General features: G+C 66.4%; 44 protein-coding genes and 2 tRNA genes (1 of these 46 running past the window's edge). 22 read left to right on the forward strand and 24 right to left on the reverse strand.

Annotated elements, in window-relative coordinates:
• Nucleotides 1-154: 154 nt before the first annotated feature.
• From urtD to urtA, 4 genes are all read right to left on the reverse strand, one after another.
• Nucleotides 155-1,036, reverse strand: coding sequence for an urea ABC transporter ATP-binding protein UrtD (gene urtD, locus AC3WUT_RS25250; protein ID WP_492349823.1), 882 nt, complete (start codon nt 1,034-1,036; stop codon nt 155-157).
• Nucleotides 1,033-2,160, reverse strand: a complete 1,128-nt coding sequence (gene urtC, locus AC3WUT_RS25255) for an urea ABC transporter permease subunit UrtC (protein WP_492349824.1) — start codon at nt 2,158-2,160, stop codon at nt 1,033-1,035. The genes urtD and urtC overlap by 4 nt, the downstream gene beginning before the upstream one ends.
• Before the next feature lie 28 nt (nt 2,161-2,188).
• On the reverse strand, nt 2,189-3,775 hold the full coding sequence (gene urtB / locus AC3WUT_RS25260; protein WP_492349825.1) for an urea ABC transporter permease subunit UrtB: 1,587 nt from the start codon (nt 3,773-3,775) through the stop codon (nt 2,189-2,191).
• Between the two features lie 154 nt (nt 3,776-3,929).
• Nucleotides 3,930-5,195, reverse strand: a complete 1,266-nt coding sequence (gene urtA, locus AC3WUT_RS25265) for an urea ABC transporter substrate-binding protein (RefSeq protein ID WP_492349826.1) — start codon at nt 5,193-5,195, stop codon at nt 3,930-3,932.
• A 738-nt stretch (nt 5,196-5,933) separates the two neighbouring features.
• On the opposite strand from urtA, the gene AC3WUT_RS25270 reads away from it, so the two are divergent.
• A complete protein-coding gene (locus AC3WUT_RS25270) occupies nt 5,934-8,534 on the forward strand; it encodes an EAL domain-containing protein (RefSeq protein WP_492349827.1) in 2,601 nt (866 codons plus the stop codon).
• On the opposite strand, the gene AC3WUT_RS25275 is transcribed toward AC3WUT_RS25270, so the two are convergent.
• Nucleotides 8,502-9,302: an N-acyl amino acid synthase FeeM domain-containing protein gene (locus AC3WUT_RS25275; RefSeq protein ID WP_492349828.1), complete on the reverse strand. Its 801-nt coding sequence runs from the start codon at nt 9,300-9,302 to the stop codon at nt 8,502-8,504. The genes AC3WUT_RS25270 and AC3WUT_RS25275 overlap by 33 nt on opposite strands.
• Before the next feature lie 296 nt (nt 9,303-9,598).
• Here AC3WUT_RS25275 and AC3WUT_RS25280 point away from each other — a divergent pair, with 296 nt between their 5' ends.
• On the forward strand, nt 9,599-10,870 hold the full coding sequence (locus AC3WUT_RS25280; protein WP_492349829.1) for a Glu/Leu/Phe/Val family dehydrogenase: 1,272 nt from the start codon (nt 9,599-9,601) through the stop codon (nt 10,868-10,870).
• 75 nt (nt 10,871-10,945) lie between these two features.
• On the opposite strand, the gene AC3WUT_RS25285 is transcribed toward AC3WUT_RS25280, so the two are convergent.
• Nucleotides 10,946-11,695: a Crp/Fnr family transcriptional regulator gene (locus tag AC3WUT_RS25285; protein ID WP_492349830.1), complete on the reverse strand. Its 750-nt coding sequence runs from the start codon at nt 11,693-11,695 to the stop codon at nt 10,946-10,948.
• A gap of 161 nt (nt 11,696-11,856) precedes the next feature.
• On the opposite strand from AC3WUT_RS25285, the gene AC3WUT_RS25290 reads away from it, so the two are divergent.
• The 4 genes from AC3WUT_RS25290 (at nt 11,857) to AC3WUT_RS25305 (ending at nt 17,515) form a co-directional block, all read left to right on the forward strand.
• Nucleotides 11,857-12,951: a porin gene (locus AC3WUT_RS25290; protein WP_492349831.1), complete on the forward strand. Its 1,095-nt coding sequence runs from the start codon at nt 11,857-11,859 to the stop codon at nt 12,949-12,951.
• A gap of 62 nt (nt 12,952-13,013) precedes the next feature.
• Complete coding sequence (locus tag AC3WUT_RS25295; protein ID WP_492349832.1) at nt 13,014-14,372, forward strand: DUF1254 domain-containing protein; 1,359 nt, start codon at nt 13,014-13,016, stop codon at nt 14,370-14,372.
• A 38-nt stretch (nt 14,373-14,410) separates the two neighbouring features.
• Complete coding sequence (locus AC3WUT_RS25300; RefSeq protein WP_492349833.1) at nt 14,411-15,472, forward strand: Bug family tripartite tricarboxylate transporter substrate binding protein; 1,062 nt, start codon at nt 14,411-14,413, stop codon at nt 15,470-15,472.
• A 117-nt stretch (nt 15,473-15,589) separates the two neighbouring features.
• Nucleotides 15,590-17,515: an alkyl/aryl-sulfatase gene (locus tag AC3WUT_RS25305; protein WP_492349834.1), complete on the forward strand. Its 1,926-nt coding sequence runs from the start codon at nt 15,590-15,592 to the stop codon at nt 17,513-17,515.
• A 33-nt stretch (nt 17,516-17,548) separates the two neighbouring features.
• On the opposite strand, the gene AC3WUT_RS25310 is transcribed toward AC3WUT_RS25305, so the two are convergent.
• On the reverse strand, nt 17,549-18,544 hold the full coding sequence (locus AC3WUT_RS25310) for a response regulator transcription factor (protein WP_027478163.1): 996 nt from the start codon (nt 18,542-18,544) through the stop codon (nt 17,549-17,551).
• Nucleotides 18,541-22,185, reverse strand: coding sequence for a hybrid sensor histidine kinase/response regulator (locus AC3WUT_RS25315; protein ID WP_492349835.1), 3,645 nt, complete (start codon nt 22,183-22,185; stop codon nt 18,541-18,543). Before AC3WUT_RS25315 ends, AC3WUT_RS25310 begins: the two co-directional genes overlap by 4 nt.
• 220 nt (nt 22,186-22,405) lie before the next feature.
• Here AC3WUT_RS25315 and AC3WUT_RS25320 point away from each other — a divergent pair, with 220 nt between their 5' ends.
• The 5 genes from AC3WUT_RS25320 (at nt 22,406) to AC3WUT_RS25340 (ending at nt 28,960) form a co-directional block, all read left to right on the forward strand.
• Nucleotides 22,406-22,762, forward strand: coding sequence for a hypothetical protein (locus AC3WUT_RS25320; RefSeq protein WP_492349836.1), 357 nt, complete (start codon nt 22,406-22,408; stop codon nt 22,760-22,762).
• Nucleotides 22,763-22,956: 194 nt separating this feature from the next.
• Complete coding sequence (locus AC3WUT_RS25325; protein WP_492349837.1) at nt 22,957-24,330, forward strand: TolC family protein; 1,374 nt, start codon at nt 22,957-22,959, stop codon at nt 24,328-24,330.
• A 26-nt stretch (nt 24,331-24,356) separates the two neighbouring features.
• The gene (locus AC3WUT_RS25330) at nt 24,357-25,529 is read left to right on the forward strand and encodes an efflux RND transporter periplasmic adaptor subunit (protein WP_492349838.1); all 1,173 of its coding nucleotides are present in this window, start codon (nt 24,357-24,359) and stop codon (nt 25,527-25,529) included.
• Between the two features lie 3 nt (nt 25,530-25,532).
• Nucleotides 25,533-28,622, forward strand: coding sequence for an efflux RND transporter permease subunit (locus AC3WUT_RS25335; protein ID WP_492349839.1), 3,090 nt, complete (start codon nt 25,533-25,535; stop codon nt 28,620-28,622).
• 11 nt (nt 28,623-28,633) lie between these two features.
• A complete protein-coding gene (locus AC3WUT_RS25340) occupies nt 28,634-28,960 on the forward strand; it encodes a P-II family nitrogen regulator (RefSeq protein ID WP_019574809.1) in 327 nt (108 codons plus the stop codon).
• A 61-nt stretch (nt 28,961-29,021) separates the two neighbouring features.
• Here AC3WUT_RS25340 and AC3WUT_RS25345 read toward each other — a convergent pair whose 3' ends face one another.
• Together AC3WUT_RS25345 and AC3WUT_RS25350 are read right to left on the reverse strand one after the other, a co-directional pair.
• The gene (locus AC3WUT_RS25345; protein WP_492349840.1) at nt 29,022-30,344 is read right to left on the reverse strand and encodes a cytochrome-c peroxidase; all 1,323 of its coding nucleotides are present in this window, start codon (nt 30,342-30,344) and stop codon (nt 29,022-29,024) included.
• Nucleotides 30,341-31,816 (reverse strand): metallophosphoesterase, encoded by a 1,476-nt coding sequence (locus AC3WUT_RS25350; protein ID WP_492349841.1) that lies wholly within the window; start codon nt 31,814-31,816, stop codon nt 30,341-30,343. Before AC3WUT_RS25350 ends, AC3WUT_RS25345 begins: the two co-directional genes overlap by 4 nt.
• A gap of 190 nt (nt 31,817-32,006) precedes the next feature.
• Between AC3WUT_RS25350 and ureA the strand changes: the two genes are divergently transcribed.
• The 7 genes from ureA to AC3WUT_RS25385 all read left to right on the forward strand — a co-directional run bounded on the left by ureA (nt 32,007) and on the right by AC3WUT_RS25385 (nt 37,170).
• On the forward strand, nt 32,007-32,309 hold the full coding sequence (ureA, locus tag AC3WUT_RS25355) for an urease subunit gamma (protein ID WP_019574812.1): 303 nt from the start codon (nt 32,007-32,009) through the stop codon (nt 32,307-32,309).
• Nucleotides 32,310-32,334: 25 nt separating this feature from the next.
• The gene (locus AC3WUT_RS25360) at nt 32,335-32,640 is read left to right on the forward strand and encodes an urease subunit beta (protein WP_019574813.1); all 306 of its coding nucleotides are present in this window, start codon (nt 32,335-32,337) and stop codon (nt 32,638-32,640) included.
• A gap of 23 nt (nt 32,641-32,663) precedes the next feature.
• Entirely contained in the window at nt 32,664-34,382 is a 1,719-nt protein-coding gene (gene ureC, locus AC3WUT_RS25365) for an urease subunit alpha (protein ID WP_492349842.1), read from the forward strand.
• Nucleotides 34,383-34,475: 93 nt separating this feature from the next.
• Entirely contained in the window at nt 34,476-35,189 is a 714-nt protein-coding gene (gene ureE / locus AC3WUT_RS25370) for an urease accessory protein UreE (protein WP_492349843.1), read from the forward strand.
• Nucleotides 35,173-35,883, forward strand: coding sequence for an urease accessory protein UreF (locus tag AC3WUT_RS25375; RefSeq protein WP_492349900.1), 711 nt, complete (start codon nt 35,173-35,175; stop codon nt 35,881-35,883). The genes ureE and AC3WUT_RS25375 overlap by 17 nt, the downstream gene beginning before the upstream one ends.
• Before the next feature lie 52 nt (nt 35,884-35,935).
• Nucleotides 35,936-36,583 carry an urease accessory protein UreG gene (gene ureG, locus AC3WUT_RS25380; protein ID WP_019574817.1) on the forward strand — a complete coding sequence of 216 codons (648 nt, stop codon included), beginning with the start codon at nt 35,936-35,938 and terminating at the stop codon, nt 36,581-36,583.
• A gap of 164 nt (nt 36,584-36,747) precedes the next feature.
• Nucleotides 36,748-37,170, forward strand: coding sequence for a superinfection immunity protein (locus AC3WUT_RS25385; protein ID WP_492349844.1), 423 nt, complete (start codon nt 36,748-36,750; stop codon nt 37,168-37,170).
• A gap of 4 nt (nt 37,171-37,174) precedes the next feature.
• On the opposite strand, the gene AC3WUT_RS25390 is transcribed toward AC3WUT_RS25385, so the two are convergent.
• Entirely contained in the window at nt 37,175-38,272 is a 1,098-nt protein-coding gene (locus AC3WUT_RS25390; RefSeq protein ID WP_492349845.1) for an ATP-binding protein, read from the reverse strand.
• Nucleotides 38,273-38,296: 24 nt separating this feature from the next.
• Nucleotides 38,297-39,022, reverse strand: coding sequence for a response regulator (locus AC3WUT_RS25395; RefSeq protein WP_492349846.1), 726 nt, complete (start codon nt 39,020-39,022; stop codon nt 38,297-38,299).
• A 264-nt stretch (nt 39,023-39,286) separates the two neighbouring features.
• Between AC3WUT_RS25395 and AC3WUT_RS25400 the strand changes: the two genes are divergently transcribed.
• Nucleotides 39,287-39,374: transfer RNA gene (locus AC3WUT_RS25400), tRNA-Ser, on the forward strand.
• Between the two features lie 406 nt (nt 39,375-39,780).
• Here AC3WUT_RS25400 and AC3WUT_RS25405 read toward each other — a convergent pair.
• From AC3WUT_RS25405 to fdnG, 12 genes are all read right to left on the reverse strand, one after another.
• Nucleotides 39,781-41,436, reverse strand: a complete 1,656-nt coding sequence (locus tag AC3WUT_RS25405; protein WP_492349847.1) for a PepSY-associated TM helix domain-containing protein — start codon at nt 41,434-41,436, stop codon at nt 39,781-39,783.
• 6 nt (nt 41,437-41,442) lie between these two features.
• Entirely contained in the window at nt 41,443-41,745 is a 303-nt protein-coding gene (locus AC3WUT_RS25410) for a hypothetical protein (RefSeq protein WP_492349848.1), read from the reverse strand.
• 1 nt (nt 41,746) lies between these two features.
• Nucleotides 41,747-41,989, reverse strand: a complete 243-nt coding sequence (locus AC3WUT_RS25415) for a hypothetical protein (RefSeq protein ID WP_492349849.1) — start codon at nt 41,987-41,989, stop codon at nt 41,747-41,749.
• A gap of 41 nt (nt 41,990-42,030) precedes the next feature.
• On the reverse strand, nt 42,031-42,996 hold the full coding sequence (locus AC3WUT_RS25420; protein WP_492349850.1) for an alpha/beta hydrolase: 966 nt from the start codon (nt 42,994-42,996) through the stop codon (nt 42,031-42,033).
• A gap of 10 nt (nt 42,997-43,006) precedes the next feature.
• Complete coding sequence (locus AC3WUT_RS25425) at nt 43,007-45,241, reverse strand: TonB-dependent receptor (RefSeq protein ID WP_492349851.1); 2,235 nt, start codon at nt 45,239-45,241, stop codon at nt 43,007-43,009.
• A 176-nt stretch (nt 45,242-45,417) separates the two neighbouring features.
• A tRNA-Sec gene (locus tag AC3WUT_RS25430) sits at nt 45,418-45,510 on the reverse strand.
• A 106-nt stretch (nt 45,511-45,616) separates the two neighbouring features.
• Nucleotides 45,617-47,569: a selenocysteine-specific translation elongation factor gene (gene selB / locus AC3WUT_RS25435; protein WP_492349852.1), complete on the reverse strand. Its 1,953-nt coding sequence runs from the start codon at nt 47,567-47,569 to the stop codon at nt 45,617-45,619.
• A 7-nt stretch (nt 47,570-47,576) separates the two neighbouring features.
• On the reverse strand, nt 47,577-49,025 hold the full coding sequence (gene selA, locus AC3WUT_RS25440; protein ID WP_492349853.1) for an L-seryl-tRNA(Sec) selenium transferase: 1,449 nt from the start codon (nt 49,023-49,025) through the stop codon (nt 47,577-47,579).
• 22 nt (nt 49,026-49,047) lie between these two features.
• Nucleotides 49,048-50,010 carry a formate dehydrogenase accessory protein FdhE gene (fdhE, locus tag AC3WUT_RS25445; RefSeq protein ID WP_492349854.1) on the reverse strand — a complete coding sequence of 321 codons (963 nt, stop codon included), beginning with the start codon at nt 50,008-50,010 and terminating at the stop codon, nt 49,048-49,050.
• Nucleotides 50,011-50,103: 93 nt separating this feature from the next.
• Nucleotides 50,104-50,730 carry a formate dehydrogenase subunit gamma gene (locus AC3WUT_RS25450; protein ID WP_492349855.1) on the reverse strand — a complete coding sequence of 209 codons (627 nt, stop codon included), beginning with the start codon at nt 50,728-50,730 and terminating at the stop codon, nt 50,104-50,106.
• Nucleotides 50,727-51,671, reverse strand: a complete 945-nt coding sequence (fdxH, locus tag AC3WUT_RS25455; RefSeq protein ID WP_492349856.1) for a formate dehydrogenase subunit beta — start codon at nt 51,669-51,671, stop codon at nt 50,727-50,729. The genes AC3WUT_RS25450 and fdxH overlap by 4 nt, the downstream gene beginning before the upstream one ends.
• Nucleotides 51,672-51,681: 10 nt before the next feature.
• Nucleotides 51,682-54,750 (reverse strand): formate dehydrogenase-N subunit alpha, encoded by a 3,069-nt coding sequence (fdnG, locus tag AC3WUT_RS25460; protein ID WP_492349857.1) that lies wholly within the window; start codon nt 54,748-54,750, stop codon nt 51,682-51,684.
• Nucleotides 54,751-55,038: 288 nt separating this feature from the next.
• Here fdnG and AC3WUT_RS25465 point away from each other — a divergent pair, with 288 nt between their 5' ends.
• The 3 genes from AC3WUT_RS25465 to AC3WUT_RS25475 all read left to right on the forward strand — a co-directional run.
• On the forward strand, nt 55,039-55,611 hold the full coding sequence (locus AC3WUT_RS25465; protein WP_492349858.1) for a TetR/AcrR family transcriptional regulator: 573 nt from the start codon (nt 55,039-55,041) through the stop codon (nt 55,609-55,611).
• A 75-nt stretch (nt 55,612-55,686) separates the two neighbouring features.
• On the forward strand, nt 55,687-56,160 hold the full coding sequence (locus AC3WUT_RS25470; protein WP_492349859.1) for a (2Fe-2S)-binding protein: 474 nt from the start codon (nt 55,687-55,689) through the stop codon (nt 56,158-56,160).
• Nucleotides 56,161-56,179: 19 nt separating this feature from the next.
• Nucleotides 56,180-57,671: the 5' portion of a xanthine dehydrogenase family protein molybdopterin-binding subunit gene (locus AC3WUT_RS25475; protein ID WP_492349860.1), read on the forward strand. Its footprint extends 755 nt past the window's final position; 1,492 of the gene's 2,247 nt are visible here — the first part of the coding sequence; it begins with the start codon at nt 56,180-56,182; the stop codon falls past the right edge of the window.

Genomic DNA, 57,671 nt, shown 5'->3' on the forward strand with positions numbered 1-57,671 from the left:
GCCCTGACTTCGGGTCGCCTTTCTTTGCTTACTTTCTTTGGCGAAGCAAAGAAAGTGAGGCGGCCGCCGGGCCGCAATCCCGGCCTCCGCCCTCAAACAAAGAGCAGAAGGAAGAAAGCGCACCGAAGGGCAGACGCCAAACATCAACAGTCCCTCACCTTCCAAGATAAACCTCAATCACCCGCTCATCCGCCTGCACCTGATCCAGCGTGCCCTGCGCCAACACCGACCCATCGCACAGCACCGTGACGATGTCAGAGATGGTCCGGATGAAGCTCATGTCGTGCTCCACCACCATCAGCGAATGCTTGCCCTTCAGCGTGAGGAACAGCTCGGCCGTGCGGGCGGTCTCTTCGTCGGTCATGCCGGCCACGGGTTCGTCGAGCAGCAGCAGCTTGGGGTCTTGCATCAGCAACATGCCGATCTCAAGCCATTGCTTCTGGCCGTGGCTCAGGTTGCCCGAGAGCCGGCTCACCGAATCGGCCAGGTGGATGGTGTGAAGCACTTCGGCCAGGCGGTCTTTCTGGGCCGAGTCGAGCTTGAAGAACATCGAGGCCCGCACGCCCTTGTGGGTCTTGAGCGCCAGCTCCAGGTTCTCGAACACCGTCAGGTGCTCGAACACCGTGGGCTTCTGGAACTTGCGCCCGATGCCCAACTGGGCGATCTCGGCTTCGCGGTAGCGCAGCAGGTCGATGGTGCTGCCGAAAAACACCTTGCCCACATCGGGCCGGGTCTTGCCGGTGATGATGTCCATCATCGTGGTCTTGCCGGCGCCATTGGGCCCGATGATGCAGCGCAACTCGCCGGGAGCGATGTCCAGCGACAGCTTGTTGATGGCCTTGAAGCCATCAAAGCTCACGCTCACATCCTCCAGGTACAGGATGCGGCCGTGGCTCACGTCCACCTCACCGGGCACCATGACGCGGCCAAAGCCGGCCGTGCGGCCCCCCGATTCGGTGTTGTTCTTGCCGCTTTCCAGGGCGGCCATGCGGGCTTCGACGCGGCGAGCGCCCTGTTCCAACAGATCTGGCGTCATTTGGCGCCCCCTTCACGAATCTTCTTCACCAGGCCCACCACCCCATGCGGCAGGTACAGGGTCACCGCAATGAACAGCGCCCCCAGGAAATACAGCCAGAACTCGGGCGCCGTCACGGTCAGCCAGCTTTTGGCACCATTGACGATGAAGGCCCCGATCACCGGCCCGATCAGGGTGGCACGCCCTCCCACCGCAGCCCACACGGCCATCTCGATCGAGGCGGCGGTGCTCATCTCGCTGGGGTTGATGATGCCCACCTGGGGCACATACAGGGCCCCGGCCACACCGCACATCACGGCCGACAGCGTCCAGATGGTCAGCTTGTAGGGCAGCGGGTTGTAGCCCGAGAACATGACCCGGCTCTCGGCGTCGCGGATGGCCTGCAGCACACGGCCGAACTTGCTGCGAATCAGCCAGCGCGCCATCAGGAAGAAGCCCAGCAGCGTGAGCCCGGTCAGCACGAACAGCGTCATGCGCATGCTGGGGGTGGCGATCGGCAGGCCGAGGATGCGCTTGAAATCGGTGAAGCCGTTGTTGCCGCCAAAGCCGGTTTCGTTGCGGAAAAACAGCAGCATGGCCGCAAAGGTCAGGGCCTGGGTGATGATCGAGAAGTACACCCCCTTGATGCGCGAGCGGAAGGCGAAGAAGCCGAACACCAACGCCACCAGGCCGGGCACCAGCACGATCAGCAGCAGGGTGGCCACAAAGCTGTCGGACAGCGCCCAATGCCAGGGCAGGGCCTTCCAGTCAAGGAACACCATGAAGTCGGGCAGGTCGCTCTTGTAGTTGCCGTCGCGGCCGATCTGGCGCATCAGGTACATGCCCATCACATAGCCGCCCAGTGCAAAGAACAGGCCGTGGCCCAGGCTCAGGATGCCGGTGTAGCCCCAGATCAGGTCCATGGCCAGGGCCACGATGGCGTAGCACATGATCTTGCCGACCAGGGCCACGGCGTAGTCGCTGAGGTGCAGGGCACTGTCGACCGGCACCAGCAGATTCAGAGCGGGCGCCACGGCGCAGACCACGATCAGGGCCAGCAGGAAGGCGCCCCAACCGGCGCCGGTCAGCAAAGGCGCTGGCGCCGGCAGGGTGAAGGATGAGGAGGTGCGTGAAGAGGGGGTCATGCTCATGGTCATGGAGTTCGCTCCTGGTTCAGGCTTCGGCGGAGCGGCCCTTCATCGCGAAGATGCCTTGCGGGCGCTTCTGGATGAAGACGATGATGAACACCAGCACCGCGATCTTGGCCAGCACGGCCCCGGCGATGCCTTCGAGGAATTTGTTCAGGATGCCCAGGCCCAGCGCGGCGTAAACGGTGCCGGCCAATTGGCCCACCCCGCCCAGCACCACCACCATGAACGAGTCCACGATGTAGCCCTGGCCCAGGTCAGGCCCCACATTGCCCACCTGGCTGAGCGCACAGCCGGCCAGACCGGCAATGCCCGAGCCCAGTGCGAAGGCATAGGTGTCGATGCGGGCCGTGTTGACGCCCATGCATGAGGCGATCGGACGGTTCTGCGTGACGCCGCGCACAAACAGGCCCAGGCGGGTCTTGCCGATCAGGAAGGCCATGCCCAGCAGCACGGCGGCGGCAAAGGCGATGATGATGATGCGGTTCCAGGGCAGTTGCAGATTGCCCATGAGCACCACGCCACCACTCATCCAGCTGGGGTTTTCCACGCCCACGTTCTGGGCACCGAAGACCGAACGCACCAACTGCATCAGCATCAGGCTGATGCCCCAGGTGGCCAGCAGGGTTTCGAGCGGGCGACCGTACAGGAAACGCAGCACGCTGCGCTCCAGCGCGGCGCCCATCAGGGCCGAGGCAGCAAAAGAGACCGGCACCGCAGCCAGCAGGTACCAATCGAAGGCGCCGGGCAGGTACTTCTGGAACAGGCCCTGCACCACATAGGTGGCGTAGGCACCAATCATCATCAGCTCGCCATGCGCCATGTTGATGACGCCCATCAGCCCGTAGGTGATGGCCAGCCCCAGGGCCACCAGCAGCAGGATGGAGCCCAGGCTGATGCCCGAAAACAGCGCGCCCAGGCGGTCACTCCAGACCAGCGAGGCCTCGATCTTCTGCAGCGAAACCTGGATCACGCCCTTGACCTCGGGGTCGGCCTCGTCTTTCAGACGCTCCACCAGCACGGTCTTGGTGCTGGCATTGTGGCTGTCGCCCAGCAGGCGGGCCGCCTCCAGGCGCTTGGCCCGGTCTGCGCTGCCCAGCAGGATGCGGGCACGCACCAGGGTCAGCTGCTCTTTCAGGCTGGCCACGCTTTCGGCGGCCAGTGCTTTTTCAATCAGGGGCAGGCGGGCTTCGTCGGTTTCCGCCTCCAGGGTCTTGAGGGCCTCGCGGCGCAGTTTCTCGTCGGGCGAGAGCAGCTTGAGGCCGGCCAGCGCGGCATCAAGCTCAGCGCGCATGCGGTTGTTGTTGATGACGTCTTCGGCATCGTCGGGCACGGCGCTTTCAGCGCCGGTGGTGGGGTCGATGGCCTTGCCATCGCGTACCAGCCAGACCTGCACGGACTTGTCGCCCGCCTTGATCTTGACGGCGTCGTCGGCCAGGGCCTGGATCAGGGCCACGGTTTTTTCGTCGGGGTTGGCCGTGGCCTTGGCCAGGGCTTCGATGCGGGCGTCGGTGTCGCCAGCGGCCAGCGCCTGGGCCAGTGCGGGCTCCAGGGCATGGGCCTGCAGGCTGGTCAGCACGGCAGCAAGTAAGAGGAGAAATCGGGTCAGCATGGCGCCTCGGCAATCAGGTTCGGGCGCCGCACCCGGCCGCATGGCCGGCGCGGCGCCCCGGGGACCTGCAAGGCGGGTTGCAGGTCGGTCTAAGACCTTGAACACGCGCTGAGCAGGGTCGGTGGTCAACCCTGCATCAGGCCTCGTCAGGTCCTTACTTCTTTTCAGGCTCGTCGGCCTTCTTGTCGTTGCCTTCGATGTAGGGGCTCCAGGGCTTGGCCTTGACCGGGCCCGGGGTCTTCCAGACCACGTTGAACTGGCCGTCAGCCTTCACTTCGCCGATGAACACCGACTTGTGCAGGTGGTGGTTCTTCTCATCCATCTTGGACACGATGCCGCTCGGGGCCTTGAAGGTCTGGCCGGCCATGGCGGCAATCACCTTGTCAACATCGGTGCTCTTGGCCTTTTCGACGGCCTGCTTCCACATGTTGATGCCGATGTAGGTGGCTTCCATCGGGTCGTTGGTCAGCGGCTTGTCCTTGTGGCCAGCCACGTTGTGGGCCTTGGCGTAGGCGCTCCACTTCTTGATGAACTCGTCGTTGGTCGGGTTCTTGATCGACATGAAGTAATTCCAGGCGGCCAGGTGGCCCACCAGCGGCTTGGTGTCCACGCCGCGCAGCTCTTCTTCACCCACCGAGAAGGCCACCACCGGCACGTCCTTGGCCTTCAGGCCGGCGTTGCCCAGTTCCTTGTAGAAAGGCACGTTCGAGTCGCCATTGATGGTGGACACCACGGCCGTCTTGCCGCCCTGGCTGAACTTCTTGATGTCGGCCACGATGGTCTGGTAGTCAGAGTGGCCGAAGGGGGTGTACTTCTCGTCGATGTCGGATTCCTTCACGCCCTTGCTCTTCAGGTAGGCGCGCAGGATCTTGTTGGTGGTACGGGGGTACACATAGTCGGTGCCCAGCAGCACCCAACGCTTGGCCGCACCGCCATCCTTGCTCATCAGGTAGTCGACCGCAGGAATGGCTTGCTGGTTGGGCGCAGCACCGGTGTAGAACACGTTCTTGCTCAGTTCCTCACCTTCATATTGCACGGGGTAGAACAGCAGGCCGTTGAGTTCTTCCACCACCGGCAGCACCGACTTGCGGCTCACCGAGGTCCAGCAGCCGAAGATCACAGCCACCTTGTCCTGGGTCAGCAGCTGCTTGGTCTTCTCGGCAAACAGCGGCCAGTTGGAGGCCGGGTCCACCACCACGGGCTCAAGCTTCTTGCCCATCACACCACCCTTGGCGTTGATTTCTTCAATCGCCATCAGCACGGTGTCTTTCAACACGGTTTCAGAAATGGCCATGGTGCCCGACAGGCTGTGCAGCACGCCGACCTTGATGGTGTCTTCGGCGGCGTGGGCCGGGATGGCGCTGATGCCCGCCAGCGCGACGGCGGCGGTGAGGGCCTTGAGGGTGAAGCGACGTTGCATGAGGGGACTCCGGTTGAGGTTGGATCGTTGCGTCACTGCGGCGGGTGCCTGGGAAATCAGTGACGACGGATGTGATCGTAGGAACCGGGGCGCGATGCGGAAATACGCCGGGTGGCGTATGCGGCGCTACAAGGTCGAACCGGATCTGCCCGGGCCTCCTGGATACAACGTGGCGTCAGCCCAACAGCTTCCACCCTGAAATCACTCCGTGAGCTACATCAAAGCAACCGTCTGTCGAACTGATGGGGCCCAAACACTTCATAATGTTTGAAGCCGTTTTTGCCAGATTCATCAGTAAAGCTTGTCCCGAGCCAACCCCGTCGCCCCACCACTTCTCAAGCGATCCATGCGCTGCCAGCAACCGTGACCACCACTGCATTCCAGCGACTTGATCGGTGGATCTACCGGGGCCTGTTTGGCTTCTCGGCCTATCTGTTGCCGGTCGCGATTGCCCTGTTTTCTCTCTGGGCGATGTGGGTCTGGCCTTCAGCGCACCCTGAGGTGGAGGGCCACCGGCTGAGCTTCAAGGCCCAACTTCAAGAGCCCGCGACATCAGACCCTCTGAAGGCAGATCGCCAACTGGCAAAGGCCCCCAGCTTCGAATTCTTCGATACCCGACTGTCCGAAAATCCGGTCTGGTTCCAGTTCAGCCTGCATCGAAAAGAAAATGAGAGAAATGAAACTGTTGAGTTTCCATCTCGCCATTTGATAAGCCTGGCATGTTGGGACCGCCTTGACATGCGATCCGTCGGACAGGCCACACGTGAACAACTTCAAGGTGATCTGATCGCCTCCCGCAGGGCCTTTGCCTACCCCGTGCCCGAGGGGCGAGCCGATCTCGAACTGACCTGCCAGGCCCAGTTCATCGGCCCTGCCCGGCTCACGGTGGAGCTGTGGAAGAACGCCGATCTGGCCATCGCGGCCCGATCCTACGAACGCAACTCAGGCCTGCTCGACGGAGGCCTGATCGTGCTGTCCGTGTTCGTCCTGATCACGGCCTTGATCAATCGCAACAGCACCTACCTGCTGTTCGCCATCTGGCTGACCATCAACCTTCGCATGGCGGCCTTGTCAGCGGGCTGGGACACCCAATGGCTGGACATGACCATCCCGGCGGAATGGATCCAGCGTGTCAGGCTGATCACGGTGGCCCTGATCTATGTGGTCACCGTCACGCTGTACAAGAGTCTGTTCAAGGAACATCTGGAGGAGGTCGATGGGTCGTGGCTGATGCGATTCACGCAATGGTCGTGTCCCCCTGTCCTGGCGTGCTCGTTGTTTCTGGGCTTCCCAACCTTTCTACCCATGCTCTGGGTCTGCGCCACCATCACTTGTGCGACGCTGGTGTTCTACTTGCTCAGGATCCTGCTGTCCACGAGGTCCACGGTAGCCGCCTGGTACGGAGCCTCCATTGCAGTGATGCTGGCATCCAGCCTGTATGAAGTCATCGCCGCAGCCTTGGGCTACAAGTCCCTGATCGGCTCGGTCAACAGCGTCACGGCAGCGCTGTCGTCCAGCCTGCTGGCCTCTCTGGCCATCGCAGCCCAGATGCGTGATGAGCACACCCGTCGACTGCAGGCTCAGGCCAAACTGCAACAGACCTATGAGGCACTACCCATCGGCCTGTTCACGCTGGACAGCCACGGCGCGTTTCTGAGTGCCAATCCGACGTTGATCTCGGCCCTGGGCCCCGCGGTGCTGGCCCCTGGCAGCAACCGCTGGGACCAGTATTTCGGCCCGGACTCCTGGCTGCGCCTGCAGCACATGCTCAACGCCCGGGTGAATGCCGAAATCGAGGTCCAGAGCACCCGCGACCGGCGCAGTGACAACGCCAGCAAATTTTTGGTCAAGGCGACCCTGGCGGGCGAGCACATCGAAGGTTCGCTGGAAGACATCACCGAGCGCTCGCGGGCCACCGCCCACCTTCAGTTCCTGGCGCATCACGACGCACTGACCAAGGCCTTGAACCGAACTGCCATCCAGGATGTGTTGGAAGAAGCCGTCTGGAACACCCGGCCAGGCGCATCGCTGGCACTGGCCTACCTGGATCTGGACCGATTCAAGCTGATCAACCACTTGTATGGGCACGCTGCTGGCGACGAGGTGCTGCGCCAGGTCGTGAGCCGAGTCACCCACCTGCTGTCCAACGAGATGTCGATCGGCCGGGTCGGCGGTGACGAGTTCCTGGTCACCATGCCTCAGACACGCATTGCACACGCCACTCTGCTGTGCCAGGGCATCATCAACAGCATCAGCAGCCGCCCCTACAAGGTGGGCGACCGCAGTTTTCACGTGCGCGGCTCCATCGGCCTGATCGAGGTACAGCTCGGTACCGAATCAAAGGACGCGATCTCCACCGCCGACCGGGCCTGTCGTGACGCCAAGGCAAGCCATGGCAATCACCTGGTGGTTTTTGAAAAGAACTCGCCCCTGTTCCAGGAACATCAGGCAGAGATGCGCCTGGTGGAGCAGCTCTCGGCCACCGGTGAAGCGCCCGAGGGGCTGTTCCTGGAAATGCAGCCCATCATGTCGCTGGATGCCCCGTTCAAATCGCTGAATTTTGAAGTTCTGCTCAGGATGCGCGACAGCAAGGGACAGCTCACACCGACCTCACGCTTGATTGCAGCGGCCGAGTTCAGCGGCCGCATGGGCGTGATCGATCGTTGGGTGCTCTCGCAGACGCTGAGCTGGATCGAGGCCAACCAGAGTCGGCTGACGCAGACCCTGTTCGTCTGCATGAACCTCAGCGGCGCTTCGCTCAATGACGAGCGCTTTGTGCAGGAGGTCTTCCAGATGCTCCAGCGCCATGCGACCATCGTCAATAGCCTGTGCCTGGAGATCACCGAAAGCGTCGCCCTGCACGACCTGGAGAACACCCGGCGCTTTGTCGACCGGGTGCGCAGCCTGGGCGCCAAGGTGGCGCTGGACGACTTCGGGGCCGGCTACACCTCGTTCTCGTACTTGCGAGATCTGCCGGCCGATCTGCTCAAGATCGACGGCAATTTCATCGTCAACATGAACCAGCACCCGGCCAATGTGGCCATCGTCGAGGCCATCGTCAGCCTGGCGCGCAACCTCGGGATGAAGACCATCGCCGAGTGGGCCGAAGACCCGGCCACAGTGCAAACGCTGGCCGACATCGGGGTGGATTACGTGCAAGGCTTCATCATCTCGAAATCACGCGATCCGAACGACATGTTGCAAGGAGATGCCTCGGCCGACTTCATTCAGGACGAGGGCTTGAAGGCCATGGTCGCGGGCCTGGAAGAGCAGCGCAAACTGCCATCCGACCTGATCCCACCCGGCTCACTGGGCCGCAAGATGAACCTCGGCAGTTGAGCGCCGCACTGACATGGGCTGCAGCGCCGGCCTCACAACAGCCGCTTCCTGTTCAATCTCAATGTCCGGGTGACAGGTATGAAAGAAGAAATCGTACAGCGGGTGCTGTGAAGCACGCCACAGGGGCTCCACGTCCGCCACTTTCAGGGACATCACCCGGTGGGGCAGATTGCCCGCATGTTTCAGCGGCACACAACCCAACTCAGGAAAGACATCGGAAAACAGCAGGCGCTTGTACTGGCGATCAATTGGCGGGCGTCCGGCAATCACCATGCAGTCCACCTGAGACTGCACACAATACAGATAGAAGGCCTTGAACAGGACGGTCTTGACCAGGTGGCCGGCCACCCCATCCTTGATGCCCAGGCGCACGGCCTCAGCCAGGCGACGCCGGTGCAGCCATTCAGGCAAGCGCACCGACTGCTCCAGCGGCAGCGCATCGTTCCGGTTGGTCTGGATGCGCATGGTGCCCAAAGGTGAGCCATCAAGCCGTGACTCGGCCAGCAGGACCACGGCGTCCGAGTTGAAATCGGACAACTCAGGCTGCCTCAGTTGCTCGGCAAACACCGGCAGGTGCCGTGCATAGGCGGCGTGACGCACAGCCACGGCTTTGGCCAGCTCGTCTTCCGTGCGCACCAGCCGCACCGTGAAGGGCAGATGTTGCACCGTCGTCGCAGTCGCGCCTTCGGGCACCGGATCGATGCCGGCAACCCTGGGGTCGGGAACGATGATGTCTGAAACGGGAAACGAGCTCATCACTGCAGCCATGTAGGCCTCCTGTGGTAACGGGTGGGGGTGGGGGTGGGAGTTAAAACGCTCGCATCCACTCTAGAGTGGAACCTCTATCCGCAAGCCCCCGAAAACGGCTAGGAAACCGCGCTTATTCACTGGAAGAACAAAATTGACATAAATCAAAATGCCGGCGTCATGGCGTCTCGCGCATAACCCTCTGCATATCCGGCATGAACGGCACGGCATAACCCGCCTCACGGCGTGCATAACCCTTGGCGACTGATCAGCACCGGGCGTACCGTAGAGGCTCTGTTCACCCAAGCGAGATCCGCATGAATCAGCCCCTCTCCTATGTCCACCCCACCGCCAACAGCCCCTGGGGAACCTACCTGTCTCAAGTCGACCGCGTGCTGCCTTATCTCGGCCCCCTGGCTCGCTGGTCGGAAACCCTGAAGCGCCCCAAGCGCGCTCTGATCGTGGACGTGCCCATCGAGATGGATGACGGCCGCATCGCCCATTTCGAGGGCTATCGCGTGCAGCACAACCTGTCGCGTGGCCCGGGCAAAGGGGGCGTGCGTTTCCACCCCGATGTGACACTGGAAGAAGTGATGGCCCTGTCGGCCTGGATGACCGTGAAGTGCGCGGCCGTCAACCTGCCCTACGGCGGCGCCAAGGGCGGCATCCGCGTCGACCCCAAGCAGCTGTCGCAGCAAGAGCTTGAAAAGGTCACCCGCCGCTACACCAGCGAGATCGGCGTGATCATCGGCCCGCAACAAGACATTCCGGCCCCCGACGTCAACACCAACGCCCAGATCATGGCCTGGATGATGGATACCTACTCGATGAACACCGGCACCACCGCCACCGGCGTGGTCACGGGCAAGCCCATCCACCTGGGTGGCTCGCTGGGCCGGGTCAAGGCCACCGGCCGTGGCGTGTTCGTGACGGGTCGCGAAGCCGCCCGCCGCCTGGGACTGAACCTGCAGGGTGCACGCATCGCCGTGCAAGGCTTTGGCAACGTGGGCTCGGTGGCCGCTGAACTGTTTGCCGAGGCTGGCGCCAAGATCGTGGCGGTGCAAGATCACACCGGCACCATCTACAACCCCAACGGCTTCGATCTGAGTCAGTTGCTGCCACAGTCCCGTACCCGCGGCGTGGCCGGCTTTGCTGGCGGCGAGGCGATTGCCGACGAAGAGTTCTGGGATCTGCCGGTGGACATCCTGATCCCGGCGGCCCTGGAGGGCCAGATCACCGCAGCCCGGGCCCAGCGCCTCAAGGCCCGCCTGGTGCTCGAAGGCGCCAACGGGCCCACCGTGCCCGAAGCGGACGACATCCTGGCCAGCCGGGGCGTGCTGGTGGTGCCCGACGTGATCTGCAATGCCGGCGGCGTCACCGTGAGTTACTTCGAGTGGGTGCAGGATTTCTCCAGCTTCTTCTGGGACGAGGACGAGATCAACCAGCGCCTGGACCGCATCATGGGCAATGCCCTGCAGCAGATCTGGGACACGGCCGACCGCCACAAGATCACGCTGCGCACCGCCACCTTTGCCGTGGCCTGCGAACGCATCTTGACCGCCCGTCAGGAACGCGGCCTCTACCCCTGAGCCCACGCGGCCCCCACGCTGCCACGCCCTGGCGGCAGCGCCAGCGCACGTGGCATTCAGGGTCATGGGGCGGGTTCAGGGCAACTGGACCCGATCCTTCAGCCGCGCCAGGTCTTTGATGATGATGCGGTTGTAGGTGGCGTCCAGAATGCCTTGCTCGATCAAGAGGCCCAATTCGCGGTTGATGGTCTGGCGCGACACCCCCAGCATGGCCGCCAGGTCATGCTGCGACAAGCGCACCCGCAGGGCCAGGCCTTCAGACTCGGCCACGCCATAAAAGTCCACCAGGCGCAGCAGGGTCACCACCAAGCGCTGCGGAATACCACTCAAGACCTGTTCGTGCAGCGCCTGCAAGCTGTAACGCTGGCGCTGCAGGCCCAGCCGGGCCACCTCGCGCCACAGCTGGGGCTGCTCGGCCAGCACCGACAGCACCGCGTCGCAAGCCAGGTGAACAATCAACGAATCCTCATGGGCGTGGTAGTCGTAAGGCAGGGGTTCGTCCTCAAGCAGACGCACCAAGGGGGCCAGATGGCCAGGCCCCAGCAGCCCATGCACATACTTGCGGCCCTCGGCATCCACGCAACCCACCTCCAGACAGCCTGACACCACGGCCAGCAGATCCCGGGCGTGGCGGTCATGCGCCAACACCTGGGTGCGCCGGTGGTAGGTGCGCAGACGGGCCTCTTTGGCGAGACGGCGCCTGGCCTCGTCAGGCCAAGGGCTGAACAGCTCGTTCCAGCGCAGAGATCGTTCGATCAGTTCAAGCTCACTGCCTGGCGCTGACTGCCTGGCGAGGGGCAGCAAGGGCATCGGTTCGAGAGTCATGGGGGGCTTTCCGGCGCCCATCCCGGCGCCATGTGAGGGTCTCTGTCGGCGCACTGACAGATTTGCGGCATCGAACTTTTCATCATAGGTCTACCCCTTCTGCGCCCGATCGCCCCGGCGCAGACAGCTTCATTGACGGTAGCTCTCTACGGACAGAACAGATGCGCCCTCTGCTCGACTTGCCATGCCCCAGGGCCGCCATGTGCGCAGGCCTGCTGCCCCTGCTTTGGGCGGCCTCTGCCTGCGCCTGGGGTCAGACCGAAAGCAGCGCCGCAGCGCTCAGCCTGAACGTGGTGCTGGACGCCTACCTGGCGCGGGTCCGGGCCGGGCCGATGTCCGGCACCGCCCTGGCGGAGGGCGGACACAACGCCTCGCTGATCGCCCTGCGGGGCGCGGAGCCGCTGGGTGAGGGGCTGAGCAGCCGATTTCAACTCGAGGCAGGCCTGTCGCCCACCTCAGGCGCCGGGGCTGCACCAGGCGGGGGGCTGCAGTTCAACCGGGTGGCGTCTCTGGGCCTGACCGGCCCCTGGGGCCAGATCGACATGGGCCGCCAATACACCCCCATGTTCCTGGCCGTGTTCGGGCACGACCCCTTCGGGCTCAATGCCGTGTTCTCGCCCCTGCACCTGATGGGCAGCCTCGATGCGCAAGCCAGCCAACAAGCCTTTGCGGCCCGCGGCAACGGCCTTCTGCGCTACCGAAGCCCCAGCGTGACCGGCCAGCCCTGGGCGCTTGACCTGGCCTGGGCCTCGGGCGTCGGCGCCAGCTCGGGTGCCGGCAGCGGCCTGCGCGGCGCCGCCCTGTCGTGGCAGCCAGGCCCGCTGTCGCTGTCCTATGCGCGGCAGCAGGCCGCCAACCCAGCCCCGCTTGGCGGCCACAGCCAGCATCAGGCCCTGAGCGCCTCCTGGCGACAGCCCGGGCGCAGCCTGCACGCCCACCTCATGCACCTGGGCAACAGCCAGCCCGGGCAGGCCTCGGCGCGCCTGCTCGCGCTGGGGCTGCAGCAGGGCCTGGGCCCCCACAGCACCGCCTTGATCGAAGCGGTCTGGCGCCGGGTCGAGCACAGCCCGCGCACCCAGCAGGCCCTGAGCCTGGGCCTGGACTACCACCTGGCGCCGCGCACCCGCCTGTACGCCCGCTGGATGGTTTTGAACAACCGCGCCGATGCCTCGGCCACCCTGGGCGGGGTCAGCATCCCGCTCGACAGCGGCCACGACCTGCGGCTGCTGGGGCTGGGCCTGCGGCAAGACTTTTGAACCCGCCCCCCGCATCCTCACCAACCCTCGGCGCCGCGCCCCGCCCCTCACCGAAAGCCCCCATGCCCCTGAACTTCGACTTCTCCCTGGCGCCCCCCGAAGCCGTCACCCCGCAAGTCAGCCTGGCCCGGGCCATCGGCCTGGGAGCCACCCTGTTTGCCTACCCCCTGGTAGAAATCTACCGTACCTGCACGCTGCAGACCCAGGTTCCGTCGCCCACCCGGCGTGACATCAACACACTGATCCACATCAACCACCCCGCCACGGCACAACAGCGCGACGTGGTGACGCCGGCCCATGACCTGCTCTACACCAATGCCTGGCTGTCGCTGACCGATGGCCCGCTGGGCCTCAGCGTGCCGGCTTCGGCGGCCCACCCGGGCCGCTACTTCGTGCTGGCGCTGTACGACGCCTACACCGAGAACTTCATGAACCTGGGCCCGCTCAACTGCGCCCCTGAAGGCGAAACCGTCTGGCTGCTGGGGCCCGACGGCGGGGCGGTGCCGGACGGCGCCCGCACCGTGCCCTGCCCCACCCGGCTGGTGTGGCTGATCGCCCGAGTGCTGGTGCGCGACGGTGAAGACCTGGCGGCGGCCCAGGCCTTGCAATCGGACATCCGTCTGCACACCGACAGCCCACTGGCCCACATGCCCTGGGCGGTGGCCCGCTGGCAAGGCCCGACCACCGGCGTGATGCACGCCCTGCGCAAGCCTTCGGTACGGGGTGAAGACCTGGCTCCAGGCTTCTTCACCCATTTCTGCCAAGCCCTGCACGAGGCCCCGGGCCGGCCACAAGACCAGAATCTGCTGCGCTGGATCACCCAGGCCGGTTTGCGCGCCAACCCCCGGTTCGACTGGAATACCCTGGCCCCCTGGTGCCGCGAAGGCCTGGCCCAGGGCTTTGCCGAAGCCATCCGATTGCTGGACGGCATGCCTCAAAGCCACGGCACCCAGCCCTGGCGTACCAGCACGGTGATCGGTCGCTATGGCAGCGATTACCTGGCTCGCGCCCTCACCGCCTGCATGGGCCTGGGGGCCCTCAGCCCCGACGAGGCGGTCTATGCCACGAGCCATTTCAGCAGCGACCTGCGCCCGCTTCATGGCCAGCGCCGCTACACCCTGCGTTTCGAGCCCGGTCACTGGCCACCGGCGGATGCGTTCTGGTCGGTCACGCTGTACGACGCTGACCGTTTTCTGTACGACAACCCCTTGGGGCGCCATGCTGCCGGTGACCGCAGCCCCTGGCTGCGACCCGAACCCGACGGCAGCCTGCTGATCCACTTTGCACACCAGCCTCCTGCCGGAACGTCCCACTGGTTGCCCACCCCCGCCGGCCCGTTCTACCTGGTCATGCGCCTGTACCACCCCCGCCCAGAAGCCAGGCACTGGATCGCTCCGGCGCTGCAGGCCCTGCCCGACTGACATCCTCTTGATGCCCCTATCTTGTGCCGGAGATCACCATGACCCGCCTGATCCAACGCAGCCTTTCACCCCCTCTTTCACCCCCTCTTTCACAGCCCCCTGCCTCGGCAACATGGGCCGCACGGCTGCGCAGCGGTGCCGTCGGCGCGCTCACCCTGCTGGGGCTGGCAACCCAGGCGGTGGCCGCTGATGCCAGCCCGAGCTACCCGCTACGGCCCGTGACCCTGATCGTGCCCACCAGCGCGGGCGGCGGCACCGATGCCGTGGCCCGGGTGCTGGCCGACGCGCTGGGCCAGGCACTGCACCAAGCCTTTGTGGTCGACAACCGCCCCGGGGCCAACGGCCTGCTGGGCAACGCCCTGGCGGCCCGTGCGGCGCCCGACGGCTACCACCTGCTGTTCACCTACGCGGCCACCATGGTGGTCAACCCCTTGCTGTACAAAAAGCCCGGCTACGACCCCTTGCGCGACTTCGAGCCCGTGATGCAGATCGGCCGGGGTGGCACCTTGCTGGTGGTGTCTGCCCGCCTGCCCGTGCACACGGTGGCCGAGTTCCTGGCCTATGCACGGGCCCACCCCCAACAGCTGAGCTACTGCTCATGGGGCCAGGGGTCGGGCGGTCACCTGGCCATGGCCAGCCTGATGCAAGACACCGGGCTCGACCTGGTGCACGTGCCCTACAAAGGCAGTGCGGCCTGTGTCAACGACCTGCTCGCCGGCCAGGTGAGCGCAGCCTTCGCCGACGCTTCGCTGGCGCTCGAACTGGTGCGCCAGGGCCGCCTGCGGGCCCTGGCCCTGAGCGCCGAAGTCCGCATGCCCACCCTGCCCCAGGTCCCCACGCTGACCGAATCGGGCTACCCCTTCACGGCCTATTCGTGGCTGGGCCTGTTTGCACCGGCCGGCACGCCGGCGGCCATCATCAACCAGCTCAACAGCAGCCTGAACCAGGCCTTCCAGAACCCCGCCGTGCGCCAGCGCCTGGCCCAACTGCAACTGACCGAGCTGCCCCCCATCACCCCCGCCGAGTTCCGCACCACCCTGACGCAAGACATGGCCGAGTGGCGCCGACTGGTGCTCAAACTCGGTCTGAAGGCCGAGTGAATCAGGCCACAAGGCACGACCTGCCCAGGCAGCCGCACCAGAGGTCAGAGCCAAGGGCCCAACTGCACACTGCGGCCGGATGGCTCCTCGTAACCTGCCTGTTTTGAAAGGCTTTCGATGCCCCAGGCCCTCCCTGCACCCGACCTGGGTGCCCAGCCAGCCCACCCGCACACCGAAGCCCGCCAGCGTCAGGTGCAAAGCCAACTCGATTTCGGTGACCAAGGCGATTTCGACGATGCCCGGCGCGGCTTCATCGGCACGGTCGAGCACGCGCTGGTGCCGCGTGCCAAGGGGGCGCCGGTCTGGAACCTCGCCCCCTATGCCTTCCTCGATCAGGCCAGCGCGCCCCCCAGCGTCAACCCCAGTCTGTGGCGCCAGGCCCGGCTGAACCACCTGCACGGCTTGTTCGAGGTCGCCCCCCGCATCTACCAGGTGCGGGGTTTCGACCTGGCCAACATCACCTTCATCGAGGGCGACACCGGCCTGATCGTGATCGACCCCCTGACCTTTGAAGAATCTGCACGGGCCGCACTGGCCCTGTACCGCCAGCACCGCGGCGCCCGACCGGTGCGCGCCGTGATCTACAGCCACAGCCACATCGACCACTACGGCGGGGTGCGCGGCGTGCTCGATGAGGCCGAAGTGCTGGCCGGCAGGGTGCCGGTGATTGCCCCCGACAAGTTCATGGAAGAAGTGGTGTCCGAGAACATCCTGGCAGGCGTGCCCATGCGACGACGCGCGCAGTTCCAATTTGGCACCACACTGCCCCCCGGTGTGCGGTCGCACGTGGACAGTGGCCTGGGCAAGGCCGTGGGCCAAGGCACAGCCGGCCTGATTCCGCCCACCCTCAGCATCAGCACCTCGGGCCAGCGACAGTTCATTGACGGCATCGAGATCGAGTTTCAGCTCACGCCGGGCACCGAGGCCCCGGCCGAGATGAACCTGTATTTTCCGGGTCTGCGCGCCCTCAACACCGCCGAGAACGCCTGCCACACGCTGCACAACCTGTGCCCCTTGCGCGGCGCCAAGACCCGCGACGCCCTGGCCTGGGCGCGCTACCTTGACGAGGCCCTCGACCGCTATGCCGGCCAGGTGGACGTGGTGTTTGCCCAGCACCACTGGCCAGTGTGGGGCGCCGAACGGGTCAACACCTTCATGACCGAGCAGCGCGACCTGTACCGCTATCTGCACGACCAGACCCTGCGCCTGATGGCACACGGCCTGACCGCACTCGAGATTGCAGAGCAACTGCTGGTGCCCCAGGGACTGGACAAAAAATGGCATACCCGGGGCTACTACGGGGCCGTGGTGCACAACGTGCAGGCCATTTACGCCCACTACATGGGGCCCTACGACGGCAACCCGGCCCACCTGAACCCACTGCCCCCGACCGAAGCCGGGGCCCGTTACATCGAGTACATGGGGGGCATGGACGCCGTGCTGGCGCGGGCCCGCAGCGACTACCAGCAAGGCCACTTCCGATGGGTGGTGCAGGTGATGAACCACGCTGTCTTTGCCGACCCCAGCCACGCCGAGGCGCGGGCCCTGGCCGCCAACGCGCTCGAACAACTGGGCTACCAGAGCGAATCGGCCACCTGGCGCAACAGCTACCTGTTGGCCGCCCGGGAGTTGCGCCAGGGCAAACCGAAAGCCCAAAGCAGGGTCAGCGGCGCACAGCAGGGCGTGGTGGCGCTGCTGCCCATGACCCACGTGCTGGACCAACTGGCCATCCGCATCAAGGGCCCGGCAGTGGCGCACCTGCAGGCCCGAATCGACTGGCTGCTGCTGGACGAAGGCAGCGAGCACCGACTGACCCTCAGCCACGGGGCCTTGAGCCATCGCCCGGGCCGCCATGGCGCCGCGGCCACGGCCACCCTGCGCTGCCGGCGGGCCGCCCTGTCGCGGGCCCTGGCCAGTGCCGACGGTCTGGCCAACGCCATCGACGACGGATCCATCGAAGTCAGTGGCGACGTGGCCCTGGTGCGGGCGCTGTTCGGCGACCTGGACCGCTTCGATCCGGCGTTTGCCGTGGCCGAGCCCTGAAGGCACCGGCCTCGTCAGGCGGGGCTGGGGCCCTTACCCCTCAAACTGGGGGTGCAACTGCCGGATGCGGTTCATGGCCATGCCGGCCGCCGCGGTGCGGGTTTCGACGCCGAGCTTGGCGTACACCCGCTCCAGGTGCTTTTTCACGGTGGCCGGGCTGGCCCCCAGGATGTCACCGATGTCGCGGTTGATCTTGCCCTTGACCACCCAGTAGAGCACCTCGGCCTCGCGCGCCGTGAGCTTGAAGCTCAGGCTCATGGCCTCGATCACCGCGTCGTCCGACACCTCCTGCATCACGATCAGCCAGTCACCACCGCCCTCGCTGTCGCCGGTCTGCTGGTGCAGGCGGAAGGTGAGCCGGCGCGGGCCCTGGTCGTGATTCAGGCGCGGCGGCTCGATGCTGGCCTGGGCGTCAGGCAGGTGGCGCCTCAGCCAGCTCACCACCGGCTCCGGCGTGACCGGTGCCGCCGTGCCAAAGTAACGCATCAGCAGATCACGCGCCAACGGGGTCTGCCACATCAGCCGCCCATCGCTCACCCGCACCGTGATGCTGGCGTAGCCAAAGGCATCGAGGGCATTGCGCGCCTGCCCCGCCTGCCGCGCCGCCTGGCGCGCCTGGCGAGCGCCCTGCAGGTGCACGCTCATGCGGGCCAGCACCTCCTTGGGCTTGATGGGCTTGGTCACGTAGTCCACCCCACCGCTCTCCAGCGCCGCCACCAGGTGCTCGGTCTCGGTGAGCCCGGTCATGAAAATGATGGGGATGTGCGCCGTGCGGGGCTCGGCCTTCAGGCGGCGGGCCACTTCAAAGCCATCCATGCCCGGCATCATGGCGTCCAGCAGCACCACATCCGGCAGGGCCTGGCTGGCGCGTTGCAGCGCGGCCTCGCCCGAAGTGGCCACCAGCACGGTGTAGCCCGACTCGTCCAGCGCGTCGTGCAGCATGGCCAGGTTGTCGGGCACGTCGTCCACCACCAGCACCACATCGCTGTTGGCACGGTCCAGGGTCTGATCGTAAGAGGGCGCGTTCATGGTGGCGGGGTCGGGCGGGCGGGCTCTGAAGCAGAAGAGGTCGATTGTGCCGTGATGGCCTCGGCCAGCGCTTCAAACTGGAAGCCCCGCGCCAGCGGGCGCAAACCCTCGACCCAGGCCGCACAGGTGGGCTCGTGGCGTTCGATGTCGGCCAGGGCGTTCATCACGCCGCGGTAGTAGCCCAGCGTCACGGCCTCCAGCAACACCTTCAGGCGAGGCTCGCTCGGACGGGCACCGGCGTCGGGCGGGAGCTCCGTGAGGGGCTCGGCCTCCACGGCCATCTGGGCCGGCTTGGCCTCGTCCGAAGCGTCCTGGGCCTGGCCCGGCCCCTGCCAAACCAGGCCCAGGCGCCGTTCCAGCCAGTCGAGCAGCTCGCTGTGGCGCACAGGCTTGACCAGAAAATCCTCAGGCGCAATGGCCACGTCGTTCTCCAGGCCCTTGTCGAAGGCATTGGCCGACACGATGGCCACCTGGGCCCGGGTATGGCCCGCGGCACGCAGGCGGCGCACGGTCTCCCAACCATCGATGCCGGGCATGGCCAGGTCCATGAACACCGCATCGGGCGCGTAGCCGGCGGCCAGCAGGTCCAGCGCATCGTGGCCGCTGGCGGCGGTGCGCAACTCAAACCCCAGGGGCTGCAGCAGTTGCACCAGCAGTTCGCGGTCGGGCTCTTCGTTGTCCACCACCAGCAGGCGCCGGCGCGGTCCCAGGTATCCGGAGCGCTGCGCTGCGGCTGGCGCCTGGGCCGGCGGGTGCTGCAGGGCGCTGTCGTGCACCTCGGGCAAAAACAGCCGTACCCGGAACACCGAGCCCTGGCCGGGCGTGCTGTCCACCGACAACTCGCCGCCCATGAGGTCGGTCAGCATCTTGGCGATGGTCAGGCCCAGGCCGGCCCCGCCCGAGCCGGCACTGGCCGTGGTGCCACGCGCAAAAGGCTCGAAGATGCGCTGCAACTCGGCCGCGCTCATGCCCGGTCCAGTGTCATGCACCTCCAGCGTGGCCATTTCGCGGCCGTGGCGCACCCGGAACGTGACCTGACCGCGGGCCGTGAACTTGATCGCATTGCCCAGCAGGTTGATCAGGATCTGGCGCAGGCGCTTTTCGTCGGCGCGCACCACCTCGGGCAACTCGCCCTGGGCCTCGAACTGGAAGCGCAGGCCCTTGGCCGCCGCCTGCAGCTCGAACAGGCCCGCCACGTCGTGCACGAAGTCGGCAAAGCGCATGGGGCGGACCTCCAGCGTCATCTTGCCGGACTCGATGCGCGCCACATCCAGCGTGCCCTCGATCAGGGTCAGCAGGTGTTCGCCGCCGCGTCGGATCACGTTCACCGCCTGCCTGCGGTGCGGCGGCACGCCGGGGTCCTCGCCCATCAGCTGGGCATAGCCCAGGATGCTGTTGAGTGGCGTGCGCAGCTCATGGCTGATGGCGCTGATGTAGCGGCTCTTGGCCTGATTGGCCTGGTCGGCCTGCTGGCGCGCCCGCTCGGCCACCTGGCGTGCGGTCTGCAGGGCCTCGTCGGTCTGGCGGTGCAGCTCGATCTCGCGCATCAGCAGGCGGGTCTGGCGGTTCGACTCCTCCTGCGCCACCTGGCGGCTTTTGTGCGCCAGCACCAACCACCAGGCCACGATGCCCGCAATCACCAGCATGGCCATGTAGGCCTTGAGAAAGCCGGTGCGCAGCGACAGCTGCCCCAGCGGCTCGGCCGGCAGCATGTCGCCCAGGGTGCGCAACTCCTGGTGGTAGAGCAGGCCGAACACCGTGGCCAGCAGCGGCACGATGATCAGCATCAGCAACAGAAAATGGCCCAGCCCGGTGTCCAGGTAGGGCCAGATGCGACGCGGCAGCAGCCAGCGCAAGGCCCCCGACCACTGGGCCGACAGGCTGGCGTGGGGCTTGCACAGATCACCACAGCGCGCGTCCAGCGTGCAGCACAGCGAGCAGATCGGCCCGCGGTAGGCTGGGCAATGGGCCATGTCGGGGGCCTCGTACTCGCTCTCGCAGATCACGCAGCGGCGCAGGGCGGTGCTGGGGTCGGCCCCCGCCACAGGGGGGGCCTCGCTGTGGCGGGCGATGTAGTAGCGCCCCCCGGTCAACCAGGCCAGCAGTGGCGAGGTCAGCAGGGCCGTGCCCAAGGCGATCAGGGCCGAGAAGGCCTGGGCCAAGGGCCCGAACAGCCCCAGGTGGGCGCTCACCGACAGGGCCGAGGCCAGGGCCATGGCCCCCACCCCCACCGGGTTGATGTCGTACAGATGCGCCCGCTTGAACTCGATGCCCGGCGGGCTCAGGCCCAGGGGCTTGTTGATCACCAGATCGGCCACCACCGTCATCATCCAGGCGATGGCGATGTTCGAGTACAGCCCCAGCACATCGCCCAGGGCCTCGAACACATTCATCTCCATCAGCATGAAGGCGATCAGGGTGTTGAACACCACCCACACCACCCGCCCCGGGTGGCTGTGGGTGACGCGCGAAAAGAAGTTGGACCACGCCAGCGACCCCGCATAGGCGTTGGTCACGTTGATCTTGAGCTGCGACAGCACCACGAAGATGGCCGTCGCCGCCACCGCCCAGCCATAGCGCGGAAACACATACTCATAGGCGGCCAGGTACATCTGGTTGGGGTCCACCGCCCGGTCGGGCGGCACCATGTGGGTGATGGCCAGGTAGGCCAGCAGGGCCCCGCCCAGCATCTTGGCCACGCCCACCAAGACCCAGCCCGGCCCGCCGGCCAGCACGCCCGCCCACCACCGCCCCGGGTGCGCCGGGTCGGGCCGGGGCATGAAGCGCAGGTAGTCGGCCTGCTCGCCCATCTGGGTGATCAGCGCAATCCCCACCGTCGATGCCGCACCAAACAGGTGCAAATCAAAGCCCGCAAAATCCCGCCCCTCACCACCGTAGTGCGTGATGCCGGCAAACGCACCAGGATCGCGCAGCAGCACCGCCACAAAGGGCACCACCAGCATCACGATCCACAGCGGTTGGGTCCAGACCTGAAGGCGGCTGATCACCGACACCCCGTGCGTCACCAGCGGAATCACCACCAGCGCACACACCAGGTAGCCCCAGGACGGCGGGATGCCCAGCGCCAGCTCCAGCGCATAGGCCATGACGGCCGCCTCCAGTGCAAAAAAGATGAAGGTGAACGAGGCATAAATCAGCGAGGTCAGCGTCGACCCGATGTAGCCAAAACCCGCGCCACGGGTCAGCAAGTCCATGTCCACGCCGTAGCGCGCCGCGTACACGCTGATGGGCAGGCCGGCCAGAAAGATCACCAGGCCGGTGGCCAGAATGGCCCACAGGGCGTTCTCGAAGCCATACTGAACCAGCAAGGTGGCGCCCACGGCCTCCAGGATCAGGAACGAGGCGGCCCCGAAGGCGGTGTTGGCCACCCGGAAGATCGACCAGCGCCGAAAGCGCTGCGGCGCAAAGCGCAAGGCGTAGTCCTCCAGCGTCTCGCGCACCACCCAGCTGTTGTAATCGCGGCGGATCTTGACCACCTGCTGCGGCGCGCCGGCATCGGCGCTCACGGGCGCGTCGACGTCCGGCCCGGCCGAGAGCAAGGCGGTCTGGCCCAATGGGCCACCTGGCCCGCTGGGGCCACTTGAACCGCTCTGCCCGATGGGTCTTTCGGATGCCCTCATGCGTGCTGAACTCCTTGGTCTGATCCTGTCGCGGGCCTCCGGGTACCGCCCCGGTCCCCTGCCATGCCCCAGAGCGGTGCAGCATTCATGCCATGCGCCGCGAAACGCTCGCATCCCTGCGATCTGCCAGGTTTTTTTGCATCGAGCGGGAACTTGTGCGCTGCAGCGAACACAATCCAGCGTGTTCCCACTCCAGAAAACCGGCTCTTCCCCGTTCACCATGCGTCTGCTTCTGCTTTGCCTGCTCTCAGTGCTGCTGCTCGGCTCGACCCTGCTGCAGAGCGAGAACACGGCCTGGGCAGGCGAGCCCGAGCTGCTGCAAGGGGATGTGCTGCTGGTGACCTCGCCCTGCGAGGTGATGGCCGACGAGCCAGACACGCTGGACGAAGAGCTGCGCACGGCCGTGCGCCTGTACCAACCCCCGGTCACCAACGACGACCGCACCGAAATGTTCTGGGCGCCCGAAGAGCCCCACCTGGACACCCCTCTCCACACCAGCGCCCCCGCGCTCTTCTCGGTGCGGCTGAGCAGCGTCTGCCCCCGGCCCCTGCTGCGCCCGCCACGCCTGGCCGCCTGAGGCCCGCGCCCGCCTGACGGCCCGGCGCCACCCTCCCCCCCTCCCTGTCGACTGACATCGCCTGCCGATCCGGCCGCCGCTGACGCGAGCGCCGGACCCGCAACGCCTGAGCGCGTTGCGCACGCACGGCCCCAGGCTTGGCGCCTGTGGGCCGGCCCACCCGCTTTTCTTCACGGCCCTGTGCCGCCCAAGCCATGCACGCTTTTGATTCTTCCCTGCCACGGCGCCTGCCCAGACTGGCGCTGCTCACCGCAGCCCTGTCGCTGGGCAGCATCGCCCCCCATCTGGTCCAGGCCCAGACAATGCCCACGCCCAGCCACCGCACAGACGCCACGCCGGTGATGAGCCTGGAACAACTCACCCGACGGGTGCTGGAGCACAACCCCGAACTGCTAGCCGCCCTGCAGGCGCGCCAGACCGCCGCCGCCGGCGTCACCAGCGCCGCCGCCCTGCCCAACCCACGGCTGGAGGTGAGCGGCGGCCACAACAGTGCCCGCCTGCCCGCGGCCACACCGGGCCAAGTGCAAACCTGGGCGGTGTCGCAGTTGATCGAAAACCCGGCCCTGCGCAGCGCCCGCCAGGACGCCGCCCGGGCCGGGGTGAAGGGCAGCACCGAACAGGCCGAAATCACGCGCCAGGCCCTGATCGCCCAGGTGCATTTGCGCGCCTACGAAGCCCTGCTGCGCCAGGCCGAAGCCGCCAGCGCCAGCGAATCGCTGGCCTTGCTGGAGCAGGTGCGAGAACGCGTGCGCCTGCGGGTGGACAGCGGCGAGGCCCCGCGCTACGAAATCATCAAGGCCGACGCTGAAATCATCAACGCCCGCCAGCGCCAGCAAAGCGCGGCCCTGCAGGCCGAACAGGCCTTGCTGAGTCTGAACCGCCTGGCCGCCGGCCAGTTGCCCGAGCGCTGGCGACTGCAGGCCTCGCTGGACGATGCACCGACGCTGCCCAGCCTGAGCGCGCTGCGCGCCCAGGCCCATGAGCGCAACCCGGAACTGCGCGCCCTGCAGGCCGAGATCGAGCGCGCCCAGGCCCGCCTGGCCGAGGCCAGGGCCAGCCGCTGGCCCGGGCTGGAACTGCGCTACAGCCAGACCCGTGACCCCGAGATCCGCCAGAACCAGTTGGGGGTGAGTGTGCAGATCCCGCTGCTGGACACGCGCAGCGGCCCCCGTGCCGAGGCCGAATCCGAGCTGTTGCGCCTGCAGGGCCGCCTGGACGGGCGCCGCGCCGAACTGGGCCAGCAGGTGCTGCTGGCCTGGAAATCCCTGGAGCTGGCCCGCGGGCGCACCGAGGCCCTGAGCCAGGGCGCCGTGCGAGAAGCCGAGGCTGCGCTGCGCGTGGCCCAGGCCGCCTACCGCTATGGCGAGCGCGGCATCCTCGATGTGCTGGACGCTCAGCGCGTGCTGCGCAGCGTGCGCGCCGACCTGCTGGATGCGCGCTACCAACAGCAAGTGGCGCGCATCGAACTCGAACTGCTGGCCGGCCGCCACGGCGAGCCCGAGTTCCCCGCCGCCACCACCGCCCCCCCCACGCCGGCCGGCCCGACCGCCACCTCCCACCAGCCCTGACGCCCCCTCTTTCCATGAAACCCATCATGAACGCATTCACGTTCCCTCCCCTGGCCACCCTGAGCACGCTGACATTGGCCTTGCTCTGCGCCTTCACCTTGAGCGCCTGCGGCCCGGCCGACAAGCCCGCACCTGTCGCAGAGGCCCCCGCCACCGACCCGATGGAGGTGCGCGTCAAGCCCGAGATGGCGGTCCAGTTCAAGGTGCAGAAACTGGCCCCGGTCGACCTGGTGCCCACCCAGGACGTGGCCGGCCGCATCGAGGCCAATGACCGCCTGGTGACCCGCATCGGGGCTTCGGTCACCGGCCGGGTGACCGATGTGCTGGCCGAGGTGGGCGACCGCGTCAAGACCGGCCAGGCCCTGGCTCACGTGGCCAGCCCCGAGCTGACCACGGCCCAGTTGGCCTACCTGCGCGCCCACGCCGCCAGCCAATTGGCCGAACGGGCTGTGGAGCGCGCTCGTCAGCTGATCCAGGCCGACGTGATCGGCTCGGCCGAACTGCAGCGCCGCGAATCCGAGCTGAGCATCGCCCGCGCCGAATTGCGCGCCGCCGGCGACCAACTTCAATTGATGGGACTGCCTACGGGCGCCATCGAGCAATTGCGCAGCCAGGGCACGCTGGCGGCCAAGACGGCCGTGGTGGCCACGCTGTCGGGCGTGGTGATTGAACGCCAGGTGAGCCGAGGCCAGGTGGCCCAGCCGGGTGACCCCCTGTTCACCGTGGCCGACCTGGGCAATGTCTGGGTGGTGGGCGGCCTGCCCGAACAGGCGGCACGCTCGGTGCAGCCGGGCCAGGCCGTGGAGATCGAGGTGCCGGCCCTGGGGGCGCAGCGCCTGCGAGGCAAGATCGTCTACGTGGGCGACACCGTCTCGCCGGAGACCCGCACCGTCACCATTCGCACCCAGGTCGACAACGCCCGTCGCGACCTCAAGCCACAGATGCTGGCCACCATGCGCATCGCCGCCGCACCCCAGCAGGTGCTGGCCGTGCCCGCCGCCGCCGTGGTGCGCGAGAACGACCGCGACCACGTGTTCGTGCGCCAGGCCGAGGGCCGCTACCGCCTCATGCCGGTCGAGCTGGGGGCCGCCAGCGGCGCCCAGCGCCCGTTGCTCAAGGGCCTGCCCGAGGGCAGCGAGGTGGTGGTCGAAGGGGCCTTCCACCTGAACAACGAGCGCAAGCGCGCCGAACTGGAGTAAGCCATGGTTGCCTCCCTGATCCGTGCTGCGCTGAGCCAGCGCCTGGTGGTGGTGGTGCTGGCCCTGGTGCTGTGTGCCTTCGGCGTGCGTGAAGCCACCAGGCTGTCGGTGGACGCCTTCCCCGACGTGACCAATGTGCAGGTGCAAGTGGCCACCGAAGCGCCCGGCCGCTCGCCCGAAGAGATCGAGCGCTTTGTGACCGTGCCACTGGAAATCGCCATGACCGGGCTGCCCGGCCTGGTCGAGATGCGCTCGCTCAACAAAAGCGGCCTGTCCATCATCACCCTGGTGTTCACAGACACCACCGACGTGTACTTTGCGCGCCAGCTGGTGACTGAGCGCCTGATCGAGGTGACGCCACGCATGCCCGCCGGCATCGTGCCGGTGCTGGGCCCGGTCTCCACCGGCCTGGGCGAGGTCTATCAATACACGCTGGAGCGCCCCGACGACGGGCAGCGTGCGCTGACCCCCGAAGAGTTGGCCGAACGCCGCACCGTGCAGGACTGGGTGCTCCGCCCCATGCTGCGCTCGATCCCGGGTGTGGCCGAGATCAACTCGCAGGGCGGCTATGTCAAGCAGTACCAGGCCCTGGTCGACCCCGGTCGGCTGCGCCACTACGGGCTGTCGGTGCAGCAGGTGGTGCAGGCGATTGCCAGCAACAATGCCAATGCCAGCGGCGGCATCCTGCCGCAGCTCACCGAGCAGTACCTGATCCGCGGCCTGGGGCTGATCCGCACCCTGGACGACATAGCCAACATCGTGGTGAAGGAACAGGCCGGCGTGCCGGTGTATGTGCGCGACGTGGCCACGGTCCAATTGGGCAGTGAAGTGCGCCAGGGCGCCATCATCAAGGGCGGCTACACCGAAGGGGTGTCGGGCATCGTGCTGATGATGCGGGGCGGCAACGCCAAGCAGGTGGTCGGCCGGGTGAAGGATCGGGTGGACGAGATCAACCGGCAGGGCCTGCTGCCCGACGGGCTGCAGATCGTGCCCTATTACGACCGAACCGAGCTGGTCGATTCGGCCCTGTTCACGGTGGGCAAGGTGCTGGTCGAAGGCATCTTCCTGGTGGTGGTGATCCTGTTCATCTTCCTGGGCGACGTGCGATCCAGCCTGATCGTGGTGGCCACCCTGGTGATTGCTCCGCTGACGACCTTCATCCTGATGAACCGCTATGGCATCTCGGCCAACCTGATGTCGCTGGGGGGGCTGGCGATTGCCATCGGCCTGATGGTGGACGCCACGGTGGTGGTGGTCGAGAACGTGTACCACCGCGTGGGTCAGGCCGGCGCAAGCATGGGCGCGCGGGTGCGCGCCATCCTGGACGCCACCACCGAGGTGGCCACCCCGACCATCTTCGGCATGGCCATCATCATCCTGGTGTTCCTGCCGCTGATGACGCTGCAAGGCATCGAGGGCAAGATGTTCGCGCCGCTGGCCCTGACCATCGCCATGGCCCTGGCCGTGTCGCTGGTGGTGTCGCTGATCCTGTCACCGGTGCTGTGCGCCTACTTCCTCAAGGGCGGGGCTGACCACGACACCCGGCTGATCGCCTTCCTGAAGCGCCATTACCTGCGCTTGCTCGACGGTGCCACGCTGCGCAGCCGCCTGACGCTGGGGGTGGCCGTGGGCCTGCTGCTGGGATCGCTGGCGCTGTTCCCGCTGCTGGGCAAGTCCTTCATGCCCACCATGAAGGAAGGCGCGCTGACGCCACAGATCAACCGCGTGCCCAGCATCTCGCTGGACGAATCCATCCGCATGGAAATGGACGCCATGAAGGCCGTGGCCGAGGTGCCCGGGGTGCGCATGGTGGTGTCCAAGCTGGGCCGGGGCGAGTCGCCCGCCGACCCCGCCGGCCCCAACGAGTCCGACCCCATCGTGCTGCTCGACCCGAAATCGGACCGCACTCAGGACGAGATCGACGAAGACATCCGACAACGCCTGTCCACCATCCCCGGGGTGCAGATCGTGCTCTCGCAGCCGATTTCGGAGCGGGTCGACGAGATGGTGACCGGGGTGCGCTCGCAGCTGGCCATCAAGGTCTTCGGGGATGAACTGGGCGAACTCAAACGCCTGTCCGAGCAGGTGGCCCGGGTGCTGAAAAGCGTGGACGGCAGCCGAGACATCCGCATCGAGCGGCTGTCAGGCCAGCAGGCACTGACGGTGGACATCGACCGCAAGGCCATCGCCCGCCACGGCATCAATGTGGCCGACGTGCACAGCCTGATCGAGACCGCCATCGGAGGCAAGGAAGTGACCACCCTGTACGAAGGCGAGCGCCGCTACAACGTGGTGGTGCGCTTCCCGGCCGCGGCGCGGCAGAGCGCCGAGGCCATCGGCAACACCTTGCTGACCACGACTGACGGCGCCCAGGTGCCGCTGTACTCGGTGGCGCGCATCGAACTGGTGGACGGCCCGGCGCAGATCAGCCGTGAAAGCGGCAAGCGCCGCGTGGTGGTGGGCGCCAACGTGGAAGGGCGCGACCTGGCCGGCTACGTGGCCGAGGTGCAGCAACGCCTGGCCCAGGAGGTGCGCCTGCCCGAAGGCTATGAGTTCCGCTTCGGCGGGCAGTTCGAGAACATGGAGCGCGCCATGGGCACGCTGGCGGTGATCGTGCCGCTGACCATCGCGGCCATCTTCTTCCTGCTGTTCCTGCTGTTCAACTCGGTGCGGCTGGCCAGCCTGATCATCCTGGTGTTGCCCTTTGCCTCGATCGGGGGCCTGGTGGCCCTGTTCGTCACGGGCGAGTACCTGAGCGTGCCGGCCTCGGTGGGCTTCATCGCGCTGTGGGGCATTGCGGTGCTCAATGGCGTGGTGTTGGTGACCTGCATCCGGCGCCTGCGCGAAGACGGGCTGGAGGTGGCCGCCGCGGTGCGCGAAGGCTGCGTGCAGCGCTTTCGCCCCGTGATGATGACGGCCACCGTGGCCCTGCTGGGTCTGGTGCCGTTTCTGTTTGCCACCGGCCCGGGCTCTGAGGTGCAACGCCCGCTGGCCATCGTGGTGATCGGGGGCTTGATCTCCTCCACCCTGCTGACCCTGGTGGTGCTGCCCACGCTGTACCGCTGGTTCGACGAAAAGCCCACCGAAGCCTGAAGGAGGCCGACATGAAGGAAATCCGAGCCATCGTGCGGCCCAGCCGCTTGAACCGCCTGCGCGATGCGCTGCGCGCCATCCCCAATTTTCCGGGGGTGACCATCTTCCGGGCCGAGGGCTTCACCGCCCCGGCCGCGGTGGACAAACGCAGCGTGCGCGAAGAACTGACCGACTTCAGCCCCAAGCTGATGGTGTCGGTGCTGGCCCAGGCCGAGATGGTGGAGACCATCCGCCAGGCCATCACCCAGGCCTGCCAGACCGGCCAGATCGGGGACGGTCTGGTCTGGGTGGTGGACATCGACGAGACCCACCGCATCCGCGACGGCAGCGCGGTATGAGCCTTTGCCCCCCTGTGAACCTGCGAGGTTTCTCAGGGGGTGGCATGGCCGCCAGACAGGCTCAAGGTGGCGGCATGGCCGCCACGTAGGGCGCATCGGTCAGGGTGCGCAAAAAGGCCACCAGGTCATCAATGTCCTGCTCGCTCAAGGCGGGCGGCTGGTCGGGGCGGCGGTTCAGCGGCGGGGAGTTGACGTTGACGTTGCCGTGGTGGGCCGGGGCCACGTCTTCGAACACACTGCCCGAGGCATACCACTGGCCGGGTTTGATCGAACGTGTGTTGTAGAAGGCCACCGCGTCGCGCAGCGAGTGCAGCACGCCGTTGTGCATGAAGCTCTGGCGCAGCGCCACGTTGCGCAGCCCGGGGGTGCGCAGGTAGGCGCACCACTGCTGCGGTTCGGGCCACTGCTGGGCCCGCGCCGTGACGCACAAGCCCTCATCGAAGTGCCCGGCCCGGCGGTTGGGTGCCAGGGCCCGGTTGCGTGGCACGGCAATCGCGTCATAGCCGAAATCGGTGAACAGCGAACGCTCGGGCCGTGAAGCCGTGTCCGACAGGGCGTGACACGAGGCGCAGTTGCCCTTGTCTGGGTTCTTGAACAGGGCCAGACCGCGCATCTCGGTGGGGCTCAAGGGTTGGCGCGCGCGCAGGTAGGCATCGAAACGCGAGCTGAAGGGCGCCATCTCATCGCTTTGCAGGTAGGCCTCGAAGGCCGCACCCAGGGCCCGTACCAGGGTCTCGGGGTCACGCATCACGGCCGGGCCGAAGGGGGCCACCCCGCTGTCGGCCAGGGATTGGGCCAGCCCGTTGCGGCGCAGGCGCTGCAGCAGTTGCCGCGGGCTGCCGTTGTTCATCTCGTGCGGGTCGAACAAGGGCCCGCGCGCCTGCTCGGCCAGGGTGTCGGCACGGCCATCGGCCATCAGGCCGCCAAAGGGCGACGGATAAGGCGCGTCGTCGTCCTGGTAGAAGTGGCGGCGCGGCACATAGCGCACATACAGCAGCGAGGGCGCGTTGCGCAGGCTGAACTCGCCGGCGCGGCTGCCACGTGGCGTGCCGGGCCCGCCGGCCACGGCCTGCGGCCCCGGCATGAAGGCGCGGGCCGGGTCGTGGCAGCTGGCGCACGAGGCACCCGCCGGTTCGGACAGGCGTGGCTCGACAAACAGGCGCCGGCCCAGGGCCACCAGGGCCGGGTCGGGTGCAAAGCGGGCACTGGTGGCGTCGTACTTGGCGGCCAACAGCGGGCTGCGGCCGATCGCGGCCAGCACCTTCTGCGCCCCACCGCCCGAGACCAGGACCACGCTTTCAGGGGCGGCCAGCGCCCCGGCACACAGGCTGCCTGCGAGCAGTCCGCCCAAAAGGCGCCAGGCGCCCGCCAACAGCGACCTCACGGTGTCAGGAAGCCGGTCTTGTCGCAGCTCAGTGCCTTGCCCGACTGCACACAGGTAGCCATCAGCTTGCCGGCGGCGCTGTAGGCCTTGAAGGTCCAGCCCGTGGCAGGGGCCGCGTTGCGGTCCATCACCATGAAGCCGAAGCTGGCGCTGTGCGTGATGCGGTCGATCGTGGCCCCCACGGCGGGCGTCAGGCCCGCGGGCAGCGGGTCAGGCAGCGCCACATCCAGGGAGTCGCCGCCGTTGCCGGTGACCAGCGTGGCCGGGTGGCCCGAGGCGAAGTTGATGGCCTGGAAGTCATGCACGTGACCATGCAGGGCCACGTTGACGCCCGGCGGGTAGTAGGCCTGGGCGTTCAGGCTGCTCATGGCCGACTGCAGGGCCAGGTTGCCGGGCGCCGGGGTGCTGCCGGCCACCGGGGCAAAGGCCAGGATCGGGTGGTGGTTGGTGAAGATGGTGTTGACCACGCCGGTCTTGGCCGCCAGGCTGCCCACGGTCTGGAACTGCTTCTGATAGATGGCGAACTGGGCATCGGTGGGCTTGAGGGCGGAGGAACCAGTCTTGGCCGAATCGAACACCACGATCTGCGAGTCGGTGCCCAAAGCCACCGCGTAGGGGTCGGCATAGTTGGCCGTGCCGTCGTTGACCGGGTCGTCGCAGTTGCGGGCGGCCGAGTAGCTGCGCACGTCCATGAAGCGGTACCAGCCCTGGCCGGCGCGCGCGCATTCTTCGTGGTTGCCACGCACCACCACCCAGGGGGCGGCAGACAGCAGCGGGGCGGCAGGCTGGAACAGGTCGGCCAGCCAGGTGTCCCAGCCGTAACCCCAGGGGCTGCCCTGGCAGCCGGCCACGTCGCTGGGGCAGGCGTTCTCACGGTAGTGGTAATCGCCGATGTGCAGCACCAGGTCAGGCGTCATTGAGGCCGCGACCTTGGACAGGCTGGCAAAGGGCCAGGCCACCGGGTCGCTGCAGGCCTGCCAGGCGGCGCCGGCCTTCTTCATGCGGCAGCCGGTGTCGGCCAGCACCAGCACGCGTTGGGGATTGGCCTTGGGCACGGGCAGCACACGGTTGGCCACGGCCACCTTCTGCGCCCCACCCGGCAGGTTGGCTTCGCACACCGAGACCGGGAAGGCCGAGGGCTTGGAATCCACCGGGTCGCTGGCCGTGGTGCGCTGTGCGGCCGTACCGGGGCCCACGCGCAGGTTCATGCGGGTGGCGTTGCCATCCACCACCAGCAGTGGGCAGGCGGCATTGGCGCTGGTGCCAGCCGCGGTGGGCGGGGTGTAGCTGGTGACCACACGGGCGATGGCCTGGTTGCTGTCGCCCATTTCTACCCAGGCCGCCTGGATGTTGGCGTCGCCGCTGGCGGCATCGGGGGTGCTGTCACCGCTGCAGCCGGGCAGCACCAGGGCCGCGCCCAGGGTGGACAAGCCGGCCAGCCAGACCAGGGGGTGCTGTTGGATTTTTTTCATGGTGGGTTCTCCGTCCTCGGTAAACCCCACACCGTACGGAGCGGCTGTTTCAGCGTCGTGACAAGACCGCTACACGGCCTTGACATGCACTGAATTCTGGCGTTGCGGGCACCAGCATGGTGCACCACCAGGCAAGGTTCCTGCTTTAACATTTGGAGACATTCAGACCGACCCTTATCGAGGCATCCCCATGGAATTGACCCCCCGGGAAAAAGACAAGCTGCTCATCTTCACCGCTGCCCTGCTGGCCGAGCGCCGCAAGGCGCGGGGCCTGAAGCTGAACTACCCCGAGGCTGTGGCCTACATCAGTGCCGCCGTGATGGAAGGCGCGCGGGACGGCAAGACCGTGGCCCAGTTGATGAGCGAAGGGCGCACCCTGCTCAGCCGCGACGAGGTGATGGAGGGCATCCCCGAAATGATTCCCGACATCCAGGTCGAGGCCACCTTCCCTGACGGCACCAAATTGGTGACCGTCCACCAGCCGATTCCATGACATCCGCGACAGGAGAACAACGACCATGATTCCCGGCGAACTGATCATTGACGAGGGCGAGCACGCCCTCAACACCGACCGCCCCACCGTGACCCTGCTGGTGCGCAACACGGGCGACCGCCCGATCCAGGTGGGCTCGCACTACCACTTTGCCGAAACCAATGCGGCGCTCGGCTTTGACCGCGCCGCGGCGCGCGGCATGCGGCTGAACATTGCCTCGGGCACCGCTGTGCGCTTCGAGCCCGGGCAGGAGCGCACGGTCGAGTTGGTGGCCGTGTCAGGTAGCCGCCACATCTACGGTTTTCGCGGCCTGGTGCAGGGCGCCCTCTGAAGCCTGCAGGCAAAGGACACACCATGAGTTCCATTTCACGCCGCGCCTACGCGGAAATGTTCGGCCCCACCACGGGCGACCGCATCCGCCTGGCCGACACCGACCTGATCCTTGAGATCGAACACGACCACACCCTGGCCGCCGGCAGTTACGGCGAAGAGGTGAAGTTCGGCGGTGGCAAGACCATTCGCGACGGCATGGCACAAAGCCAGCGCGCCCGCGCCGAAGGCGCCGTCGACACCGTGCTGACCAATGCCGTCATCCTGGACCACTGGGGCGTGGTGAAGGCCGACATCGGCCTGAAGAACGGCCGCATCGTGAAGATCGGCAAGGCCGGCAACCCCGACACCCAGCCCGGCGTGGACATCATCATCGGCCCGGGCACCGAGGTGATCAGCTGCGAAGGCAAGATCGTCACCGCCGGGGGCATCGACACCCACATCCACTTCATCGCACCGCAGCAGATCGAAGAGGCCTTGTGCAGCGGCATCACCACCATGATCGGCGGCGGTACCGGCCCGGCCACGGGCACCTTTGCCACCACCTGCACCCCCGGTCCCTGGAACATCGAACGCATGATGCAGGCGGCCGACGCCTTTCCGATGAACCTGGGTTTTCTGGGCAAAGGCAACGCCAGCCTGCCCACAGCGCTGCATGAGCAGATCGACGCCGGTGCCATCGGCCTGAAACTGCACGAAGACTGGGGCACCACGCCCGCCGCCATCGACAACTGCCTGAACGTGGCCGAGCTGACCGACACCCAGGTGGCCATCCACACCGACACGCTCAATGAATCGGGCTTTGTCGAGGACACGGTGGCCGCCTTCAAGGGCCGCACCATCCACACCTTCCACACCGAAGGCGCGGGCGGCGGCCATGCCCCCGACATCCTGCGCGTGGTGGGCGAGGCCAATGTGCTGCCCTCGTCGACCAACCCGACACGGCCCTACACCATCAACACGCTGGACGAGCACGTGGACATGTTGATGGTGTGCCACCACCTGCACGCCAACATCGCCGAGGACCTGGCCTTTGCGGAGAGCCGCATCCGCAAGGAGACCATCGCAGCCGAAGACATCCTGCACGACCTGGGCGCCATCAGCATGTTCAGCTCGGACAGCCAGGCCATGGGCCGGGTGGGCGAGGTGATCCTGCGCTGCTGGCAGACCGCCCACAAGATGAAGCAGCAGCGCGGCAAGCTGCCCGCCGACACGGCACGCAACGACAACTACCGGGCCCGGCGCTACATCGCCAAATACACCATCAACCCGGCCATCGCGCACGGCATCGGCCACATCGTGGGCAGCATCGAGGAAGGCAAATGGGCCGACCTGGTGATCTGGAACCCGGCCTTCTTTGGCGTGAAGCCCTCGCTGATCCTCAAGGGCGGCTTCATTGCCATGGCCGCCATGGGCGACCCCAACGCCAGCATCCCCACGCCCCAGCCAGTGCACTACCGGCCCATGTTCGGCGCCTTCGGCGGGGCCATTGCCAAGGGCTCGCTCACCTTTGTGTCGCAAGCGGGCATGGCAGCAGGCATCGACCAGCGCTACGGACTGCACAAAACCCTGGCCGAGGTGAAGAACATCCGCACTGTGGGCAAGAAGGACATGCTGCTCAACGACTATGCGCCGCGCATGGAAGTGGACGCCCAGACCTACGAGGTGCGGGCCGACGGCCAGTTGCTGACCTGCGAGCCCGCCACCAGCCTGCCGATGGCGCAGCGCTATTTCCTGTTCTGAGACCGGGTCGATCCCCTGAGACCCGGCCAGGGTCGGGGCCGAAGCGTTAAAGTTTCGGCCCCCGTTCTCACTTTCCCGTCTGGATTGCCGACCATGCTGCAGATCTCCAAAATCATCCCCGGTGGCCAGGGCCTGGCGCCCGTGCTGCTCAAGCGCGCCCACTCCCTCGAACTGGACTGGGACGTGCGCCAGAAAAGCCGTTTCGATGCCACCGACTCGGGTGGTCGCCACCTCGGCGTTTTCCTGCCGCGCGGCACCACGGTGCGCGGCGGCGACGTGCTGGTGGCTGAGGATGGCTCGCTGGTGCGCGTGATCGCGGCCCCCCAGCCTGTGCTGCGCATCACGCCCTGCAGCAGCCATGGCAGCCCCTTCGACCTGGTGCGGGCCGCCTACCACCTGGGCAACCGCCATGTGCCGATCGAGCTCAAGCCCGACCACCTGAAGATCGAGCCCGACCATGTGCTGGCCGACATGCTGCGCAGCATGCACCTGATCGTGAACCCGGTGGACGAATCGTTCGAACCCGAGTCGGGTGCCTATGGCGACCACGGCGGGCACCACCACGGCCATGGGCACGACCATGACCACGGCCACGACCATGAGCACCACGACCACGATCACAAGCACGCGGCCCACGAACCCGGCCCCGATGCCCCGCACGAGCACACCCAGGATTGCGGCCATGACCATGGGCACGACCACCAGCACGGGCATCAACACACCCACGACCACGATCACGGCCATGAACACGGCCCGGGTTGCAACCACGACCACGATCACGATCACGACCATGGGCACCGTCACTGAAGCCCCTGGTCCGGCCCAGCCCAGCCCGGGCACGGCCGGCCTGCTGTCGCTGATCTGGCTGGCCTCGCCGGCCCTGCCGGTGGGCGGCTTTTCCTATTCCGAAGGGCTGGAGGCCGCGGTCGAATGGGCCGGGGTCGACAACGAAGCCCAGGCGGCCGGCTGGCTGCTGGACCAGTTGCACCTGGGCCTGGCCCGCGGCGATCTGGCCGTGTTGGCGGCCAGCGTGGAGGCCTTGCGTGCCGACCGACTGGACCGCCTGGCCGAACTCAACCAATGGGTGTTGCATACCCGAGAGACCAGCGAGCTGCGCCTGCAAAGCGTGCAGATGGGCCGCTCGCTGATCGACTGGCTGCGCAACCTGCAGCCCGCCCAGGCAGAACGCGTGCAGGCCCTGGGCCTGACCTACCCGGTGGCCTTTGCCGCGGCCGCCGCCGCAAGCCCTGCCAGCGCCGCCGACATCTGTGCCGCCTTTGCCTTTGGCTGGTGCGAGAACATGAGCCAGACTGCCATCAAGGCCGTGCCCCTGGGCCAAAGTGCGGGCCAGCGCATCCTGGCCCGGCTGGCGGCCGAGATCCCGGCCGCCGTGGCCGGTGCCATGGCCCTGGACGATGCCGACCGCCAGGCCTTCACGCCGCGGCTGGCCGTGCTCTCGGCACGCCACGAAACCCAGTATTCCCGGCTTTTCAGAAGTTGAGCCCCACCCTGCACCCGCCCTGCACCCGCCCTGCCTTTTACCGAGACCCCACATGAGCACCGCCCTGCACCACATCCCCGGCCGCACCAAGAAACTTCCGCCCCTGCGCGTGGGCATCGGCGGCCCCGTCGGCTCGGGCAAGACCACCTTGCTGGAAATGCTGTGCAAGGCCATGAGCCCACAGTACGACCTGATCGCCATCACCAACGACATCTACACCAAGGAAGACCAGCGCCTGCTGACCGTGAGCGGCGCCCTGCCCGCCGAACGCATCCTGGGGGTGGAAACCGGCGGCTGTCCGCACACGGCCATCCGTGAAGACGCCTCGATCAACCTGGAGGCCATCGACCGCATGTTGGCGCAGTTCCCTGACGCCGACGTGGTGTTTGTCGAGTCGGGCGGAGACAACCTCGCCGCCACGTTCAGCCCCGAGCTGAGCGACCTGACGATCTATGTGATCGACGTGGCTGCGGGCGAAAAAATCCCGCGCAAGGGGGGCCCTGGCATCACCAAAAGCGATCTTTTCGTGATCAACAAGACTGATCTGGCCCCCCATGTGGGTGCCGACCTGGCCGTGATGGAGGCCGACACCCAGCGCATGCGCGGCAAGAAGCCCTATGTGATGACCAACCTGAAAACCCTCAGCGGTCTGACCCAGGTGGTCGAGTTCATCGAGACCAAGGGCATGCTCAAGGCCTGAATCGCCGCTGCAGCGGCAGGCCTGACCCGGCCTGCCGGAACGGGTTTGTTCATCGACAACACACGGGTGCGCCTGCCGGCATCCGTTTCAAATGCTTGTTTTTGCCCCCTTCTCCTGTTAAGTTCGTAACGAGTCATTAATTACCCGATACGACGTGAGGGGCTATGTACATTCGCTTGTTTGTGCTGATGGTTCTGGTGGCGTTCAGCTATTACGCTGGTGTGTCGCACAACACCCGCAACCACGGGTTCAACACCGTGGTGGCCTATTCGCTGCTCGTGTTCGGCCCCATGCTTTATCTGTTGCCCAGTTACGAGGCCTTCAGAAGCCGGCAACCCAAGCGCCTGACCATCGCTTTGTTGAACCTGTTTCTCGGCTGGACCGTGCTGGGTTGGGTGGCTGCCCTGGTGATGGCCATCAAGAAACCCGAGGTGACCTTACCCGACGGCGAGGAAAGCGGGTACTTCGACAGTGAATTGCTGGTGCGAGGCTTCTCACTCCTCAATTGCCCGAAATGCGGCGAAAAGGTGAAAGAAGACGCCATCAAGTGCAGGCACTGCGGCACCAGCCTCACGCCCGCTGTGTGAGCGGTCAGGCCGCGCGGGCCGGGGGCACGCCCTGCCGCGGTAGCCGCACCACAGCCAACAAGCCCCCGCCATCCGGACGGTTGCGCAGTTGCAGCAGGCCCTGGTGGCGCAGTGCGATGTCTCGCGCAATCGACAAGCCCAGCCCCATGCCGCCACGGTGCCGCTGGACGGTACTCTCCAGGCGCACAAAGGGCTGCAGCACACGCTCAAGTTCGGCCTCGGGCAGCCCGGGGCCGTGGTCGCGCACCTCGATCCCGACCTCGCGGCCATCGTCCCAAAGAAAAATCTCGGCCTGCACCCCGTAGCGGATCGCATTCGTCAGCAGGTTGCCCAGACAGCGCCGCAAGGCCAGCGGCTGCACCAGCAAGGCGCCGGCCCGCCCATGCACCGGCACCCAGTGCCCGCAGGCCTGCTGGTCATCGGCCAGGCTGTCAACCAGGGCCTTGATGTCCAGCCACACCGGTGGCTCGGGAGCGGCCACACCGCGCAAGTGGTCCAGCGTGGTGGTGATCAGCGCATCCATCTCAGCAATGTCGCGCCGGAACAGGCTGCGGTCGGCCGGGTCGAGCAGGCGCTCGGCCCGCAGGCGCAGCCGGGTCAGTGGGGTGCGCAAGTCGTGCGAAACCGAGGCCACCACCCGGTCGCGCTCCTGCAGGCGTTGCTGGAGCGTGCTCTGCAGCTGATTGAAGACCCGGCTGGCTTCACGGAACTCGGCGCTGCCTTCCTCTGGCAAAGGGGGGCGTTCCAGGCCCTGACCCATGGCCCGTGCGGCCAGCACCAGGCGCTCGACCGGTGCGGCACAGCAGCGGGCACCCACCCAGGCCGCCAGCACCGCAGCCAGCAGGCCCAGCGCCCACTCCAGCGCACCCTGCCAGGCCAACGGCGACGAGGCCCGTTGGGCCGCCCCCTCCAGGTCGAACACCCAGGCGTGCAAAGACAGCAGCAAGGGCCCCAGCAGCAACTGGCCCACCACCGCCATCCCCACCATCACCCAGGCCAGGCGACCAAACAGCGAGGCCGGCAGGCAACGCACCAGGCCGCGCGCCAGGCAGGCGCGCCAGCGCGAGGGATGCAGCAGCGGCTGGAGCACCAGGGTGAACATGGCTTTGAACTCGGTTGTACGGGCTCAGGGCTGCCAGCCCATGCGCCCCTGCACGTGGCGCACATTGAACAGGTAGCCTGCCCCACGCACGGTCTTGATGAAACGGGGCTCGCGCGGATCGTCCCCCAGCTTCTGGCGCAGTCGCGACACCAGCAGGTCGATGCTGCGCTCGAACACTTCCATCGACCGGCCGCGTGCATCCTCCATCAACTGGTCACGGCTGCAGATGCGCCGCGGCATCGACAAAAAGGTGCAAAGCAGCCTGAATTCGGCATTCGACAAGGGGGTGACCACCCCCTCTGGGGTGATCAGGTGACGCGCCATGCGGTGCAGCTGCCAGCCATCAAAGTGCACCACCTCGGACTCCTCGGGCGGCGGCGCCTGCCCGCTCGTGATGCGACGCAACACCGTCTGGATGCGCGCCACCAGCTCACGTGGCTCAAAGGGCTTGCTCATGTAGTCGTCGGCCCCCATCTCCAGCCCGATCACCCGGTCGTAAGGATCGCCCCGGGCCGTCAGCATGATGATCGGGATGCGCGAACGCGAGCGCAGCTCACGCGCCAGGGCCAGGCCATCGGTGCCGGGCAGCATCACGTCCAGCACCACCAGATCGACCGGCTGCGCTGCCAGCACCCTGCGCATGGTGTCGGCATCACGCGCCGTGTGAGCCGTGAAACCAAAGCGCGACAGGTATTGGGCTAGCAGTTGGGTGATGTCTGCATCATCGTCAACCACGAGGATGTGTTGCATGGGCAATCGAGAGCGAAAGACGCCGAAGTCTACGCACCGCCGCACCCCTTCAAGCCAGTCAAATGGACCCTGAATACCCGGCTGTTCCAGCCTTAGAAACGTGGTTTGTAAGCATCTTCTTACAGTCCTGACATACCCTGAGTACGGGGAGCGATGACAGTTGGAAGACCTGCACCCGACCAATCCACAACCCTCTTCGATACCCGTCTCAGCCCTGCCCCAAGCCCAAATCGTGACCCAAGGCCGGCTACAATGCTGGGCGCAGGAAGTTTGGCAGAGTGGTCGATTGCACCGGTCTTGAAAACCGGCAACCCGAAAGGGTTCCAGGGTTCGAATCCCTGAGCTTCCGCCAGTATTTTCCAGTGGCCCCGCTGGTCCACCCCCTTCAGAGAAAAGGTACTCAGTTGCACTGAGTGCCTTTTTTTTCGTCCGCAGGGCGGCTGTCATGCGCCTTCAGGTGCTCCGTTCTATATCGACCAGGGAGCCGGAAACTCAACTGCAGATTGACGCGCTCAAGGCGGCAGGGGTCGTGGAGCGCCCCAGGTTTTGAGGAGGCCCCAACTCTTGAGAAGCTGACGCCATGAACAAGTCACCGAAGTTCTCCCCCCAAAGTCCGCGAGCGAGCCGTTCGCAGGGTGCAGGAGCACCGAGCCGCCCCCCTTCCCAGCCACTCTGACGCAAACTCCTACGCCGACGCCGGCAACTTGCCCATGACCGCCTCACAGGACGCAGCCGACGGGTGCCTTCAAGGGATCGGATCAAGCAGCGTGGGTCCTGGCTTCGCCATCGGCCACAGCGCTGGGGCTGGGGGCAGACCAGACGCTGTCACTGGCACCGGCCTGGATGCGGCGCTGGGTGACCCTGGCCATCCAGACCAGGCAAAGCGCGCCGATGAAAGCCGTGACATCCACCCCCAGCGCAGCGACAGAGCCATGAACCCAGAGTCCCAGAGAGGGGAACGTCCAGGCCAGCAGGCTAGTCAAGGGGATGGCGAATGTCAGAGCCGCAGCCACCCCCAGCAGGTGGAAACAGGCCCGGCCAGCGCCTGCACGGAAAGACCATGCCAACGCCGAAAAGAACGCAAGGTAATAAAGCGCGCGCGTCCAGTAGGCCAAGTCAAGTCCATGACCATGCAGCCATTTCTGAGCCACCGTCATCAAAGACACGCCGCAGATACACCCCAGACAGACTCCAACGGTGGCCGAGGCCATCAGGCGGCAGTCCAGACGTTGAACCGGGGCGCCTCCGGCACTCAATTGGGCGCGGCGACGGCGCGACTCCACCCATAACAAGTTACCGCTGTAAAACAGCCAAGCCCCCGCCAGGCCGAGCAGGAAGTACATCCACTTCACCGCCACGTCGCCAAACGAGGCCATGTGGAGTGCGAAAAAGCTGCTGATGAACAGATTGGCCGTGCTCTGGGCTCCGGGCAGGTAGTCGGTGCTCAACACTTTGCCGGTGTAGGGATCGATGGCTACGAAGCCACCCCGCGCGCGCGGCAACACAGCGCTGTCGTCCCGCCCCCAGACGCGCGCCACCGGTCTCGGCCCCGTGACCTGCTGGTATTGCAACATGGTGGGCTGGAAGCCCGGGGACAAGGTGCTGACCCTGGCAACGATGGTCTCTGGAGCCAACATCGCCGAGGGATCACGTGGCGTCGGGGCAGGAGACGGCTGAGGCCCTCGCTGGAATGCTGCCCCCCATTTGCCCTCATGGATCAATACGTTCTGCAGCCCGTAGATCGGATCATGGAACGCAAACACCACGGCGCTGAGCGCCATGACCAGGTGGAATGGCAGACTGATGATGCCCACCACGTTGTGCGCATCCAGCCACATGCGCTTGAGGTTCTTGCCCACCCTCAAGGCAAAGAAATCCTTCACCAGGGACGGTAGCAGCACGATCACTCCAGAGACCAGGGCCAGGGTGTAGAGGATCGCCACCACGCCCATGACCCAGCGATTGGGATCATTGTCGAAGGGCAGACCGACCACCCGATGAAGAACATCAATGAACTGGGCCAGGCTGGAGGGGTGGACTTCGCTGATCCGGGCTTGGCCTGAGGCATCCAGGGTGGCGACAAAATGGCGCTGGGCCGAGTCGTCGTGCTCTTCAGCATCCGCCTGGCTGCGAACCTGCCACTGCATCCGGGCCGGAACGTTCTCCACGTCTTCCAGGTGGAGGGTGAAATCACGGGCTGCGGCGGGATCGGTGGCCAGGGTCTTGAGGATCAGGGATTGCGCCTGCTCAAGGGGCACCCTCTCGATCGCCTGCGGTGGCGTGGCCCATCGCGCCAACGGCTCCTTGAAGACCGTCAGCGCGCCCGCATAGAAGGCGATGAACAAGGCCATGCCACTGAAGATGCCAGTCCAGGTATGAACTGATTTGTAGATGCGGATCAGGTCGGCTCTCATGGTCTGTCAATGTGCGGATGCAATCCAAAATCGAAGGGCCCCAAGGGCTCCCCAGCTCAGCAGGTTGGCGCCACCCAGCCACAGCCAGGCGCTGAGACCGCTGCGGAACAGGTAGACCCCGCTCCAGGCCCCCAGCGCGATGAGGGGCACCACCCACATCACCAACTGGCCTCGTACTGGCAAAGACAGGCCTGCCAGCGCCAGCGACAACAAGCCGCTGCATGAGAGCGCCAAGCTCAGGCCCAGCCCTGCGCCCGCAAGGGTCTTGCTGAGCCAGTCGGGCTCGAGTTTCTTCTTGGCCAGACTCATGTCAACGCACCCGCAACGCATGGATCAACACCCCGACGTAGGGCAAGGCAGCCCCTACCAGCATCAGAGCCGTGAGCCACACATAGGTGGCCACCAGGGCCTGCATGCCAGCAGACAGGACAAGCCAGCCCAACAGCGCACACAGCGCACCGCTCACGCGCGCCGGACCGCTCGGCCATGGCACCCCGATCCAACGCTGCTGCGGCGAACCCAGGTAGATGCAGACCATGCAGAGCGTGGTCATGATCAGTCCGAACAACACCTCGTATCTCATAGCGCTTGTCCTCAAGGCTGTGGCGGATCCACATCCGCCAGCGGTGGCAAAAACAGGTCGATGCCGCGGGTGAGGGCGGGCATCCAGACATAGCCGTGGTCTTCTCCGGCCAGCTCGTGATAGGCCACCCGCCGACCCCAATCTGGCCGTGACTGCAGATCTTGAGCGAGTCGGCGAGCCTCCAACACCATGGGCCGGCTGGCCAGCAGCGCCAACACCTCGGGCGAATGCCGTCCAGGTGGGGTTCTGTCCTCCAGGGCGCCCACGCTGATCTGCACCCGAGGCCGACAACCGCGGCAGTCGCCAACCCGCTCGGGGACCTCTTGCAGTATCTGCCGGCCCTGCCACCAGATCGAAGGACTGGAGGCTACAAAGGTGCTGAAGCTGCTCGGCCGTGTGAACAAGGCATGCAGGACCAGCAAGCCACCGAACGAGTGTCCAAACAGAGCCTGGCTCTCGGCGTCCACCGGGTGGCGCTGTGCCACCAACGGCTTGACCTCCTGCTCCAGGAAATCGAGAAAGGCGTCGGCCCCGCCCTGCTCACCCTCGCTGTTCGTCACACCGTCGCCGGACAGACCGGGTGCGGCGATGGTGTAGTCCCGCCTGCGGGCTGCAAAATCGAAATCGGCACTGCCGGGATAGCCAACGCCCACCACCAGTGGCGGTGTCTGGCCCGTCACCAGACGGCGCCGCTCAAGCGTTCTGGCCACCCAGGCCGCCACAGGGAAGCTGGCATTGCCGTCCAGCACGTAGAGCACCGGATACCCCTGGGCAGGCGGCGGGGTGCCCGGCACCGAGACAAAGAGGCGGTAGCGATGTCCGCTGTGCCGCGCCTGCAGCTCGGCGGACTGGGCACCGGGCACCAACACCGGCCCCCACACAGGGTCTGCGTGTTTGGTCACCGCTCGGCACTGGCCAGCAGACAGGGCAAGAGCCAGAGTGACCAGCAGACGCGCGATCATCGCTTGCGGACGCATGGGCCAGCCCTCAGAAATCCGTGCTCAAGGACGTCATGAACGTGCGCCCCTGCCCCAGCGTGGCGATGGGCGTGGTGTCGCTGAAGGCGCCCGAGTAGTAGTGCCGGTCCAGCAGGTTGACGACATTGAAGCGCCAGACCACCTTTTTACCGGCCATCCGGGTGGCATAACGGGCCCCCACCTCCAGTTCACTCCAACCGGCGAGCTTTTGTGTGTTGGCCGCGTCCAGGTACTGGCTGGAGCTGGTGACCACCTTGCCGTTCAGGGTCAGGCCCATGACCCAGGGCGCATCCCACTCCAGGCCGAGATTGCCCTGCCAGCGCGGAGCCCCAACCGCCGTCTTGCCATCGTAGCTGCCGTTGGCGGTCCGCGTCTGCGTACCCTGTGTGAATGTAGCCCCACCCAATAGGCGCGTGCCGCGGACCACCTCGCCAAAGGTGTACCACTCCAGGCCTCGAACCCGCTTCTCACCTCCATCGGAGGGCACATTGCCACTGAGGGTGATGAGCATCGGCTTGTTGATTTCGAACAGGCTGAACGTGTTGGTGAAGGAACCTGTGTCCCACTTCACGCCGACCTCCTTCTGGTCGGTCTTGTAGGGTGCAAAGGTGAAGTTGTAGGCATAGGTGGGCGTGCTCACGCTGTCGCCCTTGCTCAGGCCCTGGACGTAGTTGGCGTACAGCGACACGCTGGGCCCCCAGGGCTTGACGACCAGCCCAACCATCGGCGTCACGGCACTCTTGTCGTAGTCACCCGAAACTGCGCCCGTGGTGCTGTAGTTGGTGGTCTTGACCCGCTGATGCCGCAACCCCAGGGTCAACCGGACCTGGTCTCTCATGAATGACAGCGTGTCCAACAAACCCACACTGGACAAGACCGACTCGCTGGTCTTGGGTGCCGAGCCGGGCAAGGTGGGCATCGCCATCGTGCTCGGGTTGTAGATGTTGGTGGTGTAGGCAGCCGACGTGTTGGTGGCGGCGCCGGCCTCCTGTACCAGGTTGGAGGTCTGCAAGGCCCACTCGTGCTTCACCTGACCGAGTTTGAACTGGCCGCGCAGGCCGGCCTCCGCTGACACGTTGTCGTTGTAGCCGCGCGAGCCATAAGTCCGGGTGGTGGCGCTGGTGCCCGAGGCATTGAGGCTTCGCACGTGCGTGCCGTTGATGAAGCCCGCGTAGTCATGACTCATGGCGCCCAGGCCGGCATACACGGACAGGGCGTCGTTGATGGCGTATTCGGCTCGGGCCAGGACGCCCTTGCTTTGCAAGTCGCCATAGGCCGTCGGGAACTGGTTGATGCTGGGATCGGGAGCGGCCGCTACGGCGGAGGTGAACCAATACATGGCCGGCGTGCCACCTTTGAACGACTCCTTGCTGCTGTACACGTCCAGTGAGGCCTTCAAACCCCGGCCCCGGTAGTCCAAGGCCGTGGCCAACAACTCCCGCCTCTTGTTCTGGCCGTTCAGGGTGGTCTCGCCATCGCTGAATGCGCCATTGACACGGATCCCCCAGGCCTTGTCTTCTCCGAAGCGGCGGCCGATGTCCACACTGGTGCCCAACTGGGATTGGGTCTGGTAACCCACCGTCACGCGATTCAAGGGCTCATCGCCGGCCCGCTTGAGCGCCAGGTTGATGACGCCGCCTACCGCTCCGCTGGGAGCCATGCCGCCGACGGCAGCGCTGGGCCCCTTGAGCAACTCAACCCGCTCCACAAACTCCAGTGGAATGTGGCCAATGGGCAGCAGGCCGAACATGCCGTCCAAGGCCACGTCGTTCTGATTGACATCGAAACCCCGAACCCGGAAGTTCTCGTAGGCGTGACCACTGGAGGTGGTGAACCGCACCGACGGATCGTTGCTGAGCACATCCGCCAAGGTACGGGCCTGCTGGTCTTCAATCACCTGTGCGGTGTAGGCGGTGATGTTGAAGGGGGCATCCAGGGTGTCGACGTTGCCCATCATCCCGAGCCGGGCACCGGTCGCGACCTGGCCACCGCTGTAGGGCTGCGGCAGATCCTCCGCGGCCGACGGCCCCGCGGTGATGGTGACCGTCGGCAAGGAGGCGCTGGCGGCACCGCTGTCTACCGGGTCTGCGGCCTGCGCCTGCGCGACCACGGCCAGGCCCACGCACAACAAGGTTGCAGCGCGCGCCGTGGCCCGGCGCGCCAGGCCCAGCCCAAGCGAGGACACCGGCCCCAAGGCGCGCTGCAGCAGCGTGCTGCCCCCCATCTCCCAAACTGAATGAACCATTTTGAATCACCATCAAATGCGAATGATTCTCATTGTTACACGACTTTGAGCTGATTCGTGTCCAGTTCGTAAACGCGCTGCCCGCCCAAAAAATCGGTGCAGGCGAGGGCTGTCGGAGCGGAGCGGCGCCAACCCAGTTGGCGAGGTCTAGCTCCAAGGTCTTGAAAAGAAAAGGGCGGAAAGCAGCAGGAGTCGAACCTACCCAGGAGCGGCTGACGCCCCTGACCGGGTTTGAAGCCCGGGCACACCACCGGGTGTGTATGCCTTCCAGTGCCGCAGGCCGCCGGGTGGGCGACCTGGGTCAGAAATGAAGCCCCTGCAGCGGCGCGGGGCCGGTGCAGGGTGGCAGGATTCTACCGGTGCCCTGCCCTGCTTTCAGGCCACCGGGGCTAAGGTTGTGGGCAGGGGGCTACCCTGCCAATGCGCGTCGGGGCGCAGCAGGTGGGCATCGCGCACGCGGCGGGTGTAGCCCACGCGGTCGAAGAACTCCAGGATCTGGATGGCGCGTTTGCGCCCCAGGCCGGTGGCATCGCGAAAGCCGGCGGCTTCGACCAGGCCCTGAGGCTGCTCGGCGGCCAGGCGGGCCACCAGGGCGGCCAGCTCGTCCATCGCGCTGGCGGCATAGAACAGGTCTTTCACCACCTGGAACACCTGCCCTTGGCGGGCCTGTTTGCGCAGCAGCTGGCGCACCCCTTCTTCGGTGCCGTGGTGGTCGCGGGCCAGGTCACGCACCCAGGGCGGGTCGTAGCGGCCGGCCTGCAGGCGGCCCTGCACCTGTTGCCACAAGGTGTGCTCGGCAGCGCTCAGTTGCACCCGGTGGCCGGGCCGATGCAGCCAGGCCCCCGTCTGCTCGATCTGGTGCTCGCCGAGCAAGGTGTCGACGAGGCCCCGCCACAGGGCATCGTGCGGGGACTGCGCCAAGCCCGGCAGGGCCATGCGGCGCAGGCGCGCGGCGTTCAGGCCCGGCTCGTCGGGGTTCTTGTCGTGAAACTGGGCCAGCCGGGCCAGCAGTTGCTCGCGCAGCGGCTGCCAACGCCCGGGGTGGATCAGCAAGGCGTCATCGGCCCCCAGGGGGATGGCGAGGGCGATGTCCTGCAATTCATCGGGCGCCAGCGCCCGGCCCATCAGGCGCTGCAGTTGCGAGCGCGCCAGGCCCAGCGGGGCGCTGGCGATCAGGGGGCGGGCATCGCCCGTGGTGACCAGGGCTTCGAGGGCGTCCAGGGTGGCCACGCGCTCGGGGCTGCGGCGCTTGCGCTCGGGGGCCTCGGGGTCGAGCACGCAGCCGCCCGCAATGGTGCGGCTGGCCTGGGCATTGCGCAGGATCAGGCGGTCACCGGGCAGCGCAAACACGGGCGCATCGAGCACCAGTTGGGCCCGCACCTCGGTACCGGGCTCGATGCGCTCGCCCTGCAGCAAGGCCACATGGGCCGTGAGGTGGGCGGTGCCCAGGTGCAGGTGCACGGGGGCCCACTGGGCCAGGGCCGGGGCGTCGGGCAGCAGGCGCAGGCGCACGTCGATGCGCCGGCTGGCCTGCAGGGCACGTGCATCGGCGATCCAGTCGCCGCGATGGATCGCGGCCTTGTCGATGCCCACCAGGTTGAGGGCGCAGCGCTGACCGGCATGGCCTTCGGGGCGGTTCTGGTTCTGGGCGTGCAGGCTGCGCAGGCGCACGCTGAGGCCACTGGCCGAGTGCTGCAGGGTGTCGCCCACCTGCACCTGGCCGCCGAACACGGTGCCGGTGACCACGGTGCCCTGGCCGGCCAGGGTGAAGACCCGGTCCACCGCCAGCCGGAACAGGCCATGCCGCGGCCGGGCCGGCGCCGCCTGGGCCAGCGTGTGCAGGTGCTGGCGCAAGGCGGCCACGCCGGGGTCGTCGGGCTGCTGGGCTGCGGTTTCAAACACCGGGGCCCAGGCCAGCGGGGTGGGTGCCAGCAGCGCGGCGATGTCGGCCCGCACCTGGGCACGGCGCTCGGGGCTGGCACGGTCGGCCTTGCTGAGGGCCACGGTGGCCTGGCGCACGCCCAGCAACAGAACGATGTCGAGGTGCTCGCGGGTCTGTGGCATCAGGCCGTCGTCGGCGGCCACCACCAGCAGGGCGTGGTCGATGCCTACCGCACCGGCGGCCATGGTGTGCACAAAGCGCTCATGGCCGGGCACGTCGATGATGCCCAGCACCTCACCATTGGGCAGCGGGGTGTAGGCATAGCCGAGTTCGATCGAGATGCCGCGCTCTTTTTCTTCCTTGAGGCGGTCGGTCTCCACGCCGGTGAGGGCGCGCACCAAGGTGGTCTTGCCGTGGTCGATGTGGCCTGCGGTACCGATGATCATGGGCGGCTCAGCGATTCAATGCGGCGCTGAGCTGCGGCAACTGCGCCTCGAAGGCGGCCTGGTCGGCGGCCTCCAGGCAGCGCAGATCCCACCACAGGGCGTCGTCTTGTGTGCGGCCGATCACGGGCCGGGGCAACTGGCGCAGCGCGGCTTCCAGTTGCTGCAACTGGCGACCGGCCTGGCGCGCCTGCACAGGGCTCAGGCGCAGGCCCTGGCTGGGCAGCAGATCCACCGGCAAGGCGCCGCTGCCGATCTGGCTGCTCATGGCGCCCACCTCCACGGCCCAACGCGGGCCCACGGCGGCCTGCACCAGGGGCTGCAAAGCCTGCGCCTGGGCCTGCATGTCGGCCACCGGGCGCGTGAACAGCCGCAAAGTGGTGAGGCGCTGGGCCAGCAGATCAGGCGACAGGTACAGGCGCAGCACCGGCTCCAGGGCCGCCAGGGTGAGCTTGCCCACCCGCAGGGCGCGCTTGAGCGGGCTCTTCTTGATCTGGGCGATCAGGTCTTTGCGGCCCACGATCAGGCCGGCCTGCGGGCCGCCCAGCAATTTGTCGCCGCTGAAGGTGACCAGGTCGGCGCCGGCCGCAATGGTCTCGCGCACCGTCACCTCGTGGGGCAGGCCCCAGGGGCGCAGGTCGACCAGGGTGCCGCTGCCCAGGTCCACCACCAGGGGGCGCTGGCGGGCATGGGCAATGGCAGCCACCTCGGTTTCGGGCACGCTCTTGGTGAAGCCGGTCACCTCGTAGTTGCTGCAATGCACCTTCATCAGCAGCGCGGTCTGCTCGCCCACGGCGTTCTCGTAGTCACGCGCATGGGTGCGGTTGGTGGCGCCCACCTCGACCAGGCGGGCCCCAGCGCGGGCCATGATGTCGGGGATGCGGAAGGCGCCACCGATCTCGACCAGCTCGCCGCGCGAGACGATCACCTCGCGGCCGGCGGCCAGCGCGCTCAGGGTCAGCAGCACGGCGGCGGCGTTGTTGTTGACCACCGTGGCGGCCTCGGCCCCGGTCAGCTCGCACAGCAGGTCTTCGACCAGGTCGTCGCGGTCACCCCGGCCGCCGGTGGCCAGGTCGTACTCGAGGTTGGCCGGGGCCGTCAGGGCCTGCACCACAGACTCGACGGCCTCTTGCGGCAGCAGGGCCCGGCCCAGGTTGGTGTGCAGCACCGTGCCCGTGAGGTTGAACACCGAGCGCAAGCGGGGCGCAAAGCGCCGGGTCAGGTGCTGCTGCACCGACTGGCGCAAGGCGGCCTCATCGGGCAGGGGCGCGTCGCCCGCCTGCTCGCGCCAGGCCTGGCGCGCCCGGGCCAGCACCTGCCGCACCGCCTCGGTGAGCGCCTCTTTGCCATAGGGGGCCAGCAGCGGCTGCAGCTCGGGGTGCTGCAGCAACCGATCCACCGAAGGCAGGCTGGCCAGGGCGGGGACGGGAGAAGAACGAGAGGCCTCGGGCTGGGTCATGGCGGACTGGGTGCAAAAAAGCTCAGGACAGATCAGGAGGCAAGGCGGCGTCGTCGCCCTGCTGCGGCTCGGCCACGGCCACGAACAGCAAGGGATTGGGGCTGGCCCGCTGAAAGCGGGTCTCACCCATCAGCAGGTCCAGGGTCAGGCTGGCCAGATCGTCGGCCAAGGGCTCGGCCAGAGGGTCTTTCTCCTGGTTGACCAGTTTGCGGTAGGTGCCGCATTCGCTGCAGGTCTCGGCTGTGACCACGCCTTTGTCATTTTCGATGCCCTGGTACGCCACGCCCTGGGTGGATTCGCAGTGCGAGCACTTCACGCGCACCATGTGCCATTCGGTGGCGCAGGTGCCGCAGTGCAGGTAGCGGTGCCCCGCCGCCTGGCCCCCGATGCGCAGCACGCTGGCCACCGGGGCGCTGGCGCACACGGGGCAGACGCTGGCGGTGTCGGTGTAGGGCACGTCGGCCTCGGTGAGCTGGCTGGCCAGCCGGGTGAAGCTGACCTGCAGGGCCGCCATGATGAAGGGCGAGAGGCCCACGTCGCGGGCCGAGCCCTCGCCTTGCAGCAACTTGCGGGCAATGTCGTCGCGTTCGGCATGGCTGAGCTCGCGCAGGGCGCCGAGCAAGGGTTGCAGGGCTTCTGGCAGACCGTCTTCGCGGGCCAGTGTGTCGATCAGGCTGTCGAGCACATCGTGCCAGGCCGGATCCAGGTGATCGAGTGCGGGCATCAAGGGCATGCCGTGCTGCTGGGCTCGGGTCTTGATGTCTTCGGCCACGATGGGCACCGGCACCTGAGCCACGGCCAGGTGCTGGGCATCCATGATCTTGGCCACGAACAGCAGGTAATCGGCAATCGGGTTGCCATCGGCCAACTGGCGCAGGCGGGCCGCGCGTTCGGCAAACAGCGAGCCCGCTGCGGGCGGCAGCACCCGGGGGAAGCGGGTGTGGTCCAGGGCTTCAATGTCACCGGGTTGAAGAATGCGTTGCATGGAAAAGTGTCCCAAAAAAGCAGCCGCCGGCGCGCCAACAGCAGGCGCCCGGCGGCAGTGAGCCCGATCAGAGGCGTTGAACAGGCAGGAAGATCAGCTGTTGTCGCCCGTCATCTTGCGGTACCAGCCACGGTGGTGCTGCTTGGCCCAGGCCCGTGTCACGGTGCCATAAAGCATGGCCCGGATGGTACCGCGGGTCCAGATGGCGGCGTAGATGTGCATCAGGATCAGGCCGATCATCCACACCCCGGCCGCCGCGTGCAGCAGCGAGCTGATGCGCACCACATCGGCGGGCAGCTTCCACCAGGCGCGCCACATCGGCAGGCCCGACAGAAACAACACCACCATGCCGCCCACCAGGCCCCAGAACAGCAGCTTCTGGCCGCCGTTGTACTTGCCTTGTTCGGGCATGTCGTGGTCGTTGCCGTCCACCATCTTGTTGACGTTCTTCAGCCACTCAACATCGCGCGGCTCGACCACGTTCAGGCGCCAGAAGCGCAAGCCCATGATCACAAAGAACGCCATCATCACCACCCCGATGTAGGGGTGCAGGATGCGGGTCCAGGGCCCGCCGCCGAAGAGCTGGGTCAAGGGGAAGAACGCCGGGTGGAAGAACGCCAGGCCCGACAGGGCCAGCAGGATGAAGCAGATGCCCACCACCCAGTGGTTGGCACGCTCGGACGCGTTGTAGCGCTGCAGGTCACGAGGGTTGCGTCTCATGGTGCGGTCTCCTGGTTGGCCTGGGCTTGCGCCTGGGCGGCTTGGTCCTTGGCTTCCATTTCATCTTCCAGTTCCTTGGACACCTCGTTCGGGCCCTTGGTGATGTAGTGAAACAGGCTGCCCACCGCGGCGGCGCCCAGGGCGGCCATGGCCAGCGGCTTGGCCACGCCCTTCCACAAGCCCACGAAGGGGCTGATCTTGGGCGAGTCGGGCAGGCCGTGGTAGAGCGAAGGCTTGTCGGCGTGGTGCAGCACATACATCACGTGGGTGCCCCCCACCCCGGCCGGGTCGTACAGACCGGCCTGGTCGAAACCACGCTCTTTCAGGTCAAGGATGCGTTCCTCGGCCTGATCCTTCATGGCCTCCTTGGTGCCGAACATGATGGCGCCGGTGGGACAGGTCTTGACGCAGGCCGGCTCCATGCCCACCGCCACGCGGTCCGAGCATAGGGTGCACTTGTAGGCCTTGTTGTCCTTCTTGGAGATGCGCGGCACGTCGAACGGGCAGCCCGTCACGCAGTAGCCGCAGCCGATGCAGTTTTCCTCCTGGAAGTCGACGATGCCGTTGGCGTACTGGACGATGGCACCGGGCGAGGGGCAGGCCTTGAGGCAGCCCGGGTCTTCGCAGTGCATGCAGCCGTCCTTGCGGATCAGCCACTCCAGGTTGCCGCTGGCCTCGTTCTCGTACTCGGAGAAACGCATCACGGTCCAGGACTGGGCGCTCAGGTCGGTCGGGTTGTCGTACACCCCGGCCGCCGCCGTGCCCACCTCGTCGCGCAGGTCGTTCCATTCCATGCAGGCGGTCTGGCAGGCCTTGCAGCCGATGCACTTCGAGACATCGATCAGCTTGGCCACCTCGCCCGCGTGCGCCGAGCGCGCGCTGGGCGAAGGCGTGGTGGTGGCGGAGCGGCGCTTGATATCGAGAGATTGCAGAGATGACATCAGGGGCTCCTCAAACCTTCTCGACCTTGACCAGGAAGGTCTTGAACTCAGGCGTGTTGCTGTTGCCGTCGCCCACAAAAGGCGTCAGCGTGTTGGCCAGGAAGCCCGGCTTGGTCACGCCCTTGAAGCCCCAGTGGATCGGGATGCCCACGTGCTGCACGGTCTTGCCCTCGATCTGCATCGGCTTGATACGCTTGGTCACCAGGGCCACGGCCTTGATGTAGCCGCGCTTGGAGCTGACCTTGACCATGTCGCCGCTCTTCACCCCCACCGACTCGGCCAGGCTCTCGCTGATCTCGACGAACTGCTCGGGTTGCGTGATCGCGTTGAGCAGCGAGTGCTTGGTCCAGTAGTGGAAGTGCTCGGTGAGGCGGTAGGTGGTGCCCACGTGTGGGAACTCGTCGGCCTTGCCGAAGGTGTCCCAGATGCCGGGCAGCACGCGCGCGGCGGGGCTGCTGGTGGCCTTGGGGTTCTTCGGGTGCATGGGGTTGTAGCCCAGCGGGGTGTCGAAGGGTTCGTAGTGCGTGGGGAAAGGCCCTTCGTTCATGCCCTTGCGCGCGAAGAAACGTGCCACGCCTTCAGGGTTCATGATGAAGGGGCCCGTGCCGGTGTCGGGGCCCAGGGTGGGTCCGATGTCGGGCACATCCGCCCCCGTCCAGGCGCTGCCGTTCCAGCCGATCAGCTTGCGGTGCGGGTTGAAAGGCTTGCCCGCCACGTCGCACGAGGCGCGGTTGTACAACACCCGGCGATTCGCCGGCCAGGCCCAGGCCCAGTTCAGCGTGTTGCCGATGCCGGTCGGGTCAGCGTTGTCACGCCGGGCCATCTGGTTGCCGGCCGAGGTCCAGGAACCCGCCCAGATCCAGCAGCCACTTTGCGTGCTGCCGTCGTCGCGCAATTCACCGAAGCCACTGAGCTGCTCACCGGCCTTGCGGATCACCTTGGTCGGGTCCTTGGGGTCGGTCAGTTGCACCAGGGCACGGCCGTTGGACTCTTTGGCCACCTCTTCCGGACGCGGCTCCTCGGGGTCGGCGTAAGGCCACCACAGGTTGGCGATCGGATCGGGGAACTTGCCACCCTCGGCCTTGTAAAGGGCCTTCAGGCGCAGGTGCAGCTGCGACATGATGTAGATGTCGGTCTTGGCCTCGCCCGGCGGCTCGGCCGCCTTCCAGTGCCACTGCAACACGCGCGAAGAACTGACCACCGAGCCTTCTTCTTCGGCAAAGCAGGTGGTCGGCAGGCGGAACACCTCGGTCTGGATCGAGGCGCTGTCCACATCGTTGTACTCGCCGTGGTTTTTCCAGAAGTCGGCGGTCTCGGTGGCCAGCGGGTCCATCACCACCAGGAACTTCAGCTTGGACAGGCCGTTGCGCACGCGGTCCTTGTTGGACAGCGAGGCCAGGGGGTTGAAGCCCTGGGCGATGTAGCCGTTGACCTTGCCCTGGTTCATCAGCTCGAAGATCTGCAGCATGTCGTACTGCTTGTCGAGCTTGGGCAGGTAGTCGTAGGCCCAGTTGTTCTCGGCCGTGGCCGCCGGCCCCCACCAGGACTTCATGAGGCTGACGTGGAACTTGGGATAGTTCTGCCAGTAGCTCATCTGCCCCGGGCGCAGCGGCATCTGGGTGCGCGCAGCGATGTATTTGGCGTAGTCCTGCTCGGCCTGGCCAGGCATGGTCAGGTAGCCCGGCAGGCTGGCCGACAGAATGCCCAGGTCGGTCAGGCCCTGGATGTTGGAGTGGCCGCGCAGCGCGTTCATGCCCCCACCGGCGATGCCGATGTTGCCCAGCAGCAGTTGCACCATGGCGCCGGTGCGCAGAATCTGTGCGCCGGTGGAATGCTGGGTCCAGCCGAGGGCGTACAGGATGGTGGCCGCACGCCCGGCCTGCGCCGTCGACGCCAGCTTCTCGCACACGTGCAGGAACTTGGCTTTGGGCGTGCCACACACCTTCTCCACTTTTTCAGGGGTGTACTCGGCATAGTGCTTTTTCAACCACTGGTACACGCAGCGCGGGTGTTGCAGCGTGGGGTCGGTCACCACGTAGCCATCGTGGCCGATCTCGTAGTCCCAGCTGGCCTTGTCGTAGCTGCGCTTTTCAGGGTTGTAGCCCGAGAAGATGCCATCGTCGAAGGCGAAATCTTCACGCACGACAAAACTGAAGTCGGTGTAGTTCTTGACGTACTCGTGATGGATCTTGTCGTTGGTGAGCAGGTAATTGATCACTGCACCCAGGAACACCAGATCGCTGCCCGAACGGATGGGAGCATAGAAGTCGGCAATCGAAGCCGAGCGATTGAAGCGCGGGTCGACCACCATCAAGTGCGCCTTGTTGTGCGCCTTGGCCTCGGTCACCCATTTGAAGCCGCAGGGGTGGGCTTCAGCGGCATTGCCGCCCATGATCAAAATAACGTCCGCGTTCTTGATGTCGACCCAATGGTTCGTCATCGCTCCACGGCCAAACGTCGGGGCAAGACCTGCCACCGTCGGGCCGTGTCAGACACGTGCTTGGTTGTCGAGTGCAAGAAGGCCCCAGCTGCGGGCCACTTTGTGCGTGATGTAACCGGCTTCGTTGCTGGCGGCCGAGGCGGCCAGCATGCCGGTGGTGAGCCAGCGGTTCACGGTCAGCCCATCGTCGGTCTTTTCGACGAAGTTGGCGTCACGGTCTTGCTTGAGCAGCCTGCTGATGCGGGTCAGCGCGTCGTCCCAGGACAGGCGTTTCCACTCATTGGAGCCCGGTGCCCGGTACTCGGGGTACTTGAGGCGGTTCGGGCTGTGCACGAAGTCGAGCAGGCTGGCGCCCTTGGGGCACAAGGTGCCACGGTTCACCGGGTGGTCCGGATCGCCTTCGACGTGGATCACCGACAGCTTGGCGTTCTTGGCGCCATCGCCCAGTGAATGCATGAGGATGCCGCAACCCACCGAACAGTAGGTGCAGGTCTGACGGGTGACGGTGGTGGCCGCCAATTTGTACTGACGGACTTCCGCCAAGGCTGTGGTGGGTGAGAAACCCATCAGGGCCAGGCTGGAGCCCGCCAGAGTCGAACCAGTCACTTTCATGAACTGGCGTCTGGAGAGTTGCACCATGGGGGTACCTTCTTGATTGGAGCAGGCCGAAATTCTAGGTTGAAGCCGCGACCCACATTTGCAAAATAGCGCAAAACGTGAGCGTTTTCCATGGGTATTTCACGCATATCAAGCAATTTGCCGGGATTATTGATGGATTAACTCCGAATATCAGCTTGATAATCCTGCGAAATTGACACATTCAAAAAACTTATCAAGCCACTCAACCCCACCGGCCTTCCGCTTGTCAAAGGGCTGAATAGCCTTGGTCTTGAAAGATGAATTTATATTCGTCTATGATCCGCCGACATGAAACCCAAGGACGAAGAAAAGCTGCGCGCCATCGCCGAGGCCACTTTCACCCTGGTCGAGCAGACCGGGCTGAGTGGCCTGACCATGGCCGCCATTGCCCGTGAGGCCGGGTTGGCCACCGGCACGCTGTATGTCTACTTCAAGTCCAAGGAAGAATTGATGGTGGGCCTGTACGAGCAGGCCAAGCGCCAGACCGCCGCCAGCCTGATGCAGGGCGACGACCCGTCGGCCCCCTTCCGACAACGCTTTCGCCGCATGTGGGACAACTGGCTGGAACACCGGCTGGCCCATTCGGCCCAGGTGGTCTTTCTGGAGCAGTACTACAACTCCCCCTGGTTCAGCGAGGCCAGCCGACAGCTGTCAGCCCAACTGATCAAGGGCTGGATCGACCTGATCGACAACGCCAAGGCGCAGCAGATCCTCAAGGACGTACCCACCCCGCTGCTGATCAGCAGCTTTGCCGGCTCGGTGCGCGAAACCGCCCAATTGCTGCGCAACGGCAGCCTGAACCACACCCCCGAGCAACTCGGCATGGCCTTTGGCCTGTGCTGGGACGGCATCAAGGCCTGACCCGCCCACCCCTGAATTCACCGGCCGAATCCGCCCTTTAACCGAATAAATATTCACCCAAAGAGGACCCACCCCATGAGCACCCTGAACATCAACGGACAGAACCACGAGGTTGACGTGGACCCGTCCACCCCCATTCTCTGGACCCTTCGCGACACCCTGGGCATGACCGGCACCAAGTTCGGCTGTGGCGCGGCCCTGTGCGGTGCCTGCACCGTGCACCTGAATGGCCAGGCGATCCGCTCGTGCGTGACGCCGGTGTCGGCGGCCAGTGGCCAGAAGATCACCACCATCGAAGCCGTCACCGGCGGCAGCGACAAGGTGGGCCGGGCCGTGCACCAGGCCTGGGTGAAGCATGACGTGGCCCAGTGCGGCTACTGCCAGAGCGGGCAGATCATGTCGGCCACCGCCTTCCTCAAAACCCTGCCGCGCGGCAAGCTGCCCAGCGAGGCCGAGATCGACACGGCCATGGCGGGCAACATCTGCCGCTGCGGCACCTACGCGCGCATCCGTGCCGCCATCACCGACGCCGCCAAGGCCCTGGCCTGATTCCCAGAAGGAGCACCTCATGAACTTCGACCCAGCCACCTTCGAACTGCCCCGCCACCTGCAGGCCCTGATGCAACGCGAGCAAAGCGCCAGCGCCCCTGCGGCCGGCGGCCTGCCGCGCCGCAGCTTTCTGAAACTGGGCGCCCTGAGCGGCTTTGCGCTCGGCGCCTTCCCCTTGGGCACCCTGGCCCAGGACGCGGCCCAGCCGGCCACGCTCAAGCCCACGCAACAGCCCTCGGCCTTCCTGCACATCGGGGCCGACGGCAGCACCACCATCACCATCAACCGGCTGGACTTCGGCCAGGGCGTGCAGACCTCGCTGCCCATGATCCTGGCCGAAGAGCTGGACGCCGACTGGTCCAAGGTGAAGAGCGTTCACGGCAGCAATGACCCGGCGTATGTCGACCCCTTGTTCGGCCTGCACATCACGGGCGGCTCGGGCTCGATCGCGCACTCGTACACCCAGTACCGCGAGTTGGGGGCCCGCGCCCGCGCCATGCTGGTGCAGGCCGCAGCAGCCCGCTGGAAGGTCGAGCCAACCGGCCTGCGCACGCGAAACGGCCAGGTGATCGGCCCGGCCGGCCAGCAACTGGGCTACGGCGAACTGGCCGAGGCCGCCATGGCCCTGCCGGTGCCCACCCGCGTGACGCTGAAAGACCCGAAAGACTTCCAGCTGATCGGCCAGCCCACGGGACGGCTCGATGCAGCGGCCAAATCCAGCGGCCACCAGGACTATGGCATCGATGTGCGCCTGCCCGGCCTGCTGACCGCCGTGGTGGCCCACCCGCCGGTGTTTGGTGCCCGACTCCAGTCGGTGGACGACAGCGCCGCCCGCGCCATCAAGGGCGTGAAGGCGGTGCTGCGCATCCCGGCAGACCGCGGTGGCGAAGCCGTGGCCGTGCTGGCCGAAGGCTACTGGGCCGCCAAGCAGGGCCGTGACGCCCTCAAGCTGGAATGGGACAGCAGTGCCGTCGAAAAGGTGGACAGCGTGCGCCAGTTGGCGCAGTACCGAGCCCTGGCCACGCAGCCCGGCCCGCGCCGCTTCGATGCCGACGTGTCGGCCCTGGACAAGGCACCGCACCAGATCAGCGCTGAGTTCATCTTTCCTTACCTGGCCCACGCGCCCATGGAGCCGCTGAACTGCACCGTGCGCGTTGAAGCGGGCAAAGCCGAACTGTGGGTGGGCACCCAGATGCCGGGCCTGGACGGCATGGCCGCGGCCACCGTGCTGGGCCTGCCGCCGCAGAACGTGCAGGTGCACGTGCAGATGGCCGGAGGCGGCTTCGGGCGCCGCGCCATCCCCAGCAGCGACTATGTGGTGGAAGCCGCCCAGGTGGCCAAGGCCGCCCTGGCTGCAGGCATCAGCGCGCCGGTGCGCCTGCTGTGGAGCCGCGAGGACGACGTCAAGGGCGGGTACTACCGCCCCATGCACCTGCACACTGCACGCATCGGCTTTGACGGCCAGGGCCGCATCCAGGCCTGGGACCACGTGATCGTGGGCCAGTCGATCC

This window comes from Curvibacter sp. EU05-FHT14A10, from assembly GCF_058791075.1.

What these genes read in the sequence shown, in the direction of transcription:
- urtD (WP_492349823.1), bottom strand. Translation starts at nt 1,036, where the DNA reads ATGACGCCAGATCTGTTGGAACAGGGCGCTCGCCGCGTCGAAGCCCGC.
- urtC (WP_492349824.1), bottom strand. Translation starts at nt 2,160, where the DNA reads ATGACCCCCTCTTCACGCACCTCCTCATCCTTCACCCTGCCGGCGCCA.
- urtB (WP_492349825.1), bottom strand. Translation starts at nt 3,775, where the DNA reads ATGCTGACCCGATTTCTCCTCTTACTTGCTGCCGTGCTGACCAGCCTG.
- urtA (WP_492349826.1), bottom strand. Translation starts at nt 5,195, where the DNA reads ATGCAACGTCGCTTCACCCTCAAGGCCCTCACCGCCGCCGTCGCGCTG.
- AC3WUT_RS25270 (WP_492349827.1), top strand. Translation starts at nt 5,934, where the DNA reads ATGCGATCCGTCGGACAGGCCACACGTGAACAACTTCAAGGTGATCTG.
- AC3WUT_RS25275 (WP_492349828.1), bottom strand. Translation starts at nt 9,302, where the DNA reads ATGGCTGCAGTGATGAGCTCGTTTCCCGTTTCAGACATCATCGTTCCC.
- AC3WUT_RS25280 (WP_492349829.1), top strand. Translation starts at nt 9,599, where the DNA reads ATGAATCAGCCCCTCTCCTATGTCCACCCCACCGCCAACAGCCCCTGG.
- AC3WUT_RS25285 (WP_492349830.1), bottom strand. Translation starts at nt 11,695, where the DNA reads ATGACTCTCGAACCGATGCCCTTGCTGCCCCTCGCCAGGCAGTCAGCG.
- AC3WUT_RS25290 (WP_492349831.1), top strand. Translation starts at nt 11,857, where the DNA reads ATGCGCCCTCTGCTCGACTTGCCATGCCCCAGGGCCGCCATGTGCGCA.
- AC3WUT_RS25295 (WP_492349832.1), top strand. Translation starts at nt 13,014, where the DNA reads ATGCCCCTGAACTTCGACTTCTCCCTGGCGCCCCCCGAAGCCGTCACC.
- AC3WUT_RS25300 (WP_492349833.1), top strand. Translation starts at nt 14,411, where the DNA reads ATGACCCGCCTGATCCAACGCAGCCTTTCACCCCCTCTTTCACCCCCT.
- AC3WUT_RS25305 (WP_492349834.1), top strand. Translation starts at nt 15,590, where the DNA reads ATGCCCCAGGCCCTCCCTGCACCCGACCTGGGTGCCCAGCCAGCCCAC.
- AC3WUT_RS25310 (WP_027478163.1), bottom strand. Translation starts at nt 18,544, where the DNA reads ATGAACGCGCCCTCTTACGATCAGACCCTGGACCGTGCCAACAGCGAT.
- AC3WUT_RS25315 (WP_492349835.1), bottom strand. Translation starts at nt 22,185, where the DNA reads ATGAGGGCATCCGAAAGACCCATCGGGCAGAGCGGTTCAAGTGGCCCC.
- AC3WUT_RS25320 (WP_492349836.1), top strand. Translation starts at nt 22,406, where the DNA reads ATGCGTCTGCTTCTGCTTTGCCTGCTCTCAGTGCTGCTGCTCGGCTCG.
- AC3WUT_RS25325 (WP_492349837.1), top strand. Translation starts at nt 22,957, where the DNA reads ATGCACGCTTTTGATTCTTCCCTGCCACGGCGCCTGCCCAGACTGGCG.
- AC3WUT_RS25330 (WP_492349838.1), top strand. Translation starts at nt 24,357, where the DNA reads ATGAACGCATTCACGTTCCCTCCCCTGGCCACCCTGAGCACGCTGACA.
- AC3WUT_RS25335 (WP_492349839.1), top strand. Translation starts at nt 25,533, where the DNA reads ATGGTTGCCTCCCTGATCCGTGCTGCGCTGAGCCAGCGCCTGGTGGTG.
- AC3WUT_RS25340 (WP_019574809.1), top strand. Translation starts at nt 28,634, where the DNA reads ATGAAGGAAATCCGAGCCATCGTGCGGCCCAGCCGCTTGAACCGCCTG.
- AC3WUT_RS25350 (WP_492349841.1), bottom strand. Translation starts at nt 31,816, where the DNA reads ATGAAAAAAATCCAACAGCACCCCCTGGTCTGGCTGGCCGGCTTGTCC.
- ureA (WP_019574812.1), top strand. Translation starts at nt 32,007, where the DNA reads ATGGAATTGACCCCCCGGGAAAAAGACAAGCTGCTCATCTTCACCGCT.
- AC3WUT_RS25360 (WP_019574813.1), top strand. Translation starts at nt 32,335, where the DNA reads ATGATTCCCGGCGAACTGATCATTGACGAGGGCGAGCACGCCCTCAAC.
- ureC (WP_492349842.1), top strand. Translation starts at nt 32,664, where the DNA reads ATGAGTTCCATTTCACGCCGCGCCTACGCGGAAATGTTCGGCCCCACC.
- ureE (WP_492349843.1), top strand. Translation starts at nt 34,476, where the DNA reads ATGCTGCAGATCTCCAAAATCATCCCCGGTGGCCAGGGCCTGGCGCCC.
- AC3WUT_RS25375 (WP_492349900.1), top strand. Translation starts at nt 35,173, where the DNA reads ATGGGCACCGTCACTGAAGCCCCTGGTCCGGCCCAGCCCAGCCCGGGC.
- ureG (WP_019574817.1), top strand. Translation starts at nt 35,936, where the DNA reads ATGAGCACCGCCCTGCACCACATCCCCGGCCGCACCAAGAAACTTCCG.
- AC3WUT_RS25385 (WP_492349844.1), top strand. Translation starts at nt 36,748, where the DNA reads ATGTACATTCGCTTGTTTGTGCTGATGGTTCTGGTGGCGTTCAGCTAT.
- AC3WUT_RS25390 (WP_492349845.1), bottom strand. Translation starts at nt 38,272, where the DNA reads ATGTTCACCCTGGTGCTCCAGCCGCTGCTGCATCCCTCGCGCTGGCGC.
- AC3WUT_RS25395 (WP_492349846.1), bottom strand. Translation starts at nt 39,022, where the DNA reads ATGCAACACATCCTCGTGGTTGACGATGATGCAGACATCACCCAACTG.
- AC3WUT_RS25405 (WP_492349847.1), bottom strand. Translation starts at nt 41,436, where the DNA reads ATGAGAGCCGACCTGATCCGCATCTACAAATCAGTTCATACCTGGACT.
- AC3WUT_RS25410 (WP_492349848.1), bottom strand. Translation starts at nt 41,745, where the DNA reads ATGAGTCTGGCCAAGAAGAAACTCGAGCCCGACTGGCTCAGCAAGACC.
- AC3WUT_RS25415 (WP_492349849.1), bottom strand. Translation starts at nt 41,989, where the DNA reads ATGACCACGCTCTGCATGGTCTGCATCTACCTGGGTTCGCCGCAGCAG.
- AC3WUT_RS25420 (WP_492349850.1), bottom strand. Translation starts at nt 42,996, where the DNA reads ATGCGTCCGCAAGCGATGATCGCGCGTCTGCTGGTCACTCTGGCTCTT.
- AC3WUT_RS25425 (WP_492349851.1), bottom strand. Translation starts at nt 45,241, where the DNA reads ATGGTTCATTCAGTTTGGGAGATGGGGGGCAGCACGCTGCTGCAGCGC.
- selB (WP_492349852.1), bottom strand. Translation starts at nt 47,569, where the DNA reads ATGATCATCGGTACCGCAGGCCACATCGACCACGGCAAGACCACCTTG.
- selA (WP_492349853.1), bottom strand. Translation starts at nt 49,025, where the DNA reads ATGACCCAGCCCGAGGCCTCTCGTTCTTCTCCCGTCCCCGCCCTGGCC.
- fdhE (WP_492349854.1), bottom strand. Translation starts at nt 50,010, where the DNA reads ATGCAACGCATTCTTCAACCCGGTGACATTGAAGCCCTGGACCACACC.
- AC3WUT_RS25450 (WP_492349855.1), bottom strand. Translation starts at nt 50,730, where the DNA reads ATGAGACGCAACCCTCGTGACCTGCAGCGCTACAACGCGTCCGAGCGT.
- fdxH (WP_492349856.1), bottom strand. Translation starts at nt 51,671, where the DNA reads ATGTCATCTCTGCAATCTCTCGATATCAAGCGCCGCTCCGCCACCACC.
- AC3WUT_RS25465 (WP_492349858.1), top strand. Translation starts at nt 55,039, where the DNA reads ATGAAACCCAAGGACGAAGAAAAGCTGCGCGCCATCGCCGAGGCCACT.
- AC3WUT_RS25470 (WP_492349859.1), top strand. Translation starts at nt 55,687, where the DNA reads ATGAGCACCCTGAACATCAACGGACAGAACCACGAGGTTGACGTGGAC.